This window comes from Actinacidiphila acidipaludis, from assembly GCF_019890725.1.
Lineage (GTDB): Bacteria > Actinomycetota > Actinomycetes > Streptomycetales > Streptomycetaceae > Actinacidiphila > Actinacidiphila acidipaludis.
In genome coordinates this window covers 1-56639 of record NZ_JAINZZ010000034.1, presented here as the reverse complement: position 1 = coordinate 56639, position 56639 = coordinate 1, and the positions used below count along the sequence as shown (strand labels likewise).

General features: G+C 75.4%; 49 protein-coding genes (1 of these 49 running past the window's edge). 22 read left to right on the top strand and 27 right to left on the bottom strand.

Annotation, left to right across the window (positions count from 1 at the left end; translation table 11 throughout):
• Positions 1-1974, bottom strand: the 5' portion of a protein-coding gene (locus K7862_RS23875) for a nitrate- and nitrite sensing domain-containing protein (RefSeq protein ID WP_222965883.1). It extends 648 nt beyond the left edge of the window; 1974 of the gene's 2622 nt are visible here — the first part of the coding sequence; its start codon is at positions 1972-1974; its stop codon lies beyond the left edge, outside the window.
• 175 nt (positions 1975-2149) lie between these two features.
• On the opposite strand from K7862_RS23875, the gene K7862_RS23870 reads away from it, so the two are divergent.
• Complete coding sequence (locus tag K7862_RS23870) at positions 2150-2545, top strand: hypothetical protein (protein ID WP_262413687.1); 396 nt, start codon at positions 2150-2152, stop codon at positions 2543-2545.
• Between the two features lie 75 nt (positions 2546-2620).
• Here the strand turns inward: K7862_RS23870 and K7862_RS23865 are convergent, their stop codons facing one another.
• The 3 genes from K7862_RS23865 to K7862_RS23855 form a co-directional block, all read right to left on the bottom strand.
• A complete protein-coding gene (locus K7862_RS23865; RefSeq protein ID WP_222965881.1) occupies positions 2621-7543 on the bottom strand; it encodes a hypothetical protein in 4923 nt (1640 codons plus the stop codon).
• 167 nt (positions 7544-7710) lie between these two features.
• Positions 7711-8580, bottom strand: a complete 870-nt coding sequence (locus K7862_RS23860) for a hypothetical protein (RefSeq protein WP_372461643.1) — start codon at positions 8578-8580, stop codon at positions 7711-7713.
• A 160-nt stretch (positions 8581-8740) separates the two neighbouring features.
• Entirely contained in the window at positions 8741-10270 is a 1530-nt protein-coding gene (locus K7862_RS23855) for a hypothetical protein (protein WP_262413686.1), read from the bottom strand.
• A 213-nt stretch (positions 10271-10483) separates the two neighbouring features.
• Between K7862_RS23855 and K7862_RS23850 the strand changes: the two genes are divergently transcribed.
• The 3 genes from K7862_RS23850 to K7862_RS23840 are packed head-to-tail and all read left to right on the top strand — an operon-like array spanning position 10484 to position 12752.
• Positions 10484-11245: a LamB/YcsF family protein gene (locus K7862_RS23850; protein WP_222965875.1), complete on the top strand. Its 762-nt coding sequence runs from the start codon at positions 10484-10486 to the stop codon at positions 11243-11245.
• The gene (locus K7862_RS23845) at positions 11242-11868 is read left to right on the top strand and encodes a 5-oxoprolinase subunit B family protein (protein WP_222965873.1); all 627 of its coding nucleotides are present in this window, start codon (positions 11242-11244) and stop codon (positions 11866-11868) included. The genes K7862_RS23850 and K7862_RS23845 overlap by 4 nt, the downstream gene beginning before the upstream one ends.
• Positions 11865-12752 carry a 5-oxoprolinase subunit C family protein gene (locus K7862_RS23840; RefSeq protein WP_308012148.1) on the top strand — a complete coding sequence of 296 codons (888 nt, stop codon included), beginning with the start codon at positions 11865-11867 and terminating at the stop codon, positions 12750-12752. Before K7862_RS23845 ends, K7862_RS23840 begins: the two co-directional genes overlap by 4 nt.
• Here the strand turns inward: K7862_RS23840 and K7862_RS23835 are convergent.
• The 4 genes from K7862_RS23835 to K7862_RS23820 all read right to left on the bottom strand — a co-directional run bounded on the left by K7862_RS23835 (position 12644) and on the right by K7862_RS23820 (position 18171).
• Positions 12644-13606 (bottom strand): SGNH/GDSL hydrolase family protein, encoded by a 963-nt coding sequence (locus K7862_RS23835; RefSeq protein WP_222965871.1) that lies wholly within the window; start codon positions 13604-13606, stop codon positions 12644-12646. The two genes, K7862_RS23840 and K7862_RS23835, sit on opposite strands and share 109 nt — an antisense overlap.
• Before the next feature lie 678 nt (positions 13607-14284).
• On the bottom strand, positions 14285-15472 hold the full coding sequence (locus K7862_RS23830) for a glycosyltransferase (protein ID WP_222965869.1): 1188 nt from the start codon (positions 15470-15472) through the stop codon (positions 14285-14287).
• Positions 15469-16590: a glycosyltransferase family 4 protein gene (locus tag K7862_RS23825; protein ID WP_222965867.1), complete on the bottom strand. Its 1122-nt coding sequence runs from the start codon at positions 16588-16590 to the stop codon at positions 15469-15471. Before K7862_RS23825 ends, K7862_RS23830 begins: the two co-directional genes overlap by 4 nt.
• Positions 16591-16701: 111 nt before the next feature.
• Positions 16702-18171: a HEAT repeat domain-containing protein gene (locus K7862_RS23820; RefSeq protein ID WP_222965865.1), complete on the bottom strand. Its 1470-nt coding sequence runs from the start codon at positions 18169-18171 to the stop codon at positions 16702-16704.
• A gap of 464 nt (positions 18172-18635) precedes the next feature.
• Between K7862_RS23820 and K7862_RS23815 the strand changes: the two genes are divergently transcribed.
• Positions 18636-20084, top strand: coding sequence for a PP2C family protein-serine/threonine phosphatase (locus K7862_RS23815; protein WP_222965863.1), 1449 nt, complete (start codon positions 18636-18638; stop codon positions 20082-20084).
• 175 nt (positions 20085-20259) lie between these two features.
• Here K7862_RS23815 and K7862_RS23810 read toward each other — a convergent pair whose 3' ends face one another.
• Positions 20260-21765, bottom strand: coding sequence for a DNA-binding protein NsdB (locus K7862_RS23810; RefSeq protein WP_222965861.1), 1506 nt, complete (start codon positions 21763-21765; stop codon positions 20260-20262).
• A 229-nt stretch (positions 21766-21994) separates the two neighbouring features.
• On the opposite strand from K7862_RS23810, the gene K7862_RS23805 reads away from it, so the two are divergent.
• Positions 21995-23086: an aminoglycoside phosphotransferase family protein gene (locus tag K7862_RS23805; RefSeq protein ID WP_222965859.1), complete on the top strand. Its 1092-nt coding sequence runs from the start codon at positions 21995-21997 to the stop codon at positions 23084-23086.
• Positions 23087-23375: 289 nt separating this feature from the next.
• Positions 23376-25382 (top strand): N-acetylmuramoyl-L-alanine amidase, encoded by a 2007-nt coding sequence (locus K7862_RS23800; RefSeq protein ID WP_222965857.1) that lies wholly within the window; start codon positions 23376-23378, stop codon positions 25380-25382.
• A 114-nt stretch (positions 25383-25496) separates the two neighbouring features.
• On the opposite strand, the gene K7862_RS23795 is transcribed toward K7862_RS23800, so the two are convergent.
• The 3 genes from K7862_RS23795 to K7862_RS23785 all read right to left on the bottom strand — a co-directional run bounded on the left by K7862_RS23795 (position 25497) and on the right by K7862_RS23785 (position 29764).
• Positions 25497-25997, bottom strand: coding sequence for a hypothetical protein (locus K7862_RS23795; protein WP_222965855.1), 501 nt, complete (start codon positions 25995-25997; stop codon positions 25497-25499).
• Positions 25998-26197: 200 nt separating this feature from the next.
• Complete coding sequence (locus K7862_RS23790) at positions 26198-28903, bottom strand: ATP-binding protein (RefSeq protein ID WP_222965853.1); 2706 nt, start codon at positions 28901-28903, stop codon at positions 26198-26200.
• 264 nt (positions 28904-29167) lie between these two features.
• Positions 29168-29764 carry a CGNR zinc finger domain-containing protein gene (locus K7862_RS23785; protein WP_222965851.1) on the bottom strand — a complete coding sequence of 199 codons (597 nt, stop codon included), beginning with the start codon at positions 29762-29764 and terminating at the stop codon, positions 29168-29170.
• 48 nt (positions 29765-29812) lie between these two features.
• On the opposite strand from K7862_RS23785, the gene K7862_RS23780 reads away from it, so the two are divergent.
• Both K7862_RS23780 and K7862_RS23775 read left to right on the top strand, forming a co-directional pair.
• Positions 29813-30466, top strand: coding sequence for a pyridoxine/pyridoxamine 5'-phosphate oxidase (locus K7862_RS23780; protein ID WP_308012146.1), 654 nt, complete (start codon positions 29813-29815; stop codon positions 30464-30466).
• Entirely contained in the window at positions 30463-31158 is a 696-nt protein-coding gene (locus tag K7862_RS23775) for a maleylpyruvate isomerase family mycothiol-dependent enzyme (protein ID WP_308012145.1), read from the top strand. Before K7862_RS23780 ends, K7862_RS23775 begins: the two co-directional genes overlap by 4 nt.
• A 103-nt stretch (positions 31159-31261) precedes the next feature.
• Here the strand turns inward: K7862_RS23775 and K7862_RS23770 are convergent, their stop codons facing one another.
• Positions 31262-31501: a DUF397 domain-containing protein gene (locus tag K7862_RS23770; protein WP_222965845.1), complete on the bottom strand. Its 240-nt coding sequence runs from the start codon at positions 31499-31501 to the stop codon at positions 31262-31264.
• Positions 31502-31740: 239 nt separating this feature from the next.
• On the opposite strand from K7862_RS23770, the gene K7862_RS23765 reads away from it, so the two are divergent.
• From K7862_RS23765 to cpt, 6 genes are all read left to right on the top strand, one after another.
• On the top strand, positions 31741-32313 hold the full coding sequence (locus K7862_RS23765) for an isochorismatase family protein (protein ID WP_222965843.1): 573 nt from the start codon (positions 31741-31743) through the stop codon (positions 32311-32313).
• A gap of 90 nt (positions 32314-32403) precedes the next feature.
• Positions 32404-32967, top strand: coding sequence for a TetR/AcrR family transcriptional regulator (locus K7862_RS23760; RefSeq protein WP_262413683.1), 564 nt, complete (start codon positions 32404-32406; stop codon positions 32965-32967).
• Between the two features lie 49 nt (positions 32968-33016).
• Positions 33017-33604, top strand: coding sequence for a DUF4865 family protein (locus K7862_RS23755; protein WP_222965839.1), 588 nt, complete (start codon positions 33017-33019; stop codon positions 33602-33604).
• Positions 33601-34011: a carboxymuconolactone decarboxylase family protein gene (locus tag K7862_RS23750; RefSeq protein WP_308012144.1), complete on the top strand. Its 411-nt coding sequence runs from the start codon at positions 33601-33603 to the stop codon at positions 34009-34011. Before K7862_RS23755 ends, K7862_RS23750 begins: the two co-directional genes overlap by 4 nt.
• On the top strand, positions 34008-34955 hold the full coding sequence (locus tag K7862_RS23745) for a phosphotriesterase family protein (protein WP_222965835.1): 948 nt from the start codon (positions 34008-34010) through the stop codon (positions 34953-34955). Before K7862_RS23750 ends, K7862_RS23745 begins: the two co-directional genes overlap by 4 nt.
• 97 nt (positions 34956-35052) lie before the next feature.
• Positions 35053-35571, top strand: coding sequence for a chloramphenicol phosphotransferase CPT (cpt, locus tag K7862_RS23740; protein WP_222965928.1), 519 nt, complete (start codon positions 35053-35055; stop codon positions 35569-35571).
• An 87-nt stretch (positions 35572-35658) separates the two neighbouring features.
• Here cpt and K7862_RS38305 read toward each other — a convergent pair whose 3' ends face one another.
• The 3 genes from K7862_RS38305 to K7862_RS23725 all read right to left on the bottom strand — a co-directional run bounded on the left by K7862_RS38305 (position 35659) and on the right by K7862_RS23725 (position 40425).
• Entirely contained in the window at positions 35659-36915 is a 1257-nt protein-coding gene (locus K7862_RS38305; protein ID WP_222965833.1) for a bifunctional alpha/beta hydrolase/GNAT family N-acetyltransferase, read from the bottom strand.
• Between the two features lie 264 nt (positions 36916-37179).
• Positions 37180-39477 (bottom strand): serine/threonine-protein kinase, encoded by a 2298-nt coding sequence (locus tag K7862_RS23730; RefSeq protein WP_222965831.1) that lies wholly within the window; start codon positions 39475-39477, stop codon positions 37180-37182.
• 81 nt (positions 39478-39558) lie between these two features.
• Positions 39559-40425 (bottom strand): oxygenase MpaB family protein, encoded by an 867-nt coding sequence (locus K7862_RS23725; protein ID WP_222965829.1) that lies wholly within the window; start codon positions 40423-40425, stop codon positions 39559-39561.
• A 446-nt stretch (positions 40426-40871) separates the two neighbouring features.
• Here K7862_RS23725 and K7862_RS23720 point away from each other — a divergent pair, with 446 nt between their 5' ends.
• Together K7862_RS23720 and K7862_RS23715 are read left to right on the top strand one after the other, a co-directional pair.
• A complete protein-coding gene (locus K7862_RS23720) occupies positions 40872-42083 on the top strand; it encodes an LCP family protein (protein ID WP_308012142.1) in 1212 nt (403 codons plus the stop codon).
• A gap of 58 nt (positions 42084-42141) precedes the next feature.
• Entirely contained in the window at positions 42142-42891 is a 750-nt protein-coding gene (locus tag K7862_RS23715; protein WP_262413681.1) for an SDR family oxidoreductase, read from the top strand.
• Positions 42892-42956: 65 nt separating this feature from the next.
• On the opposite strand, the gene crcB (K7862_RS23710) is transcribed toward K7862_RS23715, so the two are convergent.
• Genes crcB (K7862_RS23710) through crcB (K7862_RS23700) form a run of 3 tightly spaced genes read right to left on the bottom strand, consistent with a single transcriptional unit; the run spans position 42957 to position 44232 of the window.
• Positions 42957-43331 carry a fluoride efflux transporter CrcB gene (gene crcB / locus K7862_RS23710; protein ID WP_222965825.1) on the bottom strand — a complete coding sequence of 125 codons (375 nt, stop codon included), beginning with the start codon at positions 43329-43331 and terminating at the stop codon, positions 42957-42959.
• Positions 43328-43744, bottom strand: coding sequence for a DUF190 domain-containing protein (locus K7862_RS23705; RefSeq protein WP_222965823.1), 417 nt, complete (start codon positions 43742-43744; stop codon positions 43328-43330). Before K7862_RS23705 ends, crcB (K7862_RS23710) begins: the two co-directional genes overlap by 4 nt.
• Positions 43745-43761: 17 nt before the next feature.
• Positions 43762-44232, bottom strand: coding sequence for a fluoride efflux transporter CrcB (gene crcB, locus K7862_RS23700; RefSeq protein WP_222965924.1), 471 nt, complete (start codon positions 44230-44232; stop codon positions 43762-43764).
• Between the two features lie 287 nt (positions 44233-44519).
• Here crcB (K7862_RS23700) and dhaK point away from each other — a divergent pair, with 287 nt between their 5' ends.
• The 3 genes from dhaK (at position 44520) to K7862_RS23685 (ending at position 46709) form a co-directional block, all read left to right on the top strand.
• Positions 44520-45512 (top strand): dihydroxyacetone kinase subunit DhaK, encoded by a 993-nt coding sequence (gene dhaK, locus K7862_RS23695; protein ID WP_222965821.1) that lies wholly within the window; start codon positions 44520-44522, stop codon positions 45510-45512.
• A gap of 88 nt (positions 45513-45600) precedes the next feature.
• The gene (dhaL, locus tag K7862_RS23690; protein ID WP_222965819.1) at positions 45601-46266 is read left to right on the top strand and encodes a dihydroxyacetone kinase subunit DhaL; all 666 of its coding nucleotides are present in this window, start codon (positions 45601-45603) and stop codon (positions 46264-46266) included.
• Entirely contained in the window at positions 46263-46709 is a 447-nt protein-coding gene (locus K7862_RS23685) for a PTS-dependent dihydroxyacetone kinase phosphotransferase subunit DhaM (RefSeq protein ID WP_222965817.1), read from the top strand. The genes dhaL and K7862_RS23685 overlap by 4 nt, the downstream gene beginning before the upstream one ends.
• 88 nt (positions 46710-46797) lie before the next feature.
• Here K7862_RS23685 and K7862_RS23680 read toward each other — a convergent pair whose 3' ends face one another.
• The 5 genes from K7862_RS23680 to K7862_RS23660 form a co-directional block, all read right to left on the bottom strand.
• Positions 46798-47076 carry a hypothetical protein gene (locus K7862_RS23680; RefSeq protein WP_372461641.1) on the bottom strand — a complete coding sequence of 93 codons (279 nt, stop codon included), beginning with the start codon at positions 47074-47076 and terminating at the stop codon, positions 46798-46800.
• Between the two features lie 169 nt (positions 47077-47245).
• Complete coding sequence (locus tag K7862_RS23675) at positions 47246-48919, bottom strand: DHA2 family efflux MFS transporter permease subunit (RefSeq protein WP_308012141.1); 1674 nt, start codon at positions 48917-48919, stop codon at positions 47246-47248.
• Between the two features lie 125 nt (positions 48920-49044).
• Positions 49045-49644 carry a hypothetical protein gene (locus K7862_RS23670; protein ID WP_222965813.1) on the bottom strand — a complete coding sequence of 200 codons (600 nt, stop codon included), beginning with the start codon at positions 49642-49644 and terminating at the stop codon, positions 49045-49047.
• The gene (locus tag K7862_RS23665) at positions 49644-50252 is read right to left on the bottom strand and encodes an ABC transporter ATP-binding protein (RefSeq protein ID WP_308012140.1); all 609 of its coding nucleotides are present in this window, start codon (positions 50250-50252) and stop codon (positions 49644-49646) included. The genes K7862_RS23670 and K7862_RS23665 overlap by 1 nt, the downstream gene beginning before the upstream one ends.
• A 182-nt stretch (positions 50253-50434) precedes the next feature.
• On the bottom strand, positions 50435-50917 hold the full coding sequence (locus K7862_RS23660; RefSeq protein ID WP_222965810.1) for an NUDIX hydrolase: 483 nt from the start codon (positions 50915-50917) through the stop codon (positions 50435-50437).
• Positions 50918-51111: 194 nt separating this feature from the next.
• Between K7862_RS23660 and K7862_RS23655 the strand changes: the two genes are divergently transcribed.
• On the top strand, positions 51112-52188 hold the full coding sequence (locus K7862_RS23655; protein ID WP_262413678.1) for an O-antigen ligase family protein: 1077 nt from the start codon (positions 51112-51114) through the stop codon (positions 52186-52188).
• Between the two features lie 107 nt (positions 52189-52295).
• Here the strand turns inward: K7862_RS23655 and K7862_RS23650 are convergent, their stop codons facing one another.
• A complete protein-coding gene (locus K7862_RS23650) occupies positions 52296-52841 on the bottom strand; it encodes a hypothetical protein (RefSeq protein WP_222965808.1) in 546 nt (181 codons plus the stop codon).
• Between the two features lie 44 nt (positions 52842-52885).
• A complete protein-coding gene (locus K7862_RS23645) occupies positions 52886-53668 on the bottom strand; it encodes a glutamate racemase (RefSeq protein WP_222965806.1) in 783 nt (260 codons plus the stop codon).
• 322 nt (positions 53669-53990) lie between these two features.
• Between K7862_RS23645 and K7862_RS23640 the strand changes: the two genes are divergently transcribed.
• Positions 53991-55157 carry a glycosyltransferase gene (locus K7862_RS23640; RefSeq protein ID WP_222965916.1) on the top strand — a complete coding sequence of 389 codons (1167 nt, stop codon included), beginning with the start codon at positions 53991-53993 and terminating at the stop codon, positions 55155-55157.
• Between the two features lie 36 nt (positions 55158-55193).
• On the opposite strand, the gene K7862_RS23635 is transcribed toward K7862_RS23640, so the two are convergent.
• Positions 55194-56459 carry a TerD family protein gene (locus K7862_RS23635; RefSeq protein WP_222965804.1) on the bottom strand — a complete coding sequence of 422 codons (1266 nt, stop codon included), beginning with the start codon at positions 56457-56459 and terminating at the stop codon, positions 55194-55196.
• Between the last annotated feature and the right edge of the window lie 180 nt (positions 56460-56639).

Genomic DNA, 56639 nt, shown 5'->3' with positions numbered 1-56639 from the left:
GGTGTGCTCGGTGGCGCCCGCGGTCTCCTCGGCCCCGGACTCCGCGAGGTCCTCGATCCGGGTGGAGCCGGTGTCGTCGCCGGTCTCGGTGAGCAGCACCGCCGGGATGAGCACGACCGCGGTGGTGCCGCCGTACGGGGACTGGCGCAGCGAGACGCGCACGCCGTGCCGCTGGGCCAGCCGGCTGACCACGAACAGGCCGAGGCGGTCGGTGTCGGAGAGCTCGAACTCCGGTGTCTCGGCGAGCCGCAGGTTGGCCTCGAGCAGCGCGTCCGGCGTCAGGCCGAGGCCGCGGTCGTCGATCTCCAGCACGAACCCGTTGGCCACCGGTTCGCCGTGCAGCCGCACCTGGGTGTGCGGCGGGCTGAACACGGCGGCGTTCTCGATGAGTTCGGCGAGCAGGTGGGTGAGGTCGGCGACCGCCGCGCCGGTGACGGCCAGCCGCGGCAGGCGGCGCACCTCGACCCGCTCGTAGTCCTCGACCTCGGCGACGGCGGCGCGCACGACGTCCATCAGCTGCACGGGCTTGCGCCACTGCCGGGAGGGCGCCGCGCCGGACAGGATGACCAGGCCCTCGGCGTGCCGCCGCATACGGGTGGTCATGTGGTCCAGGCGGAAGAGGTCGGCGAGCTCGTCGGACTTCTCGGTGCGCCGTTCCATGGCGTCGAGCAGGGTCAGCTGCCGGTGCAGCAGGACCTGGCTGCGCCGGGCCAGGTTGACGAAGACGTCGGAGACGCCCTTGCGCATGTCGGCCTGGCGCACGGCGGCCTCGACCGCGGCCCGCTGCAGGGTGTTGAGCGCCTTGCCGACCTGGCCGATCTCGTCGTCGGCGTACTGCAGTCGCGGCACCTCGGTCTCGATGTCCACCTGCTCGCCGGCCGCCAGCCGCCGCATCACGCGCGGCAGACGGGTGCCGGAGACCTCCTGGGCCTCGCGGCGCAGCCCGGTCAGGTCGCGGATCAGGCTGCGGCCGATGCGGACGGACACGATCAGCGTGGCGATCACCGCGATCAGGCCGAGGCCCGCGGTCACGCCCGTCTCGGCCAGCAGCGTCCTGGGCAGTGTCCGGGACTTCTTGTAGAACGCGGCCGTGGCGGTGGCGTCGATCCGCCCGAGGTCGTCGAAGGCGCCGGCGGAGACGGTCTGCCACTGCTTCTGGCTGGCCACGAGCGGGGCGTCGCCGGCCCCGGCGGCGACCACGGCGTTCTGCGTGCCGCGCAGGTTCTTGCCCTCGCTGCCCCGCCAGTACGTGTCGTACGGTTCGCGCACGCCGCTGTCGAGGACCGGCAGGTTGTCGTCGTAGTCGTTGCGCTCCTGGGCCACCGCGAAGGTGAAGGAGGTCAGTTCGGTCGCGGTCATGTGGCCGGTGCTGATCGCGGCGGCCATCAGCGCGTCCTGGCGGCTGAGGTCCTCGCGGGCCCGGTTGAGGTTGATGACCGCGCGGCGCTGGCTGTCGAGCGTGGAGTCGCTCAGCGGCAGCATCTCGTCGAAGAAGCCCCAGGCCGGATCGACGAGCGCATTGTACGCGTCGTACGTGTCGTTGCGGGTGATTCGGGCGTTGTCGATGCGCTGCCGCAGCGACGTGAGACCCTCGACGGTGTTCAGGAAGACGTCCAGCCGCTCGGCGGCACGGCTGTTGAGATCCTTGCGGATGCCGGAGGCCGCGATCTGCGTGCGGAGCTTGGCGATCGCCGCGTCGGTCGTCTGTTCCTGCTTGTTGTAGGCGATGCGCGCCTGCGAGTCACGGGTGTTGGCCACATAGACCATCGCCACCCGGCGCTCCTGCTCGAGTCCGCTCACGACCTCGTTCGTCGGGTAGCCGACTTGGTCGACCACCCGCTGGATGTCCGGGCGCCCGAACACCGCGCGGCCGGTCAGTGTGGCGGCGAATGCCCAGATGGCGGTCAGTGACACCAGTGGGATGAGCAGCAGCGCCACGATCTTCCGGCGGATCGTCGTACCGCGAAAGCGCATGGCCTCCCCAACGTTTCCCCCGAACGGGGTTCGTCTGTCGCGTTTAAACGGCGTGAGCCTACTACTGCCACAGTGGTAACTCGAAAGGGCGACTACGGAGTTGAGACGGTCTGAACCGAAACGTACCGGCACGTTGGCACGGAATGGACACGGAAATTCGGGGCAGTCACGTTCCATGGAGTACGAACGCCCCTCGGTGTGGGAGTACGAGCCCGTCGGTACCCCGAGGATGCCCGATCCGGTGCGCGCAGCGGCGGTACGGGCCCTCCTCGTCGCGGCGCTGGCGCTGATCACGGCAACCGTCGACGTCCTGCTGGCTCTCGGGCACTCCTGGCTCTCCGCACCCATGCTGCTCTTCACGGTCTTCGTCTGCGTCGTCGCCACCTGGGCGGTGCTGGACGTATGGGTCACCCGCCAGGTGTGGAACCAGCGCAACGGCGTGGTGTCCAGCCCCAGCAGCGCCGCTCGGGCGCTGCGCAGGGAGCGCCGCAGAAAGCGGCGCGCCGCGCGGCGGTCGGGCCGGGAGCCGGCGTCCGGCCGGCCGCGGATCCCCCGGGCGCACGGCGTGTAGGCGCCCGGCGGATCACCGCGGCGGCCGCCCGGGCCGAGGTGGCCGGGCGGCCGCCGGGTCAGGCCTCGGCGGCCGTCAGGTCAGGCCTCCGCGGCCGCCGGGATGGGCCGCGACATCGGCTGGTGCATCGGCTGGGAGATCGGCTGGTGCATCGGCTGGGACATCCGCCGGGCGGCGGAACATCCGGGTGGCGGTGATCTCGCCGTGCACCGGCTCGCCGTGCGGGTCCGGCACGGGCAGACCCGGCCGCAGATGCTCCTCGACGCTGATGTACTTCAGCCCCGCGCGCAGGTCCGCGTCGTTGCGCAGCCGCACCACCAGCGGGAACTCGGCGAGCGCGGTCGTGTCGAACAGACCGGTGGTGTAGATGAGCTGCACGCCCAGGGCGTCGGCCACCGCGCGCTGCAACTCCAGGAGATAGGTGGCGTTGGCGCGGCCGATCGGGTTGTCCAGGAACAGCGTCCCGGCGTGCCGCTGCCGGTCCCGGCCGCGGTCGTTGCTGCGCAGCGCGGCCATCGTGCAGTACAGGGCGATCGCGGCGGTGAGCAGCTGGCCGCCGGAGAACACGTCACCCATCTGCCCGACCGGCACCCGCTCGGCTCGCAGCACGGCGTCCGGCTTGAGGATCTCCACCGCCACACCGCGCGGCTCCAGCCCCGCCGCCACTCCGCGCAGCAGCAGCGTCATCCCGTCCCGCCGCAGGTCGGAGTTCTTGCGCACCGCCGCCCGGGTCGCCTCGTCGATCACCTCGCCCAGCCGTTCGGTGAGCACCGCCTGGTCGGGGTCCTCGAACCGGATCCGCAGGAACTCCTGCCCCGACCACTCCCCCAGGCCCTCGGGCAGCCGGGACAGCCGCTGGGCGGAGCGCAACGTGGCCAGGGAGGACTCCACCAGCCCGCGCAGCCGGTCCACGATGCTGTCCCGGTTGCGTTCGAGCTGCCCGAGCTCGTCGGTCAGCACCCGCAGCCGCGGGGCGAAGGCCGCCGCCCAGGCCGCCGCGTGGTCGGGCAGCGCGGCCCCCGGCAGCTCCCTGATCTGCTGCCGGGCGGGCGTGCGGACCTGCTCGTAGCGGACGGCGTTGGCGTGCCGCACCAGCACGTCCGAGGCCTCGCGCACCTGCCCCTCGGCGGCGGACAGGTCGGCGGCGCAGCCGCGCAGGCTCCGGCGGGCCTCGGCGGCCTCCTGCCGCGCCTCGCCGGGGCTGCCCGGGTACGGCTCGGGGGTCTCGTCGTCGGCCTGCTGCCCGGTGTCCCTGAGCAGGTCGCGGAGCAGCGCCGCGAGTTCGTCGAAGCCGCCGGCCGCGTCCTCGGCGGCGCGGTGGTCGCGCACCACGTCGGCGTGCGCGGCCCGGGCCTGTTCCAGGGCCTCGGTGCGCGCGGAGAGTTCGGCGTTGGCGGCGCGCAGCAGCTGCTGGGCGTGCTCGGCGTCGCGCGGGGTGAGCTCCTCGGGCAGCTCGGCGTGTGCGTCGCCGCCCTCGGGCGCGAGGCGCTCGGCCTCGCCGCGCAGCCGGCCCAGCTGCTCGCTCGCCGCGGACTGCCGCGACTCCAGGGTCTGCACGAGTTGTTCGGCGCGGGCGGCGGCGGCCTGCCGGGACGGGCCGTCGGCGCCGTCGGGTCCTTCCAGGAGCTGGGCGGCGCGGCTCCGCACCTTGTTGGTCAGGCGCTCCAGTTCGGTGAGGGCGGCGCTCTCGATGCTCTCCGCGCGGGCCTGTTCGGCCCGCAGGTCGGCGCCGACCCCGACCTTCTCGTACACCTGCGAGGCCGCCCGGTAGGCCTCGCGCAGGGCGGGCAGCGACTGCGGCGCCGACGGGGACGCGTTCGCGGCCTCCGGGGCGTCCTCGGGGGCGCCGGCGATCTCGGAGCGCTCGGCGCGCAGCACCCGCGCAGTGCGCCGGGCGTCGTCGGAGGCGCGCTGGGCGGCGCGGCGGTCCTCGTCGGCGGCGCGGGCCAGGGTCAGGCACGCCTCCGCCCGGGCCTCGGCCTCGGCCGCGTCGGCGGCCAGTTCCCGGCTCCTGCGCTGCCAGTTGGCGCGCTCGCGCAGGCGGTGGGCCAGCCCGGCGAGGGCGTCGGCCCGGCGTCGCGCCTGCTCGGCCGCGCCGCGGCGGGTGTCGTTCTCGGCGGCGGCGGCCGCGGCGGCGGCCTCCGCCTCGGCGCGCTCGGCACGGATCCCGGCGAGGGCGGTGCGGGTGCGTTCGGCGGCGTCGCGGGCCGCGGCGACCTCCGCGGCCAGTTCCGCCAGCCGGCCCTCCGGGCAGGTGGAACGCCACGACGCGAGCCGGGCCAGCAGGGTCCGGTCGTTCGCCAGCCGGGCGGCCAGTGCGCGGATCTCCTCCTCCCGCGCGGTGGCGCGGGCGCGCAGCTCCTGCCGTTCGCCGTCGGCGGCGACCTCGTCGTGCATCGCCGGGTTGGGCGGCACCAGGAAGACGTCGGGGCCGGCGGCCCCACCGGGCGGCGGGGCCAGCAGAGCGGCGGCGGTGCCGACGGCGACCGTGGAGCGCGGCAGCAGCGCGGCCTGTTCCAGGACCTCCTTGGCGCGCCGGTAGCTGCCCGGGTCGGTGACCACCACGCCGTCCACGAGTTCGGGCCGGGTGGCCAGCACGACGGCGTGGTCCACCGGGTCAACGGCCTGGGCGAGGTACCGCCAGCCGGGCAGCGCGGGAATGCCGTGCTCACCGAGGAACTCGACGGTGGCCAGGACGTCGGGGCCGGGCGGCAGCAGACCGCCGTCGCCGAGCGCGCCGAGGATGCGGGCGTCGTCCGCCGCGGCGGTGCGCAGCTCGAACAGGTGGCGTTCGGCCGCTCCCACCGAGTCGTCCAGCAACTCCCGGAGCTGCTCGGCGAACCGGTCGAGTTCGGCGGGCGTCAGCGCCGTGCCGTCGCCCGGGGCGGCGGCGAGCGCCTCGCGGGCGGGCGAGCCCTCGCGGCCACCGGCGGCGGTCTCCCCGCCCGGCTGCACGCCGTCGTCCGCGCCGGCCTCGGTGGTTCCGCCCGGCCCGCCGGAACGGCCCGGTGCCTCCGGACCGCCGTGGCAGCCGGAGTTCGCCTCCGCCGCGCCGGTGTCCGACGGGACGCGGGCGCCGGCCCGGGGCGATCCGCTGCGGGACGCGGGGATCGCGAGGACCGCGGGGACCGCCGCGGCCGTGCCGGTGAACGTCGCCGGGAGGCCGAGCAGGGCGGACAGCCGCGGGTCCGACGCGAGCGCGCCGGCCGCGACCGTCGCGGCGCTGTGCGCGGCCTCAGCCGTGCCCAGGGCGTCGGCGGCCCGGGCGGCGGCGAGTTCGGCGCGGGCCTCCGCCGACGCGGTGTCCCGGGCACGCGCCGCGGTGGCGGTGGCGGCCTCGGCCGCGCCGCGCGCGAGGGCGTCGGCGGTCTGCTCGGCGTCGGCGGCCGCGAGGGCCGCCCGCGCCGGGTCGGCGTCGGGCGCGGAGTCGTCGAGCCACCCGGCCCGCACCGCCTCGGCGGTCTCCTGCTCGACCTCGGCGAGGCGCTGGCCGAGGTGCCCGATCTCGGTGCGGGCACGCTCCGCCTCGGTGGCGGCCGCCGTCGCGTCGCGGTGGGCGGTCTCGGACTGCCCCTGGAGAACGGCCGACCGCTCCTCCTCCTCGTCCGCCTGCTGCTCGGCGCGGCCGGCCGCCGCGTGGAGGGCGCGGACCAGGGCGGTGGCCGCCTGGGTGCGGGCGGCGAGCGCCGGAGCGGCGTCCCGCTCGGCCTCCCGGATGGCCTCGGAGACGCGGGCCAGCCGGTCGCCGGCGGCGCGGTGGCGCAGCACGATCTCCGCGGCCTGCCACGCGGCGTGCAGGGTGCGGGCGTCGCTCAGTTCGCGGCGCAGCGCCGTGGCGCCCTTGTCGGCGGCGGCGAGCGCAAGCGAGGCGTGCCGGTAGGCGAGTTCGGCGGCGATTCCGGCGCTGCCGCCGCGGGCCTGCTCGGCGTCGGTGACGGCGTGGGCGGCCTGGGCCATGTCCTGGGCGAGTTCACCGGCCCGGGCGCGCTCCTGCCGGGCGCGGGCCGACAGCCGGTGGGCCAGGGCGCGGGTGCGGCGCTCGGACTGCGCGTGGACGGCGCGGGCCCGGTCGCGGGCCGCGGTGCTCTCGACGATGCGTTCCAGCAGGTCCAGCGAGCCCGCGGTGAAGTCGCGTTCCGCGGTCAGTTCGGCGCGGCGGCCGAGCTTGCCCGCGAAGCCGTGCACGAGGTCGGCCAGGCCGTCGGTGTCCCGGGTGTCGGTGACCGCGCGCAGCAGCAGGTCGGTGAAGTCGGAGTCCTTCTTGACCGCGAAGAGCCCGGCCGCCTCGCCCTCGTCGGCGTTCATCTCCCGCTGGTAGCGGAAGAGTTCGGGGTCGAGGCCGAGGTCGCCGAGGTGCTCGTTCCAGCGGTCGTGGATCTCCTCCCACACCACGTCCAGGTGCGGGTAGGCCTTGGCCGCCTCGGTGACGGCGTCCCGGAACCCCTTCATGGTGCGGCGCCGGCCGCGGGCCGCGGACGTCCCCTCGGCAACCGGCCGGACCGCGGTGGCCTCGGCGACGGGGAGGGAGTCCAGGCTGAGACCTGGTCCGGGCCGGAAGGAGTACCAGGCCTCGGCGAACTTCCGCGGGTCGGAGGAGATCTGGCGGCCGCGCCACTCGCTGACCTTCCCGACGACCACCAGCTCACCGGTGAGGGTGTGCTGCCACTCCAGGGCGACGTGCCCGCAGTCCTCCGCGAGCAGGAACTTCCTGAGCACGCCCGAGCTGGCGCCCCCGAGGGTGTTGCGGTGGCCGGGCAGCATGACGGAGAAGATGAGTTTCAGCAGCACGGACTTGCCGCCGCCGTTCTCCAGGAACAGCACGCCCGCCGGGGCCGGGCGGCGCGGCGGCCCGGCCGGTTCCTCGGCGAAGAACTCGCCCTGCGCGGGCGCGGGCTGGGGCACCACGTCGCCGACGCCCCGCAGGTCCAGCACGGTGTCGGCGTACCGCGCGCCCGCGGGCCCGATGGAGTACAGGCGGACTCGGGAAAGCTCGTACATGCGGGACTCTCGTGGTCGGAAGAGGTCGGTCGGGGTCGGTCGGGGGTCGGTCGGGGCGATCAGGAGGACATGACCCGACGGGCGGTCGGGACGGTGGGCCCGGGGGTGATGGCCCGGAGCCCGGCCGTGAGCCCGGTCGGGAGGACGGTCACGGGGGACGGGGACGGTCAGGACGCCGTGTGGAACGGCAGTCCGGCATCCGCGGCCAGCACGTCGTCGTCGGCGGCCGGGGCCAGGGTGGCCGTGCCGTCGGTGACGGGGACGACGCCCAGGTCCAGCAGTTCGGCCATGGCCGCGCTGCTCGCCATGTCGCGCACCTGCAACTGGTACCGGGCGGTGGTCCGGTAGGTGCCGCCGTGCTCGTCACCGGTGCGCTGCAGGAACCCGGACTCGACCAGGAAGGCGACCGCCTTGCCGATGATGCCGGTGGTCGAACTGGCCAGCCTGCGCGCGTCCTTGGTGGCGCCGGTCGCGCTGCGCCGCACGTACACCCGCCAGGCGGCCTCCAGGCCGGGCGCGTCGCTGGCCGGGTCGGTGTTCTCGCCGGCCTCGTCGGCGCGCTCCTCCAGGCGGCGGCAGGCCTGCCGGACGAAGGCGTCCACGCCGTTGACGGTGATCCGGCCGATGTAGCCGTCGTCGGCGAGGTCCTCGGGGCGCGGGAAGGCGAGGGCCGCGGCGGCCAGGTGGGCCAGACCGTGCAGGAACCGGTCGCCGGTGTCGGAGGCGGCGCGGCGGGCGTAGTCGCCCATGCGCACGGCGAAGACCGAGTCCTCGGCCGCGGCGACGGCCATGCCCGCGCGCGGCGACACCTCCAGCACGATCAGCCCGAGCCCGGCGGCGACCGCGTCGGCGAGACGGGCGAACCCGGGGTCCTCGCGGTGGCGCCGGATCAGCTCCGCGTATTCGGCGTCGCGCGCGGGCAGCAGTCGGGGCTGCAGCCCGAACCCGACCAGGCGCGCGGCGTCCGCCACGTCGCCCGCGGTCGGTGCGGATCTCGTGCCCTCGGGCTCCCGGGCGTCGACCGCCTCCTCTCGCACCTCACTCACGTCCTGTACTCCTCGTTCCGGCCCGCCGGTTGCGGCGGGCTGCTGCTGACTGCGGCGCGCTGTCCGCCGCGACCGTGCGCCCGGGTGCGCTCCGCGGCCCGCGGGACCGGGCGGGCTCCCGGTCCCGCGCGGTGCCCCGGCGTGGCGGCCGTCATGAGGCGACCGCGGCGGTCAGCCGCGCGGTGCCGACGATGAGGTCGGCGCCGCCGAAGTCCGGGTCGTCCAGCGGCGTGCCGTCGTCGACGGCGAACAGCAGCTGGGGTTCGCCCTGGCGGTGCGCGGTGCCGACCGGCGGGGACGCGGCGTGGATGGCGAGCAGCGCGACGAGGTAGGGCAGGTCGGGGTCGCGGCGCCGGGCCTCGGCCAGCAGGCCGGACAGCCGGCGCGGCGCGTCGGCCGGCAGGTCCAGCAGCTCCAGCGCGGACTCCAGCTGCTCGTCGGAGAAGCGGGAGTCGTCGGGCGTGGCCACCAGGTCGGGTTCGGGCATCTCGGCGCCGAGGTGCTCGCGCTCGACGGGCGGCGTCAGCAGCAGCTCGACGAGGTCGCCGACGCGGACCGCGGCCGGGGTGCGCAGTCCGGTGCCGCGCGCGAAGAACGCGTCGGTGACGCGTGAGGCCCGCTCGACCGGCAGCGGCAGCAGGGGGGCGACGAGCTGCCCGTACAGATCGAGTCCGGCGCGGGCCGGGGGCGCGGCGAACGCCTGCCGGTCCTGCTCGGCCCGGAACAGCGGCCCGGCCTCCAGGAGGCGGGACTGGAGCTGGGTGTGGCGGCGGATGCAGTCCTTGACGATGTCGACGAGTTCGGCGGCCCGCCGCTTGTGCTCGGGGTCCTCGGCCTCGTCGCGCGCCTTGCGGATGTTGGTCAGGATCGCGTTCTCGTGGCGGTAGCGGTCGGCGACGTGGTCGAGGGCCTCGGCGATCATGTCCGGAACCTGGCGCAGCCAGTCGACCGCGCGCACGTTGCGCCGGGTGGCCTCCAGGGTGCGGCGCAGCGTCTCGGCGTACTGCACGGTGCGGTACCGCGCCTGTTCGGCGGCGAGTTGGGCGTCCGCCAGCCGGCCGCGGCTGATCAGCACCTCCAGCTTGACCTCGGCGGCGATCTGGGCGCTGGTGACGTCGGTGTCCAGCGCGCCGACCAGGACGTTGACCGCCTCGTCGGTCGTCCGCAGGTAGACGCTGCCGCCGGGGCCGGGCACCTCCTCGATCAGCTTGAAGTCGTAGTCACGGCGGACGTAGGCGCCGTCCGCGCCGAACGTGCCGTAGACCATGCGGAATCCGCGGTCGGCGCTGCCGACGTTGATCAGGTTCTCCAGCACCCAGCGGGCCACCCGCTCGTGCTCGGTGTGCGCCCGGGCGGGGGCCTGGGCGGCGACCCGCGGCAGCAGCCTGGCCACTATCTGGTCGTGGTCGGCTCCGGTGTCGAAGTCCATGTTGAGGGTGACCAGGTCGATGGCCGCGAGCGCGATCTCGGCCATCGCGTACACCGAGTACTCGCCGGCCAGGTTGGCCTTGCGCGCGTCGAGGTCGTGCAGCGGCGCGGTGCAGGCCAGGGCCTTCAGCCTGCGGGCCAGGCCCTCGTCGGCCGCCGGCCCCGGCGCGGGGCGCGCGGCACCCGGCAGCGGGTGCGGCGTGTACGGGACGGTCGTGGTCACGTCCCACACCCTAGGCGGTCGCACCGACATCACACGAAACGGCACGGATCCCCACGGGGCGGGTCAGGGACCCGCATTGCGACCGCCGCTGCGGCGCGCGGCGCGCGGGTGCCATCATCGGGCGACGGCGCCACGCGGCCCCTGGTCCGGCGATCCGGCGGATCGCCGGGGACCGCGGGCCGCGCCGGGCTCCGGCACCACGGCTTTCCGGCGATTTCCAGCGACGACACCGGGCGGATCATCATGGCGGACACGGTCATCGATCTCAACGCCGATCTCGGCGAGGGCTTCGGGCGCTGGCGCTTGACGGACGACGAGGCGCTGCTGACGGTGGTCACCAGCGCCAACGTGGCGTGCGGGTTCCACGCGGGCGACCCGGCGACGATGCGCCGGGTGTGCGAGCTGGCGGCCGCGCGCGGCGTGCGGATCGGCGCGCAGGTCTCGTACCGGGACCTCGCCGGTTTCGGGCGGCGCTCGATGGACGTCCCGCCGGACGAGCTGGCGGCCGAGGTCGCCTACCAGATCGGCGCGTTGGAGGTCTTCGCCGGCGCGGCCGGCTCGCGGGTGGCGTACGTGAAACCGCACGGCGCCCTCTACAACCGGGTGGTGCACGACGAGGCGCAGGCCGCGGCGGTGGTGGCGGGCGTCCGGCTGGCCGGCGGGCTGCCCGTGCTGGGCCTGCCCGGGTCGCGGCTGCTGGCCGCCGCGGCGGAGGCCGGACTGCCGCGGGTGGCCGAGGCGTTCGCGGACCGCGCCTATACCGCCGCGGGGACGCTCGTGCCGCGCTCGCGGCCGGGCGCGGTGGTCGAGGACGAGGGCGCGGTCGTGGCGCGGGCCGTGGCGATGGCGCGGGACGGCCGGGTGACGGCGCTGACCGGCGAGCCGGTGGAGGTGCGGGCCCGTTCGCTGTGCGTCCACGGCGACACCCCGGGCGCCGCCCTGCTGGCGGCGGGTGTGCGGCGGGCGCTGGACGAGGCCGGGGTGCGGGTGGAGGCCTTCGGATGAGCCCCGCGATACGGGTGCTGCCGGCCGGGCTGTCGTCGGTCCTGGTCGAGGTGGCGGACGCCGATCAGGCGGTGGCCCTGCACGCCGAGCTGGTACGGCGGCGGGCGGCGGGAGAGCTGCCCGGCGTCACCGAGATCGTGCCCGCCGCCCGCACGGTGCTGGTCTCGGGCGTGGCCGACCCGCGGTCCTTCGCGGCGGCTGTCGACCGGTGGGAGGTGCCGGCGGTGCCCGGGCGGCCGGGTGCGGCGGTGGAGCTCCCGGTGCGCTTCGACGGACCGGACCTGGCGGACGTGGCGGCCCTGTGGCGGACCACCGACAGTGAGGTCGTCCGGATCGTGACGACCACCCCGATGCAGGTGGCTTTCTGCGGATTCGCCCCGGGGTTCGGGTACTTGACCGGGCTGCCGCCGGAGCTGCGGGTACCGCGCCGGGCGACGCCGCGCACCGGCGTCCCGGCGGGTTCGGTCGGACTGGCCGGCCCCTACGCCGGGGTGTACCCGCGCGCCTCCCCGGGCGGCTGGCAGATCCTGGGCACCACGGACGCACCGCTGTGGGACGCCGGACGGGACCCGGCGGCCCTGCTGGCCCCGGGCACGGCGGTGCGCTTCGTGGCGGTCCGGTGAGCGCCGCCCGGCCCGCGGAGCTGCGGGTGGTGCGCGCCGGCCCGCTGACGACCGTCCAGGACCTGGGCCGTCCCGGGCACGCCCATCTCGGTGTGCCGCGCTCGGGCGCGCTGGACCCGCCCGCGTTCCTGCTGGCGAACCGCCTGGTGGGCAACGCGGCGGGGGCGGCGGCACTGGAGACCACGGTGGGCGGCTGCGCCCTGCGGGCCGGGCGGCCGGTGGTCGTCGCGGTGACCGGGGCGCCCTGCCCGGTGCGGGTCGACGGGCGGCCCGCCGCCTGGGGCGCCCCGGTACGGGTGCCCGCGGGCGCGCTGCTGGACGTGGGGGCGGCGACGCTCGGCCTGCGCTCGTACGTGGCCGTGGCCGGCGGCGTCGCGGTGGACCCCGTCCTCGGCAGCCGGTCCACCGACCTGCTGTCCGGGCTCGGCCCGCGGCCGCTGGCCGACGGAGACGCGCTGCCGGTCGGGCCGGCGCAGAACGGCAGCCGTGCGGCCGATCCCCAGCCGTACCCGGCGCCCGGCGGCGAACTGGTGCTGCCGGTGGTGCCGGGGCCGCGCGACGACTGGTTCACGCCGGACGCCCCGCACACGCTGGCCACCGGGGACTGGCGCGTCTCCCCCGCCTCCAACCGCATCGGCCTGCGCACCCTGGGGCCCGCGCTCACCCGGGCCCGCACGGACGAACTGCCCAGCGAGGGCATGGTGCTGGGTGCGATCCAGGTGCCGCCGGACGGCCGTCCGGTGGTCTTCCTCGCCGACCACCCGACGACCGGCGGCTACCCGGTGATCGGTGTCGTGCCGGAGACCTCGCTGCCCGCGGCGGCCCAGTCGCCGCCCGGCACCCGGATCCGTTTCGTGCCGGTGCGGGCGCCGGTCCTGGGGTAGTCCGGCACGGCCGGGGCCAGGCCCAGGGACGCCAGGGCGCGGGCGGTGGCCCGGTCGGACGCGGCGTCGAGCTCGGCGCCGCCGCCCCGCGCCTGGCAGCGGTACTCCGCGGCGGCCAGGCGCAGCAGGTCCGGCAGCAGGTCGGTGCAGCGCTCCGCGACCCAGCGGGTGCCGCGGGTCGCCATCCACCACACCGACGAGGCCCGCCCGGGCGCCGGACCGTCCGTCGCGAGGGCGGGGCCCGGGCCGTGGGCCAGCCCGGCGGCGGCGAGCACGGCGTGGAAGTCCCGTGCCAGCAGCCGGTGTCCGGCCTCACTGGGGTGCAGCCGGTCGGCGCTGAGGCTGCCGGGGCTGGTGGACCAGGGGCGTTCGGCGACGTGCACATGGAGCGTACCGTGATGGTCGGAGAGGGCGTGCACGGTGTCGTTGAGGGCGCGCATCCGGCGGCCCAACGGCCGTGCCAGCGGCCACGGCAGGCCGAGCACGGTGCCGGGGTCGGGCAGGCAGGCGGTCAGCACCTCGGCACCCGCGGCCCGCAACGCGCCGACGGTGGCGTGCAGTTCGGCCGCGACGCGACCGATGGCGAACCCGCCGCGCAGGGTGTCGTTGCCGCCGACCACCACCGACGCCAGGTGCGGGCGGTGCCGCAGCGCGGCGGCGAGCTGGGGGCCGGCGACGTCCGCCGAACGCGCCCCGCTGCGGGCGGAGTTCAGCAGCACCACGTCGTCGCCGAGGGCCTCGGCGAGGATGCCGGCCCAGCCCCGCCAGCCGCCGCCCGGCAGCGGGTCGCCGAGCCCCTCGCTGAGGGAGTCGCCCAGCACCGCGAACCGCAGCCCGTCAGCCGCCCTGTTCACGCCCCGCCCCCACCAGGTCCCGCCCCGGGTACGCCAGTTCGCCGCGGGCCCCGGAATCGCGGACGTCGTCCCCGGGCCGGGTCGGCGGTGCGGGGTCGCCCCCAGGCGTGGCCCGGGTCCCCGGGGCCGGACCGGTCCCGGGCACCTTCCCGTTCCCGGTGCCGAGTGCGGCAACCGGCCCGAGCCAAGTCCCGGACCTGGGCGCGGCCCCGGTCCCGATTGCGGCAACCGACCTGGGCCAAGCCCCGATCCCGGGTGCCGCCGTGGTTCCGCGCACTGCCCGCGTCCTGAGCCCCGCCCTGGCCCCGGGAGCGGGCCTCGTCCCAGGGGCGCCCCGGGTCCCGAACGGCAATGCGGCCCCCGGCGCAGACCCGGTTCCAGGTGCGGGGTCGCCCCCAGGCGTGGCCCGGGTCCCCGGGGCCGGACCGGTCCCGGGCACCTTCCCGTTCCCGGTGCCGAGTGCGGCAACCGGCCCGAGCCAAGTCCCGGCCCTGGGCGCCGCCCCGGTCCCGGGCAGGGACCTCACCTCGGGCCCGGCCCGGGTCGCGGACACCGCCCCGGCGCCGGGCGCGGCCCCCGCATCGGGCTCCTCCCCGGCAGGGGCGATCCGCCGGCCGCCACCGGGCTCGGCCCGGCGTGCCCCCGCGGCAGCCCTGCGGCCGCCGCCGCGAACCCCGCTCATCGCGCCCGCTCCGCGGGTCTCGCGGCCGGCAGCGGGGCCGCGTCGTGGGCGGCGAGGAACGCGTCGACGGCGGCCGGCCAGGTGAACCGCTCGGCGCGGGCCCGGGCGCGGGCCCGCCGCACCTCCTCGGGCACGTCGGCGAGCCGCCGCACGGCCGCGGCGTACTCCTCGGTGGTGCGGGCGGCGGCGCCGGCCGGTCCGACGATGTCCGGGAGCGCCGACCGGGAGCTGACCACCACCGGAGTGCCGCAGGCCATCGCCTCCAGCGCGGCGAGCCCGAAGGTCTCCACGGGGCCCGGGGCCAGGGCGACGTCCGCGGAGGCCAGCACCCCGGCCAGCTCGGTGCGGGTCGCGACGTGGCCGAGGAAGGTCACCGGCAGCCGGGCGGCGCGCGCCTGACCGGTCAGCCTCGTGCGCAGCGGCCCCTCACCGGCCACCACCAGCACCGCGTCGACCCCCGAGCCGCGCAGATGGGCGAGCACCTCCAGCGCGGTCTCCGGTTTCTTCTCCGGTGAGAGCCGCGAGCACATCACGAGCAGCACCTGGCCGTCGCGGGCGTACCGGGCGCGGACCCGCGGGTCGCGGCTGCCGGGCCGCCAGCCGTCGAGGTCGACGCCCAGCGGTGCCCGCACCACGTTGCGGGCGCCGATGCGCCGGAACTCCTCGGCGGCCCAGGCGGTGGTGCACAGCACCTTGGTGTAGGCGTGCGCGGTGCGGCGGTTGAGGGCGTCCGCGGCCCGGCGGGCGGCGGCCGGGGGCAGGCCCCAGGTGCCGAGGACGCCGTCGGCGCTCTCGTGGGAGACCATGACGGCCGGCACCCGGTGGCGGCGGGCCCACTCCCCCGTCCAGCGCAGGGTGGTGCGGTCGGAGACCTCGAGACGGTCGGGGGCGAGGGACTCCAGCAGGGCCGCGACGGGCGCGCGGCGGGCGAGCAGCCGGTAGCCGCCGGTGCCGGGGATCTCGGGGCCCGGCAGGGTGACGACGCGTCCCTGCGGGGTGAGTTCGTCGGCGGCCCGCGGCCCCGGGACGACGAGCACCGGCTCGTGTCCCGCGGCCGCGTACCCCTCGCCGAGGTGGCGCAGGGCGGTGCGCAGGCCACCGGAGACGGGGGTGACGAAGTTGGCCACGCGCACGATGCGCAGGCCCTGCCCGGGCGTGCGGGGGCGGAGTTCGGTGCCGTTCATGCCACGGCCGCCGCGCGCTCGCCGAGGACCGCGGAGTAGTGGTCGAGGAGCTGGTCGCCGACGGACTCCCAGGTACGGTCGGCCACCGCGGCGCGCGCCGCGGTGGCGTAGCGCACCCGCAGCCGGGGATCGTGGTGCAGCAGCCGGACCGCGTCGCGCAGGGCGGTTCCGTCGAGCGGGGGCACCAGCAGTCCGGTGCGGCCGTGGTCGACGAGGTCGAGCGGGCCGCCGGCCGCCGGGGCGACGACGGGCACTCCGCTGGCCATGGCCTCCTGCACCGTCTGGCAGAAGGTCTCGAAGGGGCCGGTGTGGCAGAACACGTCCAGCGACGCGTAGACGCGCGCGAGATCGTCCCCGGTGCGGCGGCCGAGGAAGACCGCGCCGGGCAGGGCGGCCCGCAGTCCGGGGGCGCTCGGGCCGTCGCCGACGACGACCACCCGCACCCCGGGCAGCGCGCAGGTCGCGGCGAGGGTCTCGACGTGCTTCTCGGCGGCCAGCCGGCCGACGTAGCCGACGATGAGCTCGCCGCGCGGCGCGAGTTCGCGGCGCAGCGCCTGGTCGCGGTGCGCGGGGTGGAAGCGCACGGAGTCGACGCCGCGCGGCCACAGGAAGACCCGGGGCACGCCCTGGCCGGTGAGGGCGGTGACGGAGGCGCTGGAGGGCGCGAGGGTGCGGGCGGCTGCCGCGTGCACGCCGCGGATGCGCCGCCAGGCGGCGGCCTCCCCGGCGTTGAGGTAGGTGCGGGCGTAGCCGGCCAGGTCGGTCTGGTAGACGGCGACGGCGGGGATCCGCAGCCGCGTGGCGGCGGCCAGGCCGCGCACCCCGAGCACGAACGGGCTTGCCAGGTGGACCAGTTCGGTGCGGTGGGCGGCGATCGCGGCTGCGGTGCGGCGGCCGGGGAGCGCGACCCGCACCTGCGGATAGCCCGGCAGCGGGAGGGACGGGACCCGGACGACCGGGCAGGGGTCCTGCGCGGGGTCGGTGTCGTGCGGGCCGGCGGGGGCGACGACGAGCGGTTCGTGCCCCCGCCGGACGAGGTGCTCGGCCGTGCGCAGGGCGCAGTGGGCCACTCCGTTGACGTCCGGGGGGAAGGACTCCGTGACGATGGCGACTCTCATACGGTGGTTGTCGCCGGACCGGGAGTTGACAGGGCCACGTGGATCTTTCCCGAAGGGGAACGGCCCGTGAGCGTTAGAACTCCCGGTTCGCCCCGGGGCTCGCGTCGCGGCTCACCTGGCGGAACCGCCGGAACTCAGGCGGCCGCGGACGGCGGTCTGCACCTCGGCCTCCTCGGCGGGGTCGGCGGCCAGGCGGCGCAGTTGCGTCAGCACCCGGACGTCGCCCGACGCGGCGCGGTGCGCGGCGAGTTCGCGGGTGGCCTCCTCGCAGTCCCACAGGCACTCGACGGCGAAGCCCGCGGCGAAACCGGGGTCGGCCGCGGCCAGTGCCTGGGCGGTGAGGCCGCGCAACTGGGACGAGGACGTCTCGCGGTAGACGTGCCGCAGTACGGGCGCGGCGCGGCAGGCGGTCAGCCGGCCTTCGGCGCCGTCCTCGCCGGCGGCGCCCTCGGCGAGCCGGCCGACGCCCTCCACGAGGGCGTCGAGCCCCTCGGCGTCGGCGCCGCCGGTCTGCACGGTGCGGCGCAGGGCGGCCAGCACCAGGTCGGCGTCCTGGGGGCCGCCGTGCCGGGCGAGGGTGCGGGCGGCGGCCGCGCCGAGGGCGTCGGCGCGCAGCACCCAGGAGCGGGCGCGGGCGAGCGCCGCCTCGTCACGCAGCCGCTCGAAGGACTCCAGGGCGGCGCGGGCCACCCGTTCGTCGGGGTCCCCGGCGGCGGCCTCGATGAGGTCGAGCCGGTCGGGGTCGCGGCGGTCGGTGAGGTGGCGCAGCGCGGCGGCCCGGGCGGCGGACGGGCCGCGCCGGGCGGCGTCCACGAGTGCGGGGCGGTCCTCGGGTCCGGCGACGGCGGCCAGGCAGCGGGCGGCGGGCTGGTCGCGTTCGACGGCGGGATAGGCGGCCAGGCCGTCCTGCGCCCATTCCAGTACCGCGGCGACGCTCCAGCCGGGCGTGGGTCCCGCGGGCCGCATCTGGCGCTGCCAGCGGTCGAAGGACACCTGTTCCGCGGCCTTGCGGACGCGTTCGGCGGTCTCGGGGTGCGCGGTGTCCTCGGCCCAGAGCTGCCAGGGACGGGGTTCGTAGGCCTCGCGGACGGCGCGGGCCAGGTCCGCGTCGCCCTCGGTGCTCAGCGGGAAGCGGCCGACCACGGCGGGGCCCAGGGCGCGCAGCCCGGCCTCGTCGTCGCGGAGGGCCAGTTCGTCCAGGGCCCACTCCCAGCAGCCGCCGGTCGCGGCGTAGCGGCGCAGCAGCCGCAGCGCGTCGCGGCGGCCGTAGCCCGCCAGGTGCCCCAGGACGGACAGGGCCAGGCCGCAGCGGTGCTCGTCCGGGGCGATCAGGTCGTCGGGGTGGAAGAGGTGGTGTTCGATCCCGTCGAGCGGCCCTTCGAGGTCCGAGTACAGGCGCGCGTAGTACAAGGAGCGCGACTCGACCCGCCAGTCGAGCCGGGGGTCGCGCAGCACGCACTGCTCCAGGGCGGCGAGGGCCTCTGCCCGCTCGGCCGCCAGGGCATGCAGGGGCCCGTCCCCGCGTCCTCGCTGGAGGAGGCCGAGAAGGGTGCCGCTGGGCGCTATGTCTGGGTCGAACATGAGGTCAGCATCCGGTGCGGGGGATTCCATGGCAACGGGATTTCCGCTGCCGGTGCCCGGCATCCTTACCGGCCACCGGGCGGTCCATGCCTGGCTGGAGCGGGGGATTCCGTGGGGACGGGCGGCCGAAGCCTACCGATTCGGGCGCTCGATGTCGCTCCCGTCCGGTTGGCGGAAGCCCACAACCAGGGGCGGGGCGGGGTGCGCGGGCCGCCGGGAGCGACGGCCCGCCGGGGGTGGCGGCGGGTGGCACATGCCGGGACACCCGGTGACGTACAGGTGTCCGAAGGTCCACACGGACGGAGCGGGCAGCGGGCATATGCCGAAAGCACCACCGGATCGGGTATCGCAGAAACCCTTACGGCCCATCGCTCACTGTGCAACAGTCGTTACCGGTCCATTGCGTCCACGAAGCCGCTCGCGGACGCTTCTGCGCCTGCCAGCAGACACGTTCGGAGTGCGTCATGCCGTCCCCTACGCACGCGGATCACACCGCAGCTCAGCCGCCGGATCCCGGCGCCGTGGACGCGCTGATCTCCCAGGCGCGCCAGCTCAGGACGCGCGTCGACGCGGTCCTGCGGGACGGCGGCGCGCCCGCCGAGGACCCGCAGCAGCGCTGGCAGCGCGCGCTGTGCGACCTCGCCGTGCACCAGCTCGACGACCTCGACAGCCACCTCGGGCAGCTCAAGGACGGCTTCGAGCTGGACGGCCGGGCCGACGACCTGCTCCTCGACATCCCGGCGCAGAGCCGCGTGCCGGACGCCGCCACGATCGGCCGGCTGGGCCGGGCGGGCAGCGCCGAGTGGGATCTGCTCACCGACGACGTGCAGTGGTCGGACGAGCTCTACCGGATCTTCGGCCGCTCCCCCGAGGACGGCCCGCTGACCCTGGACGAGCTGCCGTCGTGGCTGTTCTCCGAGGACCAGCAGTTGCTGACCGAGATGGTGACCGGCTGCCTGGTCGACGGCCGGTCGATCGACGGGGAGTTCCGCATCGTGCGGGCCGACGGTTCGGTGCGCACGGTGCACATGGTGGGCGAGCCGGTGCTCGGCGCCGACGGAGGCGCCGTCTCCATGTGGGCGGTGGTCCGTGACGTCAGCGATCTGCGCCGCAGCCAGCGGACGCTGCGGGAGACCCGTGACTCCCTGGAGCGCCAGCGGCAGATCGCCCAGACCGAGCGCCGGCTGGCGGTCGAGCTGCAGGAGGCCGTGCTGCCCCCGTGGCGCGGCACCCTGCAGTTCCCGCAGGACGGTGGGCCCGTGACCATGGACCTGGCGGCACACTACCTGCCGTCCGCGACCAGCGGCCTGATCGGCGGCGACTGGTACGACGCGATGCAGCTGCCGGACGGCGCGACCTTACTGACGGTCGGCGACCTCACCGGGCACGGGGTCGCCGCCACCTCCGGCATGGCGATGCTGCTGGGCGCGCTGCGCGGTATGGCCGTCGCCGGTCTGCAGCCCGGCCCGCTGATGGGCTGGCTCAACGAACTGCTGGACACCTCCCCGCAGCCCGCCCTGGGCAGCGCGCTGTGCTGCCGCTACGACCCGCGCAGCCGGGTGCTCAACTGGTCGCAGGCCGGGCACCCCTCCCCGCTGCTGTTCCGCGGCGGGACGGGGCGCCGGCTGGCGCCGCCGGAGGGCGTGCTGCTCGGCGCCACCACCGGCGCGTCCTACGCCCAGGCGAGCGAGCAACTGGCGGCCGGCGACCTGCTGGTCCTACACACCGACGGCCTGGTGCCGCGGCGCCCTCCGGGCCCCGGCGACGACGACGACGTCCACCGCCTGCTCGCCATGGCGCCGCAGTTCGCCGGGGCCCGGTCCGCGCAGGACTGCATGCGCATGGTGGCCGAGGAGTTCGGCGTACCGGAGCGCGAGGATGACGCCTGCGTACTGGTCGCCCGGATCAGCTGACCGGCGCGGGCGGCCGTCGGCCCGATCCCCGGGGCGGCCGCCGGCACCTTCCGGTCGTGTCCGGGCGACGGCGGGCGGGCGGTGGGGGGAAGCCCGGCCGGTCACCGGTGGTGAGCGGCCGGCGAGGCGAGGTGTCCGGCCCGTTCGGCGTCAGGCCGGCCCGCTCGCGGGCCCCTCACACCGGGATCCGGCCCTCGCCCCCACCGCTCCCCGCCCGGCCCTTGCCCCGCTTCGTCGGCAGCGCGGTCTCGATCTCCTGGCGCAGGTCCTGAATACCCGGGTGGTCGGCGTACCGGGCGGTGAGACGGTACATCTCGCGCAGCCGGTCCCAGGTGCGGTGCGAGGAGGTCTGACCGATCGTCAGCAGCGCCAACCGCGCGTAGGTGTCCGCCTGTTCGGGGTCGTCGGCGATGAAGCAGGCGGAGGCGAGCGAGAGGTAGTCGAAGATCATCGACCGCTCGTGCCCGCCGCCGCGGAGCCTGATGGCCTCCTTCGCGTGGCGCTGGGCGTGCACCGCCGCCCCCGGGTCGTGCTCGGCCAGGGTGCGGTACGCCAGGGCCTCCATGCCGTGCAGGTCGGCCGCGTCGAAGTTCTGCATCCAGCTCGGCTGCGCCACGTCGTCCCGGTCGGAGACGAAGAGCTCCTCGGCCTCGCCGAGGGTGCGCCGCATCGCCTGGCCGTGGCCCAGGGACGCCTGCGCCCACGCCTCGATGGTGTGCAGCATCGCCCGGGTGCGCGGCAGGGTGTCCTCGCCGGAGCCGGACGAGGCCAGCTTCATCAGGTCCAGCGCCTCGTCGGGCCGGCCCAGGTGCACCATCTGCCGGGCCGCCCGGGACAGCGCCTCGCCGGCCCGCGGCCGGTCGCCGCCCTCGCGCGCGGCGTGCGCGGCGATGACGAAGTACTTCTGGGCGGTGGGTTCCAGGCCCACGTCGTGGGACATCCAGCCGGCCAGCACCGCGAGGTTGGCGGCCACCCCCCACAACCGGCGCTGCAGGTGCGGCGGATGGCGGTAGGAGAGCATCCCGCCCACCTCGTTGAGCTGGCCGACGACGGCCTTGCGCTGCAGCCCTCCGCCGCGCGAGGCGTCCCAGGCGCGGAACACCTCGACGGAGCGCTCCAGCGACTCGATCTCCTGGGAGCCGACGGGGGCCGCCTCGTAGCGGTCGTAGGCGGCGGGGGCGGCGTGCAGCGGATCGTCGACCGCCGGTGCGTCGGCCGCCAGGGCGGGGTCGGTGTGGAGCCAGTCGTACATGGCTGTGCTGAGTACGGTGCCGGAGGCGAGCGCGGCGCCCGCGCCCACCAGACCGCGTCGGTTGAGCATGAGGTCCATTCCCGTGAATTCGGTGAGGACCGCGGCGGTTCGTTCCGGCGGCCACGGCAGGCCGTCTCCGGTCGGTTTTCTCCCTGTCTGCCGGCGCCGGTCGAACCCGAGATCCTCGATGGTCACGACACGGCCGAGACGCTCGGTGAACAACGCCGCCAGCACCCTCGGCACGGGCTCGCGCGGCGACTCACCGGTGTCGATCCACCGGCGCACCCGCGAGGTGTCGGTCGCCAGCTGGGGGTGGCCCATGGCCGCCGCCTGCCGGTTGACCAGCCGTGCGAGTTCGCCTTTGGACCAGCCGGTGAGGCCGAACAGGTCCGCGAGCCGGGTGTTGGCCGTGTTCGCTTCGTTGTCCACGTCAAGCCCCCAGGTTCCTCGGCACCGTTGACACTATTCCCCCCGACAATCGCCGCGCGACTATTCGCCAGGGTTCGCCAGGGTCCGCCAGATGGTCTGCCACCCGCGCGCGGGTGTCAGGTAGGAACGCGCCACCCCGCCTCCGGAACCGCATTCCCCAGGGTGCGGTCCCGGGTCGGGAGTGGCGTCCCCGAGCACGCAGGCACACGAAGGGATCTGCTTCCTCATCATGTATTCGGCATCGTCCTCCGTGTCCGCACCGCCCCGGCCCGCGTTCCCCGCCGTCGGGGAACCGGCCCTCCGGCAGCCGCCACGGCGCACCGTCACCGCCGTCCGGCGGACCGCGGCCGCCGGCTCCCATCCGCTCAGCGGGAGACTCGACTTGACCGGTCCGCAGGGGGCCCAGCTGCGCACCGCGGTCGCCGCGGTGCAGCGGATCTGCCCCGAGTTCGCCCCCGTGCAGCTGCTGCGGCGCGGCGGCAGGACCGCGCTGCTGATCGGCACCTCCGGGCGGGCCCCGGCGGTCGCCAAATGCCTGCTGGACCAGTCACCCGCTTGGGCGGAACGTTTCCGCCACGAAATAGCGGCCTACCGCACCTTCGTCCGGCACCGTCCGCCGGTCCGGGTGCCACGGCTCATCGCCGCCGACCCCGAGAGCTGCGTCCTGGTGATGGAGCGCATGCCCGGACGCGTGGTCACCCCGCAGCGCCACCCGTCGCAGGCCCCCACCCGCGGGGACGTGCGCGCGGCCCTGCAGGCGTACACGCGGATCGGCACGTGGCGGCCGCCGGCCGGCGCCTTCGACGCGCCGATCGACTATCCGTCGCGCATCAACCGCTACCACGAGCTCGGCCTGCTGACCGACCGGGACATGGGCGACCTGCAGAAGCTGCTGCACGGACTGGCCCATGTGCAGGGGCAGTTCTGCCACGGCGACGCGCTGCTGTCCAACGTGCTGCTGTCGCCGGCGGGTCCCTCGCTGGTGGACTGGGAGCACGCGGGCTGGTACCTGCCCGGGTACGACCTGGCGGTCCTGTGGTCGGTGCTCGGCGACGACCCGTCCGCGCGGCGGCAGATCAGCCAGCAGGCGCAGGCGGCCGGGCCGACCGCCCGGGACGCCTTCCTGGTCAACCTGATGCTGGTGCTCACCCGGGAGATCCGCACCTACGAGACGGCCGTGCAGCGCACCATGCGCGCGACCGGGCCCGTCGTCCCGGGCGCCGCCGAGGCGGGCGAGGAACAGCGCCTGCTGCTCCGCCGGCTGCACGACGACTGCGGGCTCGCCCGCAGGGCCGTCCGCGCCGCCGTCGGCACCCGCTGATCGGCCGCCGCCTCCGCACCGGCCCAGGCCGGCCCCGGGGTTCGCCGCGCGCGCCCCGGGCCGGGAGGGAATTCGGGAAGGCCGGCGCGGGGCGCGCCGCGCTCCCCAGTGGTCCATACCGGTGACGCGCGGCAGGTCGGCGCGGCCGCGGGCGGAAAGTTGCCGCGAGCACGGCGCTGACGTGCGAAGACAGCGTCATGTATGGCTGCCTGACAAGTGGTTGACGGATCATTCGCGAGCCGATACCTGTGGGGTGCCGATCGACCGGTACCCCCTGGAGGAGGCTGCTGTGCAAGGATCCGCTCCCCCGAACGACAGACGCCGCGGGCGACGCCTGCCGCGGACCGTGACCGCCGTCGCGGCGACCGCCGCCCTGCTGCCCGTGTTCGGGACCGCGCACGCGGCCGAACCGGCGCAGGAGGCCGCCGGCTCGCTGCAGCAGGCGTTCACCTCCGCCGCGCAGCAGTACCACGTGCCGCAGAGCGTTCTGCTCGGCGTCTCCTACATGGAGTCGCGGTGGGACAGCCACCAGGGCATGCCGAGCGTGACCGGCGGCTACGGGCCGATGCACCTGACCGACGCGCGCACCGCGCTGGCGCAGTTCCCGCAGCAGGCACTGGGTGACGGCGGCGACGACGGACGCGGCGACGGCTCCCGTCCGCTGATCACCAGGGCGACCGCGGAGGCCCCGGACGTCGCCGCGCTGCCGGCCGGCCTGACGACCCTGGACCGGGCCGCCACGCTGACCGGTCTGAGCGCCGCGGGCCTGCGCGACGACGCGGCCGACAACGTCGCGGGCGGCGCCGCGCTCCTCGCCGACACGCAGAAGGCGCTCGGCGAGCCGCTCAGCTCGGACCCGGCGGACTGGTACGCGGCCGTCGCCCGCTACTCGGGGGCGACCGACGAGCAGACCGCCGCCTCGTTCGCCGACGACGTCTTCGACGTGATGAAGCAGGGCCAGACCCGCACCACCGACAGCGGCGAGCACGTCGCGCTGGCCGCCGACCCGTCGCTGGTCCCGGCCTCCGGGCAGACCGCGCGGATGGGCCTGCCGAAGGCCAACGACGCCGGGACCGAGTGCCCGCCCGGGCTCGGCTGCGAGTGGGTGCCGGCGCCGTACCAGTCCACCGGCGCCGATCCCGGTGACTACGGCAACTACGACAAGGCCGACCGGCCGAACAGCCAGAAGATCGACACGATCGTCATCCACGACACCGAGGGCTACTGGGACACGGCGATGCAGCTGGTCCAGGACCCGACGTACCTGGCCTGGCACTACACCATCCGGTCCTCCGACGGCCACGTCGCGCAGCACGTGCTCACCAAGGACGTCGGCTGGCACGCGGGCAACTGGTACACCAACGCCAAGTCCGTCGGCATCGAGCACGAGGGCTTCCTGGTGGACCCGGGCACCTGGTACACCGAGGCGATGTACCGGTCCTCGGCGCGGCTGGTCCGGTACCTGGCGGCGAAGTACGACATCCCGCTGAACCGCCAGCACATCCTCGGCCACGACAACGTCCCCGGGCCGACCGCGTCCTACATCTCGGGCATGCACACCGACCCCGGGCCGTACTGGGACTGGGCGCACTACATGGACCTGCTCGGGGCGCCGCTCCACCCGACGGCCGGCCCGCGCGGCGGCATCGTGACGATCGACCCGGACTTCGCGAGCAACCAGCCGGTGTACACCGGCTGCGTGAAGGCCGGCGACACCTGCCCGGCCTACGGCTCCGAGGCGGTGCGGCTCTACACGGCGCCCAGCACGGACGCGCCGCTGGTCAAGGACATCGGCCTGCACGGCGCGACCGGCGCGAGCACGACCGGCGTGAACGACGTGGGCGCCCGCGCCTCGACCGGCCAGCAGTACGCGGTGGCGGACCGGCAGGGCGACTGGACCGCCATCTGGTACCTCGGCCAGGAGGCGTGGTTCTTCAACCCGAAGAGCAACCCGACGGCCGTGAACTCGGTGGGTCTGGTGATCACGCCGAAGGCGGGCCTGTCCTCGATCCCGGTGTACGGCCGCGCCTACCCCGAGGCCGCCGCCTACCCGTCCGACGTCCCGGTGCAGGGCATCTACGCCATGCCGTACACGATCGCCGCGGGCCAGCGGTACGTGGTCGGCAACGTGGTGCCCGGTGAGTACTACTACGCGGTCACCTACGACACGGCGCAGAACCACAAGGTGGTCCGGGGCAAGCAGCTCTACTACGAGATCCAGCTCGGCCACCGCGTCGAGTACGTCAAGGCCGACGACGTGACGCTGCTCCCGTCGCCGGTGGGGGCGCCGCACTGACGTCCCGCTGACCCGCACGACGACAGGGGCGCCACCGGAGGAATCCGGTGGCGCCCCTTCGTGCTTCGCTCCCGGGCGTCCGCCCGCCGCTCGCGCGGGACCCGGGGACCGCGGTCAGCCCGCCTGGAACATCTCCGCGGGCAGCGGCTTCAGCAGCTGGTAGAGGTCGTCGGTGATCGGCCGGTCCCAGGTCGCGATGGTGACCTGAACGCCGTCGCTGCGCTCGAACTGCGCGCAGGCGACCCGCGACTCGGAGATCTTGATCCGCCGGACGATCAGCAGGTTGTCGCCCTGCATGACCGGGGTGTCCTCGGCCTGGACCACCTCGGCGGGCTCGTCGTTGCCGAGCGCGGCCAGGAGCTGGGCGACCTCGAACGGCACCTGGCCCTCCTCCAGCTCGCGGGCGGGCGAGCCCTCCGGCAGGTTGCCGATGAGCATCGCGGGACCGCGGCCGCCGAAGAGGTCGTAGCGCAGGTAGATGCCCTGGCAGCTCCCGTCCGGGCCGGGCAGCAGCCCGGCTCCGAGGTCGCCGGGCCAGTCGCCGGGGTCCATCGCGAGGACGTCGAAGTCCGGCCCGGTGGGCGTGGCTGCGCTACGGCGGCGGAGGAAGGACATGCCGCCATCGTACGGGTAGCCGCAGGCAGGCGGGAGCCGGGCGGCGGCCGCGGATCCGGACGATCGGGACGCACCGGCGCCCGCCGCGGGCCCTCGCAGGAGCCGATGGGACGACAGTGAGAGGGAACGGTGAGAACGGTGAGAGGGGACGGCGGCGCATACACAGCTGCCGTGGGACCGGGCCGGCCGCCGTCCCCGGCCTAGCGGGCGCCGCGTCCCCCCGCGGGAGCCGGGTGGGCGCCCGGCGCAGGGCGGGGCACGAGCGCCGCGATCTCGTCGCGGGCACGCTCGGCCAGCCCGTCGGCGCCGCACCGCACGGCGGCGGCCAGACCCCGTTCCAGTTCGGCGGCGGCCGCCACGGTGGAGCCGGTGCGGCGCAGCGCCGAGCCGTGTGCCACGAGCGCGCAGGCGAGCTGGTGGCCGGAGGGCGAGCCGGTGAGCCGGTCGACGGCCTCGGCGAGCAGCGTCAGGCCCTCGTCGGTGTCGCCGACCACCTCGGCGGCTACCCGCAGCGCGTGCCCGATCGCGGAGGGCGCGCCGAACTGCCGGGCGCGGGCCACCGCGTCCAGGGCGTTCTCCCGGGCCCGCTGGGGGGCGTCGTGCGCCTCGGCGAGCGCGAGGTGGAGCTGCCACGGGCACCAGCCGGGGTTGCGCATCCCGCGCGGGTCCAGGCGCCGGCCGACCGCGGCCAGTTCCGCGGCCGCCTCCTTGTGCAGTCCGCGGGCGAGCAGCAGCTCACCGTGGACGGCCTGCGCGTCGGGGAAGGTGACCGCGGCGGGGAACGGCTCGCGGAAGGCGTACTCGGCGGCCAGCGCGGTGGCCTCCTCGGTGCGGCCGCGGGCGATCAGGATCTCGATGAGCACCGCGACGGAGTACCACTGCACGGGGGTGCCGCGGCCGACCCGCTCGGCCAGCCGCAGCCCGTCGCGCGCCAGCTCCTCCGCCTCGGCGAGCCGCCCGCCGCGGTAGCGGACATAGCCGAGCAGCAGGTATCCGAAGGAGAGGTGGGCGCCGCGCCAGCCCATTCGCTCGAAGTCGGCGATGCCGGTCGCGAACAGCTCCTCGGCCCGGTCGGGCCGGTCGGAGTACAGGTAGGTCATGGCGACGAGCACCGGCACCTCGAAGCCCCGGCCCTCGTCGGCCCAGGGCAGGCCGCCCTCCAGGGCGCGTCCGGCGTGCCGCAGCACGGTGGAGGTGTGCTCGCCGCGCAGCAGGGCGTCCCAGGCGCGCAGACCGATGATGTACCGCTCGGTGAGGTCGCGGCCGGAGAGCCGGTCCGCGAGCCGGGTCAGCCGCCGGGAGCGGCTGGGCGAGTCGGGCTCGTCGGCGCGGAAGGCGTCCCACATGAACTGCTCGGACTGCATGCGCAGCCGGGTGCGGGCGTTGGTGGCGGTGCGGGCGGCGTGGGCCACGACCTCGGCGGCCTCGCTGAGCCGGTCGCTGTGGGCCAGCGACTGGGAGAGCCGGAAGTGGATGCCGTCACGCAGCTCCGGGTCGTCGATCGGCTCCTCCAGCGCGGCACGCAGGTGGTTGACCGTGGTGGACGGCTCCAGGAGCTGTGAGGAGCAGCCCAACTCGTACAGCACCGCCGCCCGTTCGCCGGGCGGCGGTGGTTCGCGCAGGGCGCGGGCGAGGTGGGTGCGGGCCGCTTCGGGTGCGCCGGCCCGCAGCATCTCCCGGGCGGCGGCCCGGAGTTGGTGGACCACCCAGGGATCGCCCTCCGGGTGGGTCTCCAGCAGGTGCCGGGCGGCGGCTCCCGGGCCGAGGCCCGCGTCGACGACCGCCCACGCCGCCTGTCCGTGCAGGGCGACCCGGACGGCGTCGGGGATGGCCCGGTAGACGGCGGTGGCGATCAGCGGGTGGACGAACTCCAGGGTGCGGCTGCCGGTGAGGATGCGGGCCTCGCGCAGCCGGTCGGCGCAGTCGGCGGCCGTCTCGGTGCCGAGCCCGGCGACGGTGGCGGCCAGTGCCGGGCGCACCTCGGTGCCGAGCACGGCGGCCGCCCAGGCCAGCCGCACGGTCGACGGGCCGAGCCGCTCCAGCCGGGTGATCAGGCCGCTGCCCTTGACGGCGGCGGCGAGGTCGCGCAGCAGGTGCACGCTCGTGCCGTCGGGGGGCAGCCCGCGGTCACGGACCTTCGCGATCAACTCGACGGCCTCGAAGGGGTTTCCGGCGGTGACCGCCCAGCACTCGCGGCAGAAGGCGTCGTCGGCGTGCGGGCCGACGACGTCCCGGGCGAGCTGCGCGACGGCCGCCTCGGTGAGCGGTGCCAGGCCGATGGGACGGTGTCCGGCGCGGCCGGGCAGGACGCGGAACGCGTCGGCGCCGGGCGGGAGTTCGTCGGGCCGGTAGGCGACCACGATGAGCAGGTCGAGTTCGTCGGCGCGCGGCGCGAAGGCCGCCAGCCAGTTGAGCGACTGCTGGTCGGCCCAGTGGGCGTCGTCCAGCACCAGGACGGTGGGTGCGAGCTGGACGGCGAGGTGGGTGAGCACCCAGTCGAGGCCGTCGCGCAGGCCCTGCGGGTCGGGCGCGGGGCCGTCGGCGGTGCACAGGCCGAGGGCGGGGCCGACGATGCCGTACCAACTGCCCAGTGTCTCGCGTACTTCGGCGTCGGTGCCGCCGGCCAGGCGGGGCTGCAGCAACTGGCGGGCGACGTGGAAGGCGACCTGCTGCTCCTGGTCGCCGCCGCGGGCGGAGAGCACCGTGCAGCCGTGGGCGGCGGCCCGGGTGCGGACCTCGCTGAGCAGACTGGTCTTGCCGACCCCGGCGGGTCCGGCGATGGCCAGGAGTCCGCCGCGGGCGGGTCCTCCGGCTCCGGTGAGTTCGGCCAGTGCGTCGTCGACGGCGGCGAGTTCGGCCTCGCGCTCCAGCAGCGCACGCCTGTTGTGCGCCTCGCGCTGTGCCATGCTGCACCCCCTGCCGTCGGCAGTGCGTGCGCCCGGCGCACGCCCTTGCCGTACGGACATCTGTCCGGTGGCCTCACAGCGTACGCCGTCGGGTGCGGGGTGTAAGGGTGAACAGCCGTGCCGGTTCGTCACTGGCAGAAGGCGGACCGGCACGGCACCGGGCCCGACCTTCCCACGCGTCCCGTCTCCCCCACCACCGCGCTCCCGCTTCCTTCCCACCATGCGCCCCGTGTGCGCCCCCTCGCCGGGCGCGACGGGCGGTTCTCAGGGCGTCCCCTGTGCCCGCCGGCGCTCGTGGTGGCGGGCGACGCGGGCCCTGTTGCCGCACGCGGGCTTGCACCACTCCTGCCGCGGGTGGTCCTGCACGAAGTACCGCACGCAGCGCGGCGCGTGGCAGGCCCGCAGCCGCGCCCGGTCGGGTCCGGCCAGGAACGTGATCGCCGCGTGGGCGAGCGCCGCCGCCAGCCGGTCCGCGGGCGTCACCGTGCCGGCCGCGGCGAACCGGGCGACGGGCTCGCCGTCTTCGGGCCAGTCGAGCCGCGGGAGGAGGGGGACGCGCGCCGCCGCCGCGTTGAGCCGGCCGAGCGCGGCCGCCGGGTCGGGCAGCTTCGCGGCGTCCGCGGAGCTGGGCGGGCCGGGCAGCACCGCCCGGGCGAAGAGCGCGCGGACGGCCGTGCGCACCTCGACGACGGCGGCCAGGGCCGCGGCGTCCGCGGTGTACCCGGCGGGCACCAGGTCCGCGGCATGCCCCTGCACCCAGCGGGTCAGACCGGCCGGTTCCGCCAGGTCGTCGGCGACCCCGCCGTGCCCGTCGTGCCGGATGGTGACCGCCAGGTCCAGCGCCAACTGATCAACTCGCATGGGCTAATGGTATCTTCACCACAGACCATTACCACTGAGGGGGTAACCGTGTCCGACCTCCGCGAACTCCTGCGCGGTATCGAGGTGTTCTCGGGTGAGCTGCCGGAGTTCGACGTCTCCGCACTTCCGGCCGACCCGCACGACCTGTTCGCCGAGTGGCTGCTGGCCGCCGTCCGCGAGGGGGTGCGCGAACCGCACGCGATGACCGTGTCCACCGTGGGCGAGGACGGCACGCCGACGGCCCGCGTGCTGATCCTCAAGAACGTCTCCCACCAGGGCTGGCAGTTCGCCTCCGGTGCGAGCAGCCGCAAGGCGCGCGACCTCGCCTTCCGGCCGTCTGCCGCGCTCACCTTCTACTGGCCGCAACTGGCACGCCAGGTCCGCGTCACGGGCGACGTGGAGCCGGCTCCCGCGGACGACTCGGCAGCGGACTTCCTCGCCCGCTCCCCCGGCGCCCGCGCCGAGGCGCTGCTCGGCCGGCAGAGTGAACCGCTGTCCGGCCTCGCCGAGCGCGACGCGGCGGTCGCCGCGTCGGCCGAACGCGTCGCCCGCGAGCCCGAGTTGGTCGCCGCCGACTGGACGCTGTACACGGTGCGCGCCCTCGGCGTCGAGTTCTGGCAGGGCGACCCCGACCGCCGGCACACCCGCGTCCGCTACACGCGGACGGACGACGGCTGGGACCGGGGGCTGCTGTGGCCGTGACCCAGACGACCCCGGCGGCGCTGCAGAGCGCCCTGACCGCGGGGCAGGACCGGCTGCGCGCGCTGCTGCCCGCGCTCACCGAGGAGGAGGTGCGCGGGCCGAGCACACTGCCCGGCTGGACCCGCGGGCACGTTCTGAGCCACATCGAAGGAGTGGGCCTGGCGCTGGCACGGCAGGCCCGCTACGCCCGGCGCGGGCGGCTCATCGACGTGTACGACGGCGGCCGCCCGGCCCGGGACGCGGCGATCGAGGCCGGGCACCGGCGCAGCGCGCTCCAGTTCACGTCCGCCCTGGCAGCGGCGCTGGACGAGGTCGAGGCGTCCTGGGCGGCGGTCGAGCCGGGAGACTGGGAGCGGCCGGTGCGGTACCGCGACGGCGTGCTGCTCGACGCGGGGCTCGCCTGGTGGCGCGAGCTGGAGATCCACACCGTGGACCTGGAACTCGGCCCCTCCGGCGCCGACTGGTCGCCGGAGTTCTGCGCGCACGCCGTGGAGTTCCTCGCCGCGCGCGTCCCCGAGGGGGTACGGCTGACCTGGAGCACCCCGGACGGCGCGCCGGACCACACCTTCGGCAGCGGCGCGCCGGTGGCGGTCACCGGCACACTGACCGACCTCGTCGCCTGGCTGGCCGGACGCCATCCGCGGAACCCGCCGGCCGGCGATCCGTTGCCCCGGCTCGGCCCCTGGCCGTAGGCCCGGGCGCCCGGATCCGACCACCGGCCGCGCCCATCCCGGGGGATGACCCGCCGGGGTGAGCCGGCCGGTCGGCCGGGCCGGGTGGGCCCGGTGGGTCGCGTCAGGTCAGGTCGAACTCGCCGTCGCGGGCGCCCAGAACGAACGCGCGCCACTCGGCAGGGGTGAAGATCAGGGCGGGACCGTCGGGGTTGCGGCCGTCGCGCATCGCGATGTACCCCTCGACGAAGGCGATCTGCACGTCGCCCCTGCCCTGGCTGCTGGACAGCCACTCCGCGTTCGCCAGATCGAGCTGCGGCTTCTTCCCGTTGGCCAACGGCTGTCCGATGGTGCTCTCGGCCACGTCCGCTCTCCTCCCACGTCGTCGTTCCCGCCCAGCGTAACCGTCGTGCCGCCGGGGGACGCAAGATGCGGGAACCCGCCCGCCACACCGCTCTTTCGGGTAGTGCGCGGGTTTCGGAGGTGACGCCGGGCGCGACCGCCACCGCCACCCGGCGAGCACGGATTCCCTTCAACTCCCGCGCATATTCCACTCGTTGCATCACCCGGCGGCCCTGAGGCGGTCCGGGTAGGGTCCCGATCATGACCGCTCATGATCACGACAGCCGGGGCGGCGCCGGACACGAGTCCCCGCTCGCTCCTGGTCTTGACCCCGCTCGCACCGCTCTGGTGCTGATCGACCTGATGGAACGGATCGTCGCCCTCCCGCTCGCGCCGCACTCCGGCGCGCAGGTGCTCGACACCGCGCTGGAACTGGCCCGCGCCTTCCGCGCGGCCGGCGCCCCCGTGGTCGCGGTACGGGTCCGGCGTCCCGGCGTGCCCGAGCAGCCGCCGGGCAGCGAACTCGTCGATACGGTACGGGAGTCGGCGGACGCCGTGGTCGTCAAGCAGACGGTCGGGGCGTTCCAGGACACCGGACTGCACGAGGAGTTGCGGCGGAGGGGCGTCACCACGCTGGTCATGGCCGGGATCGCGACGAACATGGGTGTGGAGTCCACCGCCCGCGCCGCGGCCGACCTCGGCTACCGGCTGGTGTTCGCGGCGGACGCGATGTCCGCGCTGACGGCCGCCGAGCACGACGCCTCCGTGCGGCTGGACTTCCCGCGTCTCGGCAGCGTGGTGCGGTCGGCCGACATCGGCTTCGCGAGCCCCTGAGCGTTCCGGTCCGGAGCAGGGCGGCGGGACGCTCCCGCCGCCCTGCTCTTCGGCCTCGCGACTGTACCTACTAGTATGTACACTGCCCGAATGGACACCGCCGAGCGACTGATCACCAGCACTCAGGAACTGCTGTGGGAACGCGGCTACGTCGGCACCAGCCCCAAGGCCATCCAGGAACGCGCGGGGGCGGGCCAGGGCAGCATGTACCACCACTTCCGCGGCAAGGCGGACCTGGCGGTCACCGCGATGGACCGCAGCGCCGCCGAACTCCGCGCGCAGGCCGACGCCGTGCTCACCGAGGGCGCCACACCCGTCGCACGCATCGGCGCCTATCTCACCCGTGAGCGCGAGCCACTGCGGGGCTGCCGGGTCGGCCGGATGGCCATGGACCCGGACGTGATCGACAGCGACGAGCTGCGCCGGCCGGTCGAGGAGACCTTCGTGTGGCTGCGCGAACGCCTCGCGGGAATCGTCGCCGACGGGGTCGCCGCCGGCGAACTCGCCCCGGAACTCGACCCGTCGGACACCGCCGCCGCGATCGCCGCCGTGGTCCAGGGCGGTTACGTCCTCGCCCGCGCGGCCGGCTCGCGCGAGCCCTTCGACCGAGCGGTGCGCGGCGCGCTCGCCCTGCTCACCGCCGCCCGTCCCTGAACCGCCCCTGCCGTACCTGAACCGTCCCCCTTTCCGGAGGAGTTCGACCGTGCACGCGATGAACTACCGCATCACCCTGCCCGCCGACTACGACATGGGGATCATCCACCAACGGGTCGCCACCCGCGGCGGCCTCCTCGACACCTTTCCGGGGCTCGGCCTGAAGGCGTACCTCGTGCGCGAGCGCGGCACGGACGGCTCACCGGTCAACGAGTACGCGCCCTTCTACCTCTGGAACACCTCCGAAGGCATGAACGCCTTCCTCCGGGGAGCCGGATTCCGGTCCCTGGCAGCCGACTTCGGCCGTCCCGCGGTCGAGCACTGGACCGGGCTGGCCTTCGCCCAGGGACCCGCCGTCGACGGGGCCCCGCGAGCCGCGTCCCGCACGACCCGGCCGATCGACCCTGCGGACGACCCCGCCACGGTGATCGAGACCGAGGTCGAGGCACTCACCGAGCGGACGGCCGCGCCCGGCGTCCACTCGGCGGCCCTGGCCGTCGACCCGCGCCACTGGGAACTGGTCCGCTTCACGCTCTGGCAGGACGCCGCGCCGCCGGAGGAGCACACCGACCGCTACCGGGTGCTCCATCTGTCCCGGCCGGAGCTGGGCTCTCTCACCGCGGGGCGGCAGTGGTGACCCGGCCCGCACCGGCCGACCGCGAGGCCGGCTACCGGCTGCTGGGCGAACTCGCCGGCCCGGAGACCGTCGAGGGCACCCTGGCCGGCCTCGACCGGCTGGCCCCGGGCTTCGCCGACTGGATCGTGACCTGCCTGTTCGGCGGCACCTACCAGCGCGAGGGGCTGGCGCCACGCGACCGCCAGATCGCCACGCTGGCCGCGCTCACCGCGTTCGGCGGAGTGGATCCGCAGGTGGACGACCATGTGCGCAACAGCCTGCGGATCGGGATGGCGCCCCGGGAGATCGTCGAGGTGATGGTGCACCTCGTCCCCTACGTCGGCGTGCCCAAGGCGCTCGCCGGACTGCGTGTCGCCGGAGCCGTGTTCGAGGACCTTGGGATCGATCCCGCCGAGGAGGGCTCATGAGCCGCGTCCGTACCGTCCTCGGTGACGTCGCGCCCGCGGAGCTGGGGGTGTGCGACGCCCACGACCACCTGTTCTTCGCCGCGCCCGCGCTCGCCGGGCAGGAACTGGACGACCCGGCGGCGGCGCGGGCCGAACTGGAGTCCTTCGCGGCGCTGGGCGGCGGCGCCCTCGCCCAGTGGACGCCGTTCGGCCTGGGGCGCCGGGCCGCCGCGCTGCCCGCGGTCTCCCGCGCCGCCGGGGTGCACGTCATCGCGGCGACCGGGATGCACCAGGCAGCGCACTACGATCCGGCGCTGCTCGAGCGCCTCGGCGGACGGGGCGAACACGGCCTGGCGGCGTTCTTCGTCGCCGAGCTCACCGAGGGTCTGCTGGACGGCGACGACCCGGACGGCCCGCGCGGCACGGCGAAGGCCGGGATGATCAAGGTGGCGGGCATGTTCCACGGGCTGGACGCCCACACCCGGCGGGTGATGACGGCGGCGGCCGAGGCGCACCATGCGACGGGGGCGCCGATCGGCGTCCACCACGAGATGGGCACCGCGGCCGTGGACGTCCTGGGCCTGCTGCACGGGGAGTTGGGCGTCCCGGCGGCGAGCATCCTGCTCGGCCACCTGAACCGCTTCCCCGATCCCGGCATCCACCGCGAACTGGCGGCCTCCGGCGCGTTCCTGGCGTTCGACGGCCCCTCCCGGGCCCATCACGCCACCGACTGGCGGCTGCTGGAGTGCCTGGAGGAACTGGCCGCGGCCGGGCACACCGGACAGCTCCTGCTCGGCGGGGACACCACGTCGGCCGCGGGGCGGGCGTCGACCGGCGGTGGGCCGGGCGTCCCGTTCCTGCTGCGCGTGCTGCGGCCGCGGATCGCCTCGGCGCTCGGCGAGGAGGCCGCGGAGGCGATCTTCACCGGCAACCCCGCCCGGGCGTTCGCCGCGGACTGGCGGTGAGGGCCGGAGTGAGGGCGCTCGGGCGGGGACCGCGGAAATCCGCTGGCCCCGCCCCGGCGCTCCGCCTACGGTGGCGATCGTGCCCACCCATGTGATCATGCTCAACGGCGGCTCGAGTTCGGGGAAGAGCAGCATCGCCCGCTGCCTTCAGAACCTGCTCCCCGGGGCCTGGCTGACGTTCGGCGCCGACACGCTGGTCGACGCCATGCCCGCCCGTCTCCGGGCGGGCGGCGAGGGCATCGGCTTCGACTCCGGCGGCGCGGTGGTGACCGGCGACGAGTTCCGCCGCCTGGACCACGCGTGGGCGCAGGGCGTGGCCGCGGTCGTCCGCGCCGGGGTCCCGGTGGTGGTGGACGAGGTGTTCCTGGGCGGCCCGCGGTCACAGGCCCGGTGGCGGGACGCGCTCACCGGCCTGGAGGTGCTCTGGGTCGCGGTCCGCTGCGATCCGGACATCGCGGCGGCCCGGGAGGCGGCGCGCGGCGACCGGGAGACCGGGATGGCCCGCCTGCAGGCCGAACTGGTGCACCGCGGGGTGGAGTACGACCTGGAGGTGGACACCGGCGGGTCCGGCGCGGAGGAGTGCGCCCGGACGATCGCCGCCCGCGTCACGGGCTGAACGAACCAGCGTGTCCCGCGTCGCGGGCCGAACGAGGCGGCATGTCCCGCGTCGCGGGCCGAATGACCGCCGTCCCGAGGGAATGGGTCAGACGGCCTCGTCCGGCAGGGACTTGAAGAAGAACGTGGTGGGGCGCAGCACTCCCCCGGGGTCGGCCGCGTAGTCCGGTACCGTTCCGGCCGGCGTCCAGCCCTCCGCCTGGTACAGGTGGTCGGCGGCGCTGCCCGTCTGCGTGTCGAGGAGGAGCAGCCGCACTCCGTCGCCCCAGGCCGATGCCTCCGCGACCCGCAGCAGCATCCGGGCCAGGCCCTTGCGGCGGGCGGCCCGGTGGACGAGCAGCTTGGCGATCTCCGCCCGGTGGCCGGCGTTCGGGGAGTCCGGGCGGTGCAGCTGGACGGTGCCGCGGACCACTCCGTCGTAGTCGAACGCCGCCCACAGCTCGACGCGTTCGGCGGCCACGTCCCGGGCGAGCGCCTCCCACCACGCCACGGCGTCGCCGACGGCGAGCGGGCCGTGGAAGCCCACGGAGGCGCCGGAGTCCACGGCGTCCACCAGCAGCGCCGCGAACCCGGCCACCTCGGCGCGCAGCCGGCCGGCGGTGACGCGCACCGGCACGAACGCCACCGGCGGTTCGCTGTCGGGCGCCGGCGGCCGGCCGAGGAAGTCCCGTACCACGGCGAGGAAATCGTCCGGCCGCTCATCGTGCACCATGTGACCGGCCTCGATGGTGATCAGCCGGGCGCCGGGGATCGCCGCGGCCGTGCGGGCCAACTGGTCCTGCGGGATGTGGCTTCGGGGTCCGCCGGCCACCACCAGCGTGGGCGCGGTGATCTCGGCGAGACCGGCCAGGTGGCGGGCGGGCGGGGCGTTGCGCTGCCCGGCCACCGCCGGCACGACGCGCCAGTCGTAGGGCGTCGGCTCCTCGGGGGCCGTGGCCGGCACGGGACGCGGCGGATCGGCGGGGAACGGCATCGGCCCCTCCTCCAGCACCATCCGCCGCACGGCACCCGGCCGGTCCATCGCCACCAGCGAGGCGGCGACGGTGCCCATCGAGTGCGCCACCAGCGTCACGGTGTCCAGGTGCAGGGCGTCCAGCAGGGCCAGGACGTCGTCCCGCATCGACTCGAAGGCGTAGGCACCGGGGTGGCCGCTCTCGCCGTGCCCGCGCAGGTCGACCGCGAGGGTCCGCCAGCCGTCGGCCGCCAGTCCGGCGGCGACCGCGCGCCAGGAGCCGCGATCCTCCCCCAGCGCGTGCAGCAGCATCACCGGCGGACCGTCCTGCGGACCGTCGGTCTCGCAGGCCAGCAGGACCCCGTTCACCTGGTACGTCGACACCTCGCCCATGCCGCGAGCCTACGGCCTGTCCGGCACGACCCGCCTGCCGCTGGGCAGCCGGGAGGCGCCCTCACCCTCCGCTCCGGCGATCCGGGGTACCTCCGGACGAAGTGCTGAGAAAGCGCCCAACACGCCTGCCCTATCCGCCAGTTGGACGGCGCTCTTCGGTCGGGCGGGGAGCGGCGGGAACCGCCTTCCGCACCCGGCCCGCGGCGGCCGGGCGTTCGCTCACGGCCGACGCGAGCCCGTGCGGCACGGCGCCGGCCCCCGGCCTCACAGCTCCTCCGGCCCGTCGCCCCCGCGGGCGGCGACCCGACGGTGCAGGGCCCGGGCCTCGTCCTCGCGGCCGAGGCGTTCGAGGCAGTGCGCCTCGTCGGTGCGGCTCATCAGGGTGTCGGGGTGCGCCGCGCCCAGGACGCGCTCGCGGGCGTCGGCGACCTCGCGGTAGACCGCGAGCGCCCCCGCCCAGCGCCCGAGCCACCCGAGGGCGACGGCGATCTCCCGCTTGCCGGCGAGCGTGTCGGGATCGGCCGGCCCGAGCACCCGCTCGCGGATCGCGGCGACCTCCCGGGCCTCGGCCAGCGCCCGGTCCCACTGGCCGAGCAGCCCGAGGCTCACCCCGAGCGCGTGCCGGGCCCGCAGGGTCTCGGGATCTGCGGACCCCGACGTCCGCGTGCGGGCGGCGACCAGCTCCTCGAAGAGCCCGCGCGCCTCCTCGCTGCGGCCGAGCCTGCTCAGGCATATGCCGGCCTCGTAACGGGCGGCGAGGGTGTCGCCGTGCCCGGCGCCCAGGGTGCGCGCCCGGGCCTCGGCGACCGCGCGGTAGGCGTCCAGCGCGTCGCCCCACCGCCCGAGCCGGCCCAGCGCGTAGGCCACCTCGCAGCGGGTGAGCAGGGTGTCCAGGTCGTCCGGGCCCAGCGCCCGGGTGCGGCCGGCGGCCGCCAGCGCGGCCTCGGTGTACGCCTCCTCGGCGCGGCCGAGCCGGCCGAGGTTGACGGCGAGGTTGTGCCGGCACTGGAGGGTGTCGGGGTCGTCGGCGCCGACGGTGCGCTCGCGCGCGGCGAGCACCGCGGCGTACTCCTGGTGCGCCTCCAAGTGCCTTCCCAGCCGCCCGAGTTCGTAGGCGGCCTCGTGCCGGGCGGCCAGCGTGTCGTCGTGGTCGGGGCCGAGCACCCGGCCGCGGACCTCGGCGATCCAGGTGTACAGGCGCAGCGCCTCCTCGGCGCGGCCGAGGCGGCTCAGGCACCCGGCGGCCTCGTACCGGCCGGCCAGGGCCGCCGGATGCTCGGGGCCCTGCACACGCTCGCGCTCGGCGCAGACCGCGCTGTGCAGCTCGTACGCCTGCTGCCAGTTGCCGATCCGGCCCAGGTCGGCGGCCTCGGCCTGGCGGGCCGCCAGCGCGTCCAGCGCCTCCGGTCCGGCGGCCACGGCGGTCGTCGTCCGGGTCGACCAGGCGCCGGTCAGTGCGTGGTGCGGCCCGGCCGCCGGACGGTGGACGCGGGTGGATCGGGCGGCCGATCCGGTGCTCAGGCCGCGGGCCCAGCCGGGCAGCCGGTCCGGCCGGCGCGCGGCCGCCGCGACACCGGCGGCGCGCATCGCCTTCAGCCGGCCGCAGACGTCGGCGGCGTCCTGGGGTCGCGCCTCCGGGTCCTTGGCGAGCAGGTCCAGGATGAGCCGCTCCATCTCGGCGGGCAGTTCGGGCCGCCGGGAGCGCGGCGGTTCCGGCGCGGTGTCGCGGTGTCCGACGAGGATCGACCAGGGGTCGCCCAGGTCGAACGGCGGTGCGCCGGTGGCCAGTTCGTACAGGACGCAGCCGAGCGAGTACAGGTCGCTGCGGTGGTCGACCTCGGCCGCGTCGATCTGCTCGGGCGACATGTAGTGCGGGGTGCCCATGGCCATGCCGGAGCCGGTGAGACGGGAGGTGAACCCGATGTCGTGGCCGAGGCGGGCGATGCCGAAGTCGCAGATCTTCACCGCGCCGTCGGTGAGCCGGATGATGTTGGCCGGTTTCAGGTCGCGGTGGACCACGCCCTGCCCGTGGGTGTAGGCGAGGGCGGCGGCGACCTGTTCGGCGATGTCGCTGATGTCGGGGACCGGCAGCGGGTGCCGCTGGGCGTCGTCCAGGATCTGCAGCAGGTTGCGTCCGTCGAGCAGTTCCATCACCAGGAACAGCACGCCGTCGTGGTCGCCGAAGTCGTGCACGACGGTGATGCCGCGGTGCTGCAGCGACGCGGCGACGCGGGCCTCGCGCCGGAACCGCTCCTGCAGGACCCGGGTGAACCCGGCGTCGCCGAAGTGGCCGGTCGAGGGCTTCAGGCACTTCACGGCGACCCGGCGGCCGAGCGACTCGTCCAGGGCACGCCACACCTCGCCCATGCCGCCGCGGCCGACGAGTTCGTGCAGCCGGTAGCGGTTCTGGATGAGCGTGCCGCCGCCCGAGGTGCCCGCGCGGTGCGGATCCGGGCCGGAATCCGGCCGTCCGGCGTGCTGCGAGTGGTCCGAGTGTCCTGAGAGGTCTGGGTGGTCCGGTTCCTGTGGGTGCTCTGGTTGTGCTGCCTGTCCCAACGCCATTGCGCGCCGCCGCCCCCGGTACTCCTCTGGTGCTTCCCCGGTCCCAGTATGCGGGCGAGCGGCGCGAGGGGGGACAGCGGATCAGGGCAGAAGGTCCGGCGGGGGCGGCAGCCGCCGCACGGAAGGATGCGTTCCGGGACCCAGCCGGCCGACGGCCTTGAGGATGTGACCGGGCGGCAGCTGCCAGCGCACGGTCGCCGGGATGGTCCGCAGCAGCCGTCCGCCGACGCGCAGCCGGCGGGTGACCGCGGCCTCGGACGGCGGCCTGCGGTCGTACAGCAGGTGGGCGAAGGGAGGCAGCGCGGCGAACGCGGTGCCGGAGACGCTCTGCCAGACGGCGAGCCGGGCGGGCAGCAGCACGCGGGGCACCGGGGGCGCCTTCAGGAACCTGACCACGTCGAACGCCTCCGGGGTGGCGGCGAGGTCGGGCCTGACCTTCTCGAAGTACCGGGCGAGCTCCCCGGTGTCGGCGGGGACGTCCGCCGGGTCCAGGCCGACCAGCCGGGCCGACTCACGCTGCTCGTCCACATAGGCGTCGGCGTGCGCGTCGGTGAGCGGGAAGCCGGAGCGCCGGGCGACGCTCAGATAGGAGTCGATCTCCGCGCAGTGCACCCACAGCAGCAGATCGGGGTCGTCCACGCCGTACCGCTCGCCGGTGCCGGGATCGACGGCGGACAGCTTGCGGTGGATGCCGCGGATGCGGGCCCCGGCGCGTTCCGCGGCCAGTGTCGTGCCGTAGGTGATCTCGCCGACGAAGGAAGCGGTGCGCAGCAGCCGGCCCCAGGCGTCGCGGCGGAAGTCGGAGTTCTGCGTGACACCGCGGACCGCCCGCGGGTGCAGGGCCTGGAGGTACAGGGCGCGCACTCCGGCGATCCACATGACGGGGTCGCCGTGCATCTGCCAGGTCACCGAGTCGGGCCCGAAGAGCCCGGGGTCCGCGTCACGCATGGGCGCCTCCTTCGCCGCCCACGGTAGCTCGCGGGAGCCCGGCCGCGGAGGCGGATCCCGGCCACCACGGCATGCCCCCACCGCTCGCCCCCGGCCTGGCACCGCCGCCCGCCCCTCCTCGCCGCTCACCCGCCGCTCGCCCGCCGCTCGCCCGCGGCTCACCGTCGCCGCCCGCCGGCCCGCCGCTCCCCCTCTCCGCGTGGGCAGCCGGGAAACCGTCCGGTAGTGGGACATACTCGGCAGATCCGCCGGTAGGCGCCCGTGCCCGCCGGCCCGGGGACGATGCGAGGACGTACCCACGTATGGCCGACCGGGACGAACAGCAGCACCGACGCTTCGCGTGGGCCGACCCACGACGACTGGCACCGCGCGGCCAGGGCGACGACGACGGGCCGCCGCGCTCCCCCCGGCGTCCCCTCCGGCGTCCCCTCGTACGCTGGCTCACCGTGGGACTCTCGGTGGCCGTGCTGCTGACCGCCGCGGGCGTGGCCTTCGAGTACTTCCGGCTCAACGGCAACCTGCGGGACATGCCGCTCTTCGGCGGGATCGTCGGCGACGCGGGCCACGAACGCCCGGACGCCTTCGGCAGGACCCCGGTCAACGTCCTGGTCATCGGCTCCGACACCCGTGCGGGCAGCGCCGACTGCCGGCTCGGCGGCGACTGCGGCCCCGGGCAGAACGCCGACGTCGACATGGTGCTGCACCTGTCGGCGGACCGCTCGCACGCGACCGTGCTGAGCATCCCCCGGGACACCGTCACCGACCTGCCGGCCTGCCGCCGGCCCAAGGGCGGCGTCGCGCCCGCCCACCGCGGCCCGGTCAACTCCACGCTGCAGTTCGGCCCGGGCTGCACGGTCGCCGCCGTGCACACCCTCACCGGCATCCCCATCGACCACTTCGTGCTGGCCGACTTCGCGGGCGTGGTGCGGCTGTCCGACGCGGTGGGCGGCGTCCCGGTGTGCGTCGACCGCAACGTCTACGACCCCTACTCGCACCTGAAGCTCGCGCGGGGAGACCACTCGCTCAAGGGCGAGGCGGCGCTGGAGTTCCTGCGCTCGCGGCACTCCTTCGGCGACGGCAGCGACCTGGGCAGGACCGACGCCCAGCACCTCTTTCTCGCGTCGCTCGCCCGGCGGCTGCGCGGCAGCGGTTCGCTGACCGATCCCTCCGGGATGCTGGACCTCGCGGACGCCGCCACCAAGGCGCTGACCGTCGATCCGGGACTGGCGTCGGTGAACCGGCTCGCGGGCCTGGCCCAGGACGTCCGCAAGGTGCCGTCGGCCCGCTTCGGCTTCACCACCATGCCGAGCATCCCGGACCCCGGCGACCACAACCGGCTGGTGCCCGGGCCGGGCGCCGACCACGTCTTCTCGATGCTCGCCGCGGACGTCCCGCCGCACACCGCCGGCCCGGCCCGCGCCGACGGCAAGGCCGGGCAGGGCTCGGCGCGGCCGTCGGCCACCGTCCGGCCGGGTCCCGACGAGGCGTTCGAGGCCCCGGCGGGCATCGCCACCCCCTCGGCGCCGGGGGTCCGCACCGCCGCCGGCATGGCGTGTGCGAAGGTGGCGACCGGCCGCGTCGTGACGGTCCGCGGTGTCGCCATGACGCCGAGCGCCGCGTTTGCCGCCACGCCGAAGATCCCGGTGTCCGCGCCGTGATCGCGCCGCCGGGCCGCCCTGGCCCGGGGACCCGTCCAGGCACGGCGAGAGGATGCAGATGATGCGCGTAGCGGTGGCAGGCGGCACCGGGGTGACGGGGCGGCACGTGGTCGAGGCGTTGGAGGCGCGGGGTCATGAGCCCGTGGTCGTCGCCCGCTCGCGCGGAGTGGACCTGATGACCGGCCGGGGCCTGGACTCCGCGCTGGAATCCGCGGACGCCGTGATCGACGTGTCGAACGTCGTGACGACGGGCCGCCGCAAGGCCGAGGCATTCTTCGGGACGGCGGGCCGGAACCTGCTGGCCGCCGGGGCGCGGGCCGGGGTCCGCCACCACGTGGCGCTGTCCATCGTCGGGATCGACCGGGTCGGCCTCGGCTACTACCAGGGGAAACGCCTCCAGGAGAAGCTGGTACGGACCGGCCCGCTGCCGTGGTCGGTGCTGCGGGCCACGCAGTTCCACGAGTTCCCGCAGCAACTGCTCGACCGGATGGCCGGACCGGTGGTGCTGGTGCCGCCGATGGCGACCCAGCCGGTCGCGGTCCGGGAGGTCGCCGGGGCCCTGGTGGACCTGGTCGAGGGGCCGCCGCAGGGCATGGCGCCCGAGTTCGCCGGTCCCCGGGTGGAGGACATGGCCGCGCTGACCCGCAGGCTGCTGAAGTCCCGCGGCAGCCGCCGTCTGGTGCTGTCGCCGCGGCTGCCCGGCGCGGTGTTCTCGGCGATGGCCGACGGCGGGCTGCTGCCCGCCGGGCAGGGCGCGCGGGGCGTCCAGACCTGGGACGAGTGGCTGGACGGCGTCAGGCCGTCGTGATCCGGCGGGGGCGCGGCCCGTGCTGCCGCGGCGGCACGCCGGGCTTTGGTGATCCGGCGGCGGGCTCAGCCCCAGAAGGCGTGGGCGAGGGCGTTGCCGGTGAAGGCGGCGCCGAGTCCGGCGGCGATGCTGCCGACGACGTTGGCGGTCGCGTAGAAGCGCGCGCCGTCCTCGGCGAGCCGCAGCGTCTCGTAGGAGAACGTCGAGTACGTCGTCAGGGCGCCGCAGAGCCCGGTCCCGAGGAGCAGCTGGACATGGGCCGACGCGGCGCCCACGGACACCGCCCCGGCCACCAGCCCGAGGATCGTGCTGCCCACCACGTTGACGGTGAAGGTGCCCCACGGGAAGACGCTGTCGTGGCGCGCCTGCACCGTGCGGTCGGTGAGATAGCGCAGCGGCGCGCCGACCACCGCCCCGGCGATCACCAGCAGCCAGTTCACCGCCGCCCCTCCTCCGTCGCGCCGCCCGCCGCGTCCGACGCTCCGCCCGCCGCGCCGTCCGTCGCGCCGTCCGTCGCGCCGTCCGTCGCGCCGTCCGTCGCGCCGCGGCCGGTGTAGCGGATGACCTCGCAGGGGTCGAGGACCACCAGGCCCTCGGTGACCAGCTCGTCGAGCTCGGGCAGGAACGCGCGGACGCGGTCCTCGGTGTCGACGATCACCACGGCGACCGGCAGGTCCTCGCTCAGCGAGAGCAGGCGTGCGGTGTGGATCAGCGACGACGCGCCGAAGCCCTCGATGCCGCGGAAGACCGACGCGCCGGCCAGTCCCGCGCGGTGGGCGCGGTGCACGATCTCGGTGAACAGCGGCTTGTGGTGCCAGCAGTCGTTCTCGCCGATGAGAACGGTCAGGCGCATGGCAGGTCCGGTGAGTCTCACTGCTGCCTCCAGGCGACGACGCGGCGGGTGGCGGCCGCCCCCGCCCACACCGCGGCCATCGCCGCGACCACGGTGAGGGCCAGGTAGGCCAGGGCGGTGCGCGGCTGGCCGCCGTCGACGAGCCGCTGGACATCGATGGCGTAGGTCGAGAACGTGGTGAAACCGCCGAGGACACCCGTGCCGAAGAACGGCCGCACCAGCCGGTGGGCGGCCCACACGTCGGTGATGATCACCATGAACACGCCGATCACCGCGCATCCCACGGCGTTGACGACCAGCGTCGTCCAGGGGAAGGCGTGCGGGGGCGTGGGCCAGGCGAGCCCGGCGCCGTAGCGGGCGCAGGCCCCGATCGCCCCGCCGACGGCCACCACGGCGATGACCGGGCCCTGGCCACGGCCCGGGCGCCGAGAACGCCGCCGGGCGACGAGAGCGGGATCGGGGTGCAGCGGGTCGTCGACCGCCGGCATCGGTGCATCAGCCACGGAAGTGCTCCTACTCGCAGGACGACGGCACGCCACAGCTCGGGCATGCCTCTCGCAAGCAGGGACCGTTGGCGGCGGGAGTGCCGCGGTTCGGGTGCGGCGGGCCCCACCGCCGCGCGGCGCGCCGGAGCGGGCCGCACGGCCGAGCTTACCCGGTCGGCCGCACGCCCCGGCCGCGCTGCGCCGCGCGTCCGTGACGGGGGTCACTCCCCGACCGATACTGGAGGGAGTGCAGGTCTCCCGTGCGGCACCCGTCTCACCTGGAGGTACTCATGAAGATGCTGATCAATGTCCCCGAGACCGTGGTACCCGACGCGCTGCGCGGGATCGCCGCGGCACATCCGGATCTCACCGTGGACGTCGAACACCGGATCATCATGCGCAAGGGCGCGCCCTTCGAGGGCAAGGTCGGTCTGGTGTCCGGCGGCGGTTCGGGCCATGAGCCGTTGCACGGCGGATTCGTCGGCCGGGGGATGCTCGACGCCGCGTGCCCGGGCGAGGTCTTCACCTCCCCCGTCCCCGACCAGATGGCCCGTGCGGCCGCCGCGGTGGACAGCGGGGCGGGCGTGCTGTTCATCGTGAAGAACTACACCGGTGACGTGCTGAACTTCGACATGGCCGCCGAACTCGCCGAGGACGAGGGCGTCCAGATCGCCAAGGTGCTGGTCAACGACGACGTGGCGGTCACCGACAGCCTCTACACCGCCGGCCGCCGCGGCACCGGCGCGACCCTCTTCGTGGAGAAGATCGCGGGTGCGGCCGCCGAGGAGGGCGCGCCGCTGGACCGCGTCGCCTCCCTCGCCCGCCAGGTCAACGAGGCCTCCCGCAGCTTCGGTGTCGCGCTGACCGCCTGCAGCACCCCGGCCAAGGGCGGCCCGACCTTCGATCTGCCCGACGGCGAGCTGGAGCTGGGCATCGGCATCCACGGCGAACCGGGCCGTGAGCGCCGCGCCATGATGACGTCCGGCGAGATCGCGGACTTCTCGGTGGACGCGATCCTGGAGGACATGCGCCCGGACGCGCCGGTCCTGGCGCTGGTGAACGGCATGGGCGCGACGCCGCTGCTGGAGCTCTACGGCTTCGCCGCCGAGGTGCACCGCGTGCTGGCCGAGCGCAAGGTCGCGGTGGCCCGTACGCTCGTCGGCAACTACGTCACGTCCCTCGACATGGCGGGCTGCTCGGTGACGCTCTGCCAGGTCGACGAGGAACTGCTGCGGCTGTGGGACGCGCCGGTGGCGACGCCGGGACTGCGCTGGGGCTACTGACCACCACACACCGCGTCACCGCGACGGCCCCCGTCGCTCCCCGCACACCGCCCGTCCGACCCGTACGGCACCCGCGGAAAGGCACCGTATGAACGCGCTCCCTCCCGACGGCCCACCGATCGACGCGGCGTTCCTGCGCCGATGGCTGGATGCGGCGACCGCCGCCATCGACCGCGAGGCCCCGGTCCTGACCGAACTGGACTCGGCGATCGGCGACGCCGACCACGGCACCAACATGCGCCGCGGTTTCACGGCGGCACACACCGCCGTGGAGCAGGAGCCGCCGGACACGCCGGGCGGCGTGCTGGTGGCCGTGGGCCGGCAGCTGATCTCCAGCGTGGGCGGGGCGTCGGGCCCGCTCTACGGGACGCTGCTGCGCCGCGCCGGCAAGCGGCTCGGGGACGAACCGGTGGTCGGCGCGGCCCAGTTGCGGGACGCGCTGCGCGCCGGTGTGGAGGGCGTGGGCCAGCTCGGCGGCGCCGCGGCGGGTGACAAGACGATGCTGGACGCGCTGCTGCCCGCCCTCGAAGCTCTTTCGGGCGCGCTGGACGCGGGCGGCGGGACCGCGGAGGCGTTCGCCGCGGCGGCCACCGCGGCCGACGAGGGCGCGCAGGCCACCATTCCGCTGCGCGCCCGCAAGGGCCGGGCGAGCTATCTGGGCGAGCGCAGCATCGGCCACCAGGACCCGGGGGCGACCTCGTCGGCCCTGCTGATCACGGCGTTCGCCGACACGGCACGGGAGGCCGGGGCATGAGCGCATCGTCGTCGTCCGCGAACCCGGGGGCGTCCCCGAACGCCGCGCCGCTCGTCGGCGTGGTCCTGGTCTCGCACAGCGCCGCCGTGGCCAGGGCGGTCGCGGAGCTCGCGGCGAACCTCACCGGGGGCGCCGCCGAGGTACCGGTGGCGCCGGCCGGCGGCGGGCCCGACGGTGGGCTGGGCACCAGCTCCGATCTGATCGCCTCCGCGGCGCGGTCGGTCGACCGCGGGGCGGGGGTGGCGGTGCTGGCCGACCTCGGCAGTGCCGTCCTCACCGTCAAGGCACTGCTGGCCGACGACGAACTGCCGTCCGGCGCACGGCTGGTGGACGCGCCGTTCCTGGAAGGGGCCGTGGCCGCGGTGGTGTCCGCGTCGGCCGGCGCCGACATCGACGCCGTGACCGCGGCGGCCACCGAGGCCTACGACTACCGCAAGGTCTGAACAGCGGCCGGCCGCCGGGACGGCCCGGGACTCCTGAACGACGAGGAGTTCCGGGCCGTCGCGGGTCGGGACGGTCCGCGTGGGACGGTCAGCGCCCGTAGCCCAGCAGCGCCCGCACCATGCGGCAGGTGACGTCGGACGGCGGGTGCACGCCGATCAGGTCCGCCGTCGCCCGGATGCGGCCGTTGCCGGCCTGGGCCGGGTCGTACACACCGGAGTCCAGCAGGGCTATGACCAGGCGCATGGTCTTGAGCCTGCGGTTGTGCGCGATGTACCACTCGCGCGGCCGGCCCGCGGGCAGCGGCTTCTTCGGCAGGGGCATCGGAAGGGACATCGGCAGGGGCAGTACGGCAGCAGCCATCGGCATCCTCCAGAGGCGTCGGCCAACCCTCTCGAACACTGTCGATTTTACCGCCAAGCACTGACAAAGTCCCCTGGCCAGCGGTGGGTTGAGGCCCTGGCGCGCGGCCCGTCGGGGGCTCGGCCGGGAGACCGGCCAGGGGTGGCGTGGCGGTCGGCCGGGGAGGACGTCCGCCTCACCGCCGGGTCATCTCCGGCGGACCGCCGGCGCTACCCCGCGGCGGCTCCCCGGCGGCCTCCGCCGCCGCGATCTCCTCCTCCGACAGCGGCAGGCCGTGCGGGTTCGCCGAGGCGCCGTCGAACGTCCTGACGAACAGGCACGACAGCGCGCCGGCCGCCATCACGAGGACCGCGACGAGCAGGGTGGGCCGCATGGCGTCGACGAATCCGTGCCGGAACACCGCCGCGGCCGCGTCCTGGATCCGCTGGGCGACGCCGGGGGGCGCGGTGGCGGGAACGGTACGGCCGGAAGGGTTCCCGGCAACCTCCAGGTGCCGGCCCGCGGTGTCGAAGCCGTGCACGAAGCCGCCGCGGTACGCCCGCGGCACCGAGCCCGCCCGGCGCGCCGCCTGATCCTTCAGCGACGAGGCCAGCCGGCCCTGCAGTACGGCGCCGACGACGGCACCGGCCAGCACCGAACCGACCTGGCGCAGCGCGTTGCTGACCCCCGAGGCGGCGCCGGTGAGGCGGGGCGGGACGCTGCGCATCACCTCGCCGGCCATGGGCGCGAAGGTGCAGCCGGCGCCCGCGCCCATCAGGAACAGCGGGGCGACGAGGCCGGTCCAGCTCCCGCCGACGCCGGCCGCCCCCATCACCCAGGCCAGGCCGCCCGCGAACAGCAGGAACCCCGTCATCAGGATCCACCGGCCGCCGATCCTCGCGGCCAGCACGGTGGCCGGTCCCGCCATCACGAACGTGCCGATCGACAGCGGGAGCAGGACCACACCGGCCTTGACCGCGCTGTAGCCCAGCACCGACTGCAGATAGACCGTGATCGGCAGGAACAGGCCGACGACGCCGAACGAGATGGCGACGCCGAGGACGTTCATCAGCGCGAAGTTGCGGTCCCGGAACAGCGAGAACGGCACGAGTGGCTCGTCGTCCTGGCGGCCGCGCTGCTGGAGCAGGAAGACCCCGCCGATCACGACGGAGGCGACCAGGCTGGTCCTGATCCAGCCGTTCCAGTCGTACTTCCGGCCCTCGATCAGGCCGAGCGACAGCAGGAACAGCGCGGCCGAGGAGAGCATGACGCCGGGCACGTCGAAGCGGTGCCGGACCGTCCGGGCGGGCCGCGGGAACAACAGCAGCGCGCCGAGCACGGCGACCACCCCGACCGGCACGTTGACGAAGAAGATCCACCGCCAGCCGAGGTCGCTGACCAGCAGGCCGCCGACGGTCGGGCCCGCGGCGCCGGAGAGCCCGGCGACGACGCCCCACACCCCCAGGGCCGCGCCGCGCTTCCCGGCGGGGAAGACGTCGACGATCATCGACAGCGTCTGCGGCAGCAGCAGCGCCGCGCCCAGGCCCTGGACGGCCCGGAAGGCGACCAGTGCGGCCGGGTCGCCCGACAGGCCACAGGCCAGACTGGCCAGGGTGAACAGGGCGACGCCGCCGGTGAAGAGGTGCTTCTTGCCGATCAGGTCACCCAGCCGGCCGGAAGTGATCATCAGCGCGGCCAGCGCCAGCGTGTAGGCGTTGGTGATCCACAGGATCTGGTCGAGCGACGCGTCCAGGTGCTCGACCATGTCCGGGATCGCGATGGTGACGATCGTCAGGTCGAGCAGGGTCATGAAGAACCCGAGGGACAGCACCGTCAGGACCGCCCAGGGGTTGCCCCGCAACGTTTTCACGATGTTCCTCCTTGCCCGCGGGCGGCGCGCGCCCGTGGTCTCGCTCAGCTCGTGTGCCTTCAAGAGAGGACCGGCCGAGCGGGATGTGACATCGCCGCGGCGGGAGGGACGCCGCGCCGCCGCGGTCAGCGCGTGAGGGTGCGTTCCAGACGCCGCAGCGCCAGCGCCATGGCGGCCGTGCCGAAGACCACCGTCACCGCCGTGCCCCGCAGGAGCGCCCACAGCACCTCGCCGACGGCCACGTCCCTGGCCCGCAGCGGCGTGGCCAGGATGGAGTCGTAGGTGCGCAGCAGCTTCAGCTTGCCGAACACGGTGAAGGTGGTCTCGTTCATGGCCCCGTTCATCGCGGCGGTGGCGAGCAGCGCGGGGGCGACGAACTCGACGTAGCGCACCGAGGGGTCGCCGAGGCCGGGCACCCGGCCGACGAGGGCGCCGATGCCCAGGCCCGTCGACAGCAGGTACCGCAGCGGTTCGAAGATCTCGGCCAGCAGCAGGTACCAGGTGTGGCGGTGGATGACGAGATTGCGCTCGACCAGGGCGGCGGGACCGGCGAGCCCGGGCTCCACGCCCTGGTACAGCGGCGAGCACGCGGCGAGCGGCCGCGCCCAGACGGGGAGTTGGCCGACCGGGAAGAAGGTGCTGGAGAACATGTAGAGCGGCATGACCACGAAGCGGTACAGCCCGTTGAGCCTGTCCTGCCGCTCGACGGTCACCGCCCAGGCCATCAGCGGCGTGCCGAACGCCAGCCCGGTGAGCAGGACGGGTCCCGCAGCAGGATCTCCGGGTCGTTGACCAGCGAGCGGGCGATGGTCAGCCGCCGGCGCATGCCCCCGGACAGCTCCTCCACCTGCTCGTCGGCCTTGTCCGCCAGCCGGGCGAACTCCAGCAGGCGGGAGGCGCGTTGACGCACCACCGCGCGCGGCAGACCGAAGTACCTGCCGTAGACCAGCAGGTTCTCGCGGACCGTCAACTCGGTGTCCAGGGTGTCGTCCTGGGGTACCGAGCCGAGCCGGGCCCGGATCTCGGGACCCCGCACCGAAGGGTCCATGCCGAGGACGCGCAGCCGCCCGCCGGACACCGGTGACACGGCGGCGATCATGCGCATGGTCGTGGACTTGCCCGCGCCGTCGGGGCCGAGGAAACCGAAGGCCTCGCCGCGCCGGACCTGGAAGTCGATGCCGGCGACGGCCTCGGTCGGTGTGCCGTCGCCCCGCGCGGCGTGCGCCTTCCGCAGGTCGGCCGCCTCGATCAGCGGCGCGGCCGCCTCGGCGGGGCGGTCCGCGGCGGCCGGACCCGCGGTACCGGACGGATCGGTTGTGGCGGCCTCGGACACCTGCGCCCTCCCCCCGAGTGCGCGACCGGGCCCGTCCGGGCCGGCCGCGTGCGGTGTGCTGTGCTCCGGCGCGGGTCAGGACGCGCCGGAGCAGAGGCATCCCATCAGAAGAGAGGCGTAAGGTTCAATCAGTTTTCACGCAAAGATTGAACATGTTGACGAAACAATCGCGGTGCGGCTGGCTATGGCAGGGCGTCGGCCGGGGCGAACCAGGTCGGTTCGTCGCGCAGCGCCAGCGCGATCCGGCCGCGGGCGATCGGGCCCAGCTCCGGCAGCTCGTCGACCGCGAACCAGCCCACGTCCAGGGACTCGTCGTCGTTCACCCGGGCGTCGCCGCCCACCGCCCGGCAGCGCAGCACGATGTCGATGTACTGCGCCCGGTCGCCGTTGGGGTAGAGCACCGGCTCGTTGGTGAAGACACTGAGCACCCGCTCGACGACGGCGCTCACGCCCGTCTCCTCGTGGATCTCCCGCACCGCGGCCTCGGCCGGCTGCTCACCCGGGTCCGGGATGCCGCTGATGAGGGCCCACTTCCCGGAGTCCGCGCGCCGGTTGAGCAGGACGCGGCCACGATCGTCGAAGACCACCATCACCACGCCGGGCAGAAACAGCAGGGTGTCCCCCGCCTTCGCGCGGATGTCCTGGATGAATTGGGGAATCGCCATGGCCCGAGCCTACGAGACGGAGGGTGAACGCCACATCAGTACCAGGTTTCACAAGTACGGCGAGGTTCCCGCACAACATATCCACAGCGGGCCCCCGCACCCGTTACGGTGACCGCAGGAGAGCGCCCACGCGGGGAACGCGGGCGTGACGGGCCACCCCGTCGCGGCCGGGTGGCGGCAGGGGGTACCGGGGGATGGACATGACGGCGGGCGGCCCGCCGGACGCGGCACGCGCGGGCCGGAGCGACGCCGCCGGCGCGCCGCTGCGCGCCGGGCGGCCGCACAGCGGCGCCACCGACGCGGCCGGCGTCGTGGTCATGGTGTGCTGCGCCGTCTGGGCGCTGGTCGCCGCCGCGGGCCGGCCGGCCCGCCCCGAGGGCACGCTGCTCGCCCTGCTCGCGGTGGCCGCGGGGTACGCCGCCGGGCGGATCTTCGGCGCGCTCCTTCCGGTGCTGGCGCCCGCGCTCGCCGCCCTCACCGTGCTCGGCCTGGTCCTCGTCCCGCCCTCCCGGCTGTCGGCCGCCGCCGGGCCGCCGCCCCTCGGCTACGCCAACGCCGACGCGGCCCTGCTGGTGCTGGCGACCGGCGCGGCCTGCTGCGCCGCCTGGACCTGCGCCGGCCGGGTGCGGCGCACCGCCCTGCGCCTGCTGGGCGCGGGCGCCGTGGTGACCGCCCTCGCGCTCGGGTCGGCCGCCGCCTTCGCCGCGGGCGCCGCCGTCGTGCTCTGCTCCCTGGCCGCGGCCCGGATGCGCGAGCACCGTCTGCTCGGCCTCGCCGGGCTGGCGATCGCCGCGATCCTGGCCTCCGGAACGAGCTACGCGGTCGCGGTGGACGCGCTGCCGGCCGGCCTGACCGAGTCGCTGACCGGCCAGCTCACCCAGCCGCGCGTGCAGTTGTGGCACGAGGCCGTCACCGTCGCCGAGCACCACCCGCTGCGGGGCGTCGGCCCCGAGCGGTTCGGCGACGAGAGCAGCAGCCTGCCGGCCGCCGACGGGCCGGCCGCGCCGTCGCCCCAGTCCGCGCCGCTGCAGCTGGCGGCCGAGCAGGGCGTGCCCGGAGTGCTGCTGCTGGCAGCGGCCTTCGGGTGGGTGCTGTGCGCTCTGTGGCGTTCGTCACGTCCGACTCCCGTGGTCCTGACCGCCGGTGCGGCGCTCACCGGTCTGGCCATGCTGGCCACCGTCGACCACGTGCTGAGTTATGCGGTCGTGACCGCGAGCGCGGGGTTCGTCGCGGGACTGGCGACGGCGCAGCCGCTGAACCCGGAGCTCTGACCGAACGGCGGCGTTGAGCCGTCCGAGTGAGACGTCCCGGCTTCGGCGGCCCGGGCGGCCGCGACCGGGGCCCGCGGAATCGGCGCGGACCGGTTCGGCCGGACGGGTCAGACGCGGCCCGAGGGGCGCGCGCGCGTGTGCAGCAGGTCGCGGATCGTCTGCACCGCGCCCTCGGCGTCGTCCACGGTCACGGTGAAGCGGTGGCCGGTGCCGAGGTCGATGACCACGCCGGGACCGCGCCGCACCACCACGGCCGTGCCCTTCTCCGGCCGCCAGCGGTACCCCCAGCCGCCCCACGCCCTGGGGCTGACCACCGGGGCGAGCTGCGCGCCGCTGACGTCCTTCATCGGGATCCGGCGCCGCGGGACACCGATGTGGCCGCAGCGCACGTGCACCGCGTCCCGGTCGATGCTGACGTGCACATGAGTGAAGGCGACGGTGCCGAACAGCACCAGCAGGCCCACGGCCAGGCAGCCCACGACAGACATCACCAGCGGGACCAGTCCCGAGGCGCCGGGGCCGTTGACGGCCAACAGGATGCCCAGGGCCAGGCACGCGGCGCCCGTCCCTGCGAGCAGCCACTGCATACGATTACTGGCCCGGCCCGTCCACACCTGGGGCGCACGGTTCGCCGGCCGAGGAGCGTGCGTCATGGTCGAAGCGTACTCAGCGAAGGCGTTCGCGCCAGCGTCCTGCGTCACGCCGTGGCGGGCGCGGCCGCCAGCAGCACACCTTCCGGATACGCCAGCGCGACGTCCGGCAGCGGCGACGGACGGCCGTTGAGCAGCACGTCCAGGGTTCCGGACCGGTCCTCGGCGGTGAGCGACCCGGGGTAGGGCGCGGCGCCGATCCGGCGCAGCACCTGGGCGGCGACGGCGTCCGCGGAACCGTACAGGGCGGCCCCCGGGACGGCCGCCGAGATCAGCTCGCCGACCAGTTCGTAGTGCGTGCAGCCGAGCACGACGGCGCCGACGCCGGCCGGGGTGAGTTCGGCCGCGGCCGCGACGGCCGCGGCGACGGCCTCGCCGTCGGCGCTCTGCACGGCGGCCGCCAGACCCGGGCACGGCACCTCGGTGATCTCGGCGCCGTTGCCGAACTCCTCGATCAGCGCGCGCTGGTAGGCGCTGCCCGTCGTCGCGGGAGTGGCCCAGATGGCCACCGTGCCGTGGGTGGCCGCGGCGGGCTTGATCGCCGGAACCGTGCCGACGACCGGCAGGTCCGGCTCGAACGCGGCACGAAGGGCGGGCAGGGCGTGCACGGAGGCGGTGTTGCAGGCGACGACCAGGGCGTCCAGGCCGTACGAGGCCGCGGCCCGTGCGCAGTCCAGGGCCCGGGCCGTCACGTCGTCGGCGCTGCGCGGCCCCCAGGGCAGGCCCTCCGGGTCCGACGCCAGCACCAGGTCCGCGTCCGCGCGTACCCGCCGCAGGGCCGCAGCCGCGGCGAGCAGTCCGATCCCCGAGTCCACCAGCCCGATCTTCACGCCCCCACCATAAGCGCACGCCCTCCCCGCCCTCTCCACCCCCACCGCGCAGGACCGGCCACCGGCGCGCGGTCACCGAGGCAACGGACACCGCGGCTGGGGCCACCCGCACCCCACGACGCGAGGTGCACGGGTGGCGCGGTGGGAGCAGCTGGCGGGCGCAGCCCGCCGGGCCCACCACCGGCGGAGAGCCGCCGACGCGCCGGCCGCGCCCGCAACGAGGAGTGCCGTATCCCGGCGGACGGAGGCAGGGCCGGACCCTGCGAGGAGAGCCGTATCCCGGCGGAGGGCGCGGTACGGCAGACTGCCCACCGTGGACACGATGATCGTGATTGCCGTGGTGGCGCTCTGCGCCTGGCTCTGGCTCCTCCTGGCCCAGGGAATGTTCTGGCGCACGGATGTGCGCCTCCCCCGCACCGGCGCCGAACCGGCAACCTGGCCGGCCGTCGCGGTCGTCGTCCCCGCCCGGGACGAGGCCGAGGTCCTGCCCGTGAGCCTGCCGTCCCTCCTCGCCCAGGACTACCCGGGCCCGGCCACCGTCTTCCTCGTCGACGACGGCAGCACGGACGGCACCGGCGACCTCGCCCGCTCCCTCCACGCCACGCACGGCGGACTGCCGTTGACGGTGACCTCGCCGGGCGAGCCCCCGGCCGGCTGGACCGGCAAGCTGTGGGCGGTCCGTCACGGCATGGCCCAGGCGCGCGAGCGGAGCGGCGCGGAGTTCCTGCTGCTGACCGACGCCGACATCGCCCACCGCCCGGACAGCCTGCGCTCGCTGGTGACCGCCGCCGTCGCCGCGGACCTCGACATGGTGTCCCAGATGGCCCGGTTGCGGGTCACCACGGGCTGGGAGCGCCTGATCGTGCCGGCCTTCGTGTACTTCTTCGCGCAGCTCTACCCCTTCCGCTGGGTGAACCGCGCGGGCTCGCGCACCGCGGCGGCGGCCGGCGGCTGCGTCCTGCTGCGTTCGGCGACGGCGGAGGCCGCGCGCGTGCCGGACGCCATCCGGCAGTCGGTGATCGACGACGTCGCGCTGTCGCGCGCCGTCAAGCGCTCGGGCGGGCGGATCTGGCTGGGCCTGGCCGAGCGGGTGGACAGCGTGCGTCCGTACCCGGGTCTGGGTGAGCTGTGGCGGATGGTCTCGCGCAGCGCGTACGCCCAACTGCGCCACAGCCCGGCGCTGCTGGCCGGGACCGTCGTGGGGCTGGCGCTGATCTACCTGGCGCCGCCCGCCGCCGCGATCGGGGGCGCCGCCGCCGGGGCGTGGCCGCTGGCCGGTCTGGGCCTGGCCGCGTGGGCGGTGATGACCGGCACCTACCTGCCGATGCTGCGCTACTACCGCCAGCCGCCGTGGCTGGCCCCGCTGCTGCCGTACACGGCCGCGCTGTACCTGCTGATGACGGTCGACTCGGCGGTGGAGCACTACCGGGGACGCGGTGCGGCCTGGAAGGGCCGCACCTATGCGCGCCCGGACGACACGCTGGTGTGACCCGGCCCTTTTTCCTGACGATGCGTCAGGCGTCCGTCACTTGCGGCCCGGTTTCCAGGCGAGTCCCCAGCCGTAGGCGTAGTCGGCCGTGCGCTGCGGGCTGACCCCGCGCCGTGGCACGAGGTACCGCGCCTCCCGGTGGACCACGAGTTCGTCGCCCTCGCGGACCAGCAGGGCAAGGGCGCAGACCGGCGACTCGACCGTGCACTCGTCCAGCGTGAAGTCGACCTCGGCGCCGCGTTCGGGCCGCAGGGTGACGGTGGCGTGGAGTCCGGCGAAGCTGCGTGCGCCCTCGTAGATGGTGACGAAGACCAGCACGCGCCGGAACGACGCGGCGCGGTCGAGGTTGAGGGTGAGGTGCTCGCCGGTGCCGCCGGCCCGGTCGTCGCCGTCGAGCAGGATGTACGGCGGGCGGTCGAGGGCGCCGAAGGAGTTGCCGAGCGCCTGGACCACGCCCTTGCTGCCGTCGTCGAGTTCGTACAGGGCGCACAGGTCCAGGTCGACCGGCCGCTGCCCCCAACGGCGCTGCTGCGCCTGCCAGTCGAGGGTCACGCGCAGCGCTCCCGAGGTGGCGCCCTGCTTGGTGAGCGAGACCGCGGGGGCCTGCTTGGTCAGGGTGACCTTCGTCAGCAGCACCGGCGCCGGGGCGGGCGCAGGCTCAGGTGCCGGGGCGGGGACGGGCGCTGGAACAGGTCCGGGCCCGGGCGCCGTTGCGGGCACGGTCCGCCCACCGCCCGCGGCAACGCCGATCCCGCCCGCGGGCACCGACGGCAGCGCCGGCACCGCGTCCGGGCCCAGCCCGTACGCCGCCGCGAGGTCCGGCAGCCCGCTCGCGTATCCCTGGCCGACCGCGCGGAACCGCCAGCCGCCGCCCCGCCGGTAGCACTCGGCGAGGACGTACGCCGTCTCACCCGCGGCACCGCCGCAGTCGTACCGGGCGACCTCCGTGTTGTTCGCCAACGCCCGCACCGACATGTCCGGCACGCGGCCGAACGGGCCGCCGTCGCCACGGGCGACGACCAGCACCGTGGCGATTCCCGGCTCGACCGCGGACAGGTCCAGGGCGAGGGTGTCGACGAGCCGCCCGCCGGCGGCCGTGCCGCCCTCGTACCGCACCGCGCCCGACCCGTGCACCGGGGCGGCGGCGTGGACGAAGTCCCCTGCCCCGCGCGCCTTCCGGTCCTCGGTGAGCAGCAGCGCGCACAGGTCGGTGCGCGGGCCGCCGCCATCTGCCGTCCTGCCGAACTCCACCCGCACGACATCCGTCGGCAGCGGCGTGTTCTCCCCCCTGCGGAGCGTCATGACTCCCCCTCCCCGGCCGCGCCGGGGCACCCTGGCCCCGGCCGCCACTCAGCGCGCGTTTTACCTGATCACACCATGAGAGGGTGACCGATTTCCGAGGATTCGCTCAGATAGGTGAACGAAGGTCACTCACTGCACGCCAAACAACCTTCTAATCGGACTCCCCAACGACCACATCGT

Excerpts from the sequence above, each read along its gene's own strand:
- K7862_RS23870 (WP_262413687.1), top strand. The coding sequence starts at position 2,150 with ATGGAGTACGAACGCCCCTCGGTGTGGGAGTACGAGCCCGTCGGTACC.
- K7862_RS23865 (WP_222965881.1), bottom strand. The coding sequence starts at position 7,543 with ATGTACGAGCTTTCCCGAGTCCGCCTGTACTCCATCGGGCCCGCGGGC.
- K7862_RS23855 (WP_262413686.1), bottom strand. The coding sequence starts at position 10,270 with ATGTCGGTGCGACCGCCTAGGGTGTGGGACGTGACCACGACCGTCCCG.
- K7862_RS23850 (WP_222965875.1), top strand. The coding sequence starts at position 10,484 with ATGGCGGACACGGTCATCGATCTCAACGCCGATCTCGGCGAGGGCTTC.
- K7862_RS23845 (WP_222965873.1), top strand. The coding sequence starts at position 11,242 with ATGAGCCCCGCGATACGGGTGCTGCCGGCCGGGCTGTCGTCGGTCCTG.
- K7862_RS23830 (WP_222965869.1), bottom strand. The coding sequence starts at position 15,472 with ATGAACGGCACCGAACTCCGCCCCCGCACGCCCGGGCAGGGCCTGCGC.
- K7862_RS23825 (WP_222965867.1), bottom strand. The coding sequence starts at position 16,590 with ATGAGAGTCGCCATCGTCACGGAGTCCTTCCCCCCGGACGTCAACGGA.
- K7862_RS23820 (WP_222965865.1), bottom strand. The coding sequence starts at position 18,171 with ATGTTCGACCCAGACATAGCGCCCAGCGGCACCCTTCTCGGCCTCCTC.
- K7862_RS23815 (WP_222965863.1), top strand. The coding sequence starts at position 18,636 with ATGCCGTCCCCTACGCACGCGGATCACACCGCAGCTCAGCCGCCGGAT.
- K7862_RS23805 (WP_222965859.1), top strand. The coding sequence starts at position 21,995 with ATGTATTCGGCATCGTCCTCCGTGTCCGCACCGCCCCGGCCCGCGTTC.
- K7862_RS23795 (WP_222965855.1), bottom strand. The coding sequence starts at position 25,997 with ATGTCCTTCCTCCGCCGCCGTAGCGCAGCCACGCCCACCGGGCCGGAC.
- K7862_RS23790 (WP_222965853.1), bottom strand. The coding sequence starts at position 28,903 with ATGGCACAGCGCGAGGCGCACAACAGGCGTGCGCTGCTGGAGCGCGAG.
- K7862_RS23785 (WP_222965851.1), bottom strand. The coding sequence starts at position 29,764 with ATGCGAGTTGATCAGTTGGCGCTGGACCTGGCGGTCACCATCCGGCAC.
- K7862_RS23765 (WP_222965843.1), top strand. The coding sequence starts at position 31,741 with ATGACCGCTCATGATCACGACAGCCGGGGCGGCGCCGGACACGAGTCC.
- K7862_RS23760 (WP_262413683.1), top strand. The coding sequence starts at position 32,404 with ATGGACACCGCCGAGCGACTGATCACCAGCACTCAGGAACTGCTGTGG.
- K7862_RS23745 (WP_222965835.1), top strand. The coding sequence starts at position 34,008 with ATGAGCCGCGTCCGTACCGTCCTCGGTGACGTCGCGCCCGCGGAGCTG.
- cpt (WP_222965928.1), top strand. The coding sequence starts at position 35,053 with ATGCTCAACGGCGGCTCGAGTTCGGGGAAGAGCAGCATCGCCCGCTGC.
- K7862_RS38305 (WP_222965833.1), bottom strand. The coding sequence starts at position 36,915 with ATGGGCGAGGTGTCGACGTACCAGGTGAACGGGGTCCTGCTGGCCTGC.
- K7862_RS23730 (WP_222965831.1), bottom strand. The coding sequence starts at position 39,477 with ATGGCGTTGGGACAGGCAGCACAACCAGAGCACCCACAGGAACCGGAC.
- K7862_RS23725 (WP_222965829.1), bottom strand. The coding sequence starts at position 40,425 with ATGCGTGACGCGGACCCCGGGCTCTTCGGGCCCGACTCGGTGACCTGG.
- K7862_RS23715 (WP_262413681.1), top strand. The coding sequence starts at position 42,142 with ATGATGCGCGTAGCGGTGGCAGGCGGCACCGGGGTGACGGGGCGGCAC.
- K7862_RS23705 (WP_222965823.1), bottom strand. The coding sequence starts at position 43,744 with ATGCGCCTGACCGTTCTCATCGGCGAGAACGACTGCTGGCACCACAAG.
- crcB (WP_222965924.1), bottom strand. The coding sequence starts at position 44,232 with ATGCCGGCGGTCGACGACCCGCTGCACCCCGATCCCGCTCTCGTCGCC.
- dhaK (WP_222965821.1), top strand. The coding sequence starts at position 44,520 with ATGAAGATGCTGATCAATGTCCCCGAGACCGTGGTACCCGACGCGCTG.
- dhaL (WP_222965819.1), top strand. The coding sequence starts at position 45,601 with ATGAACGCGCTCCCTCCCGACGGCCCACCGATCGACGCGGCGTTCCTG.
- K7862_RS23685 (WP_222965817.1), top strand. The coding sequence starts at position 46,263 with ATGAGCGCATCGTCGTCGTCCGCGAACCCGGGGGCGTCCCCGAACGCC.
- K7862_RS23680 (WP_372461641.1), bottom strand. The coding sequence starts at position 47,076 with ATGCCGATGGCTGCTGCCGTACTGCCCCTGCCGATGTCCCTTCCGATG.
- K7862_RS23670 (WP_222965813.1), bottom strand. The coding sequence starts at position 49,644 with ATGGCCTGGGCGGTGACCGTCGAGCGGCAGGACAGGCTCAACGGGCTG.
- K7862_RS23660 (WP_222965810.1), bottom strand. The coding sequence starts at position 50,917 with ATGGCGATTCCCCAATTCATCCAGGACATCCGCGCGAAGGCGGGGGAC.
- K7862_RS23655 (WP_262413678.1), top strand. The coding sequence starts at position 51,112 with ATGGACATGACGGCGGGCGGCCCGCCGGACGCGGCACGCGCGGGCCGG.
- K7862_RS23650 (WP_222965808.1), bottom strand. The coding sequence starts at position 52,841 with ATGACGCACGCTCCTCGGCCGGCGAACCGTGCGCCCCAGGTGTGGACG.
- K7862_RS23640 (WP_222965916.1), top strand. The coding sequence starts at position 53,991 with ATGATCGTGATTGCCGTGGTGGCGCTCTGCGCCTGGCTCTGGCTCCTC.
- K7862_RS23635 (WP_222965804.1), bottom strand. The coding sequence starts at position 56,459 with ATGACGCTCCGCAGGGGGGAGAACACGCCGCTGCCGACGGATGTCGTG.